58 protein-coding genes, 1 pseudogene and 1 riboswitch (1 of these 60 running past the window's edge) are annotated in these 56,484 nt (G+C 60.1%); of the genes and pseudogenes, 34 read left to right on the top strand and 25 right to left on the bottom strand.

The genetic code is table 11. The annotated features are described in order from the left end of the window. The 3 genes in view from KT71_RS14870 to KT71_RS14860 are tightly spaced (each overlapping or abutting the next) and all read right to left on the bottom strand, a layout consistent with a single transcriptional unit that may run on beyond the window. A protein-coding gene (locus tag KT71_RS14870) for a phosphotransferase (protein WP_023660141.1) crosses the window boundary here: on the bottom strand, window positions 1-355 show its 5' end (the start). The gene continues 515 nt to the left of window position 1, outside the view; the window shows 355 of its 870 coding nt (coding positions 1-355); the start codon lies at window positions 353-355; the stop codon falls past the left edge of the window. Beyond that, entirely contained in the window at window positions 319-879 is a 561-nt protein-coding gene (gene pnuC / locus KT71_RS14865; RefSeq protein WP_008294546.1) for a nicotinamide riboside transporter PnuC, read from the bottom strand. The genes KT71_RS14870 and pnuC overlap by 37 nt, the downstream gene beginning before the upstream one ends. After that, window positions 876-3,056, bottom strand: coding sequence for a TonB-dependent receptor (locus tag KT71_RS14860; RefSeq protein WP_023660140.1), 2,181 nt, complete (start codon window positions 3,054-3,056; stop codon window positions 876-878). Before KT71_RS14860 ends, pnuC begins: the two co-directional genes overlap by 4 nt. Window positions 3,057-3,102: 46 nt before the next feature. Beyond that, a riboswitch (TPP riboswitch) is annotated at window positions 3,103-3,237 on the bottom strand. Window positions 3,238-3,334: 97 nt separating this feature from the next. Here KT71_RS14860 and KT71_RS14855 point away from each other — a divergent pair. The 20 genes and pseudogenes from KT71_RS14855 to KT71_RS14760 all read left to right on the top strand — a co-directional run bounded on the left by KT71_RS14855 (window position 3,335) and on the right by KT71_RS14760 (window position 23,639). Continuing rightward, window positions 3,335-4,552 (top strand): GGDEF domain-containing protein, encoded by a 1,218-nt coding sequence (locus KT71_RS14855; protein ID WP_008294548.1) that lies wholly within the window; start codon window positions 3,335-3,337, stop codon window positions 4,550-4,552. Window positions 4,553-4,554: 2 nt separating this feature from the next. After that, window positions 4,555-5,178: a carbonate dehydratase gene (gene can / locus KT71_RS14850; RefSeq protein WP_008294549.1), complete on the top strand. Its 624-nt coding sequence runs from the start codon at window positions 4,555-4,557 to the stop codon at window positions 5,176-5,178. A 77-nt stretch (window positions 5,179-5,255) separates the two neighbouring features. Beyond that, a complete protein-coding gene (gene cysC / locus KT71_RS14845; protein ID WP_008294550.1) occupies window positions 5,256-5,873 on the top strand; it encodes an adenylyl-sulfate kinase in 618 nt (205 codons plus the stop codon). A 90-nt stretch (window positions 5,874-5,963) separates the two neighbouring features. Next, on the top strand, window positions 5,964-7,148 hold the full coding sequence (gene sat / locus KT71_RS14840) for a sulfate adenylyltransferase (protein ID WP_008294551.1): 1,185 nt from the start codon (window positions 5,964-5,966) through the stop codon (window positions 7,146-7,148). A gap of 117 nt (window positions 7,149-7,265) precedes the next feature. Beyond that, complete coding sequence (gene gspC / locus KT71_RS14835; RefSeq protein WP_023660139.1) at window positions 7,266-8,318, top strand: type II secretion system protein GspC; 1,053 nt, start codon at window positions 7,266-7,268, stop codon at window positions 8,316-8,318. Further along, window positions 8,315-10,405 carry a type II secretion system secretin GspD gene (gene gspD / locus KT71_RS14830; protein ID WP_008294553.1) on the top strand — a complete coding sequence of 697 codons (2,091 nt, stop codon included), beginning with the start codon at window positions 8,315-8,317 and terminating at the stop codon, window positions 10,403-10,405. Before gspC ends, gspD begins: the two co-directional genes overlap by 4 nt. After that, window positions 10,402-11,919, top strand: coding sequence for a type II secretion system ATPase GspE (gene gspE / locus KT71_RS14825; protein ID WP_008294554.1), 1,518 nt, complete (start codon window positions 10,402-10,404; stop codon window positions 11,917-11,919). The genes gspD and gspE overlap by 4 nt, the downstream gene beginning before the upstream one ends. Window positions 11,920-11,931: 12 nt before the next feature. After that, complete coding sequence (gene gspF, locus KT71_RS14820) at window positions 11,932-13,152, top strand: type II secretion system inner membrane protein GspF (protein ID WP_008294555.1); 1,221 nt, start codon at window positions 11,932-11,934, stop codon at window positions 13,150-13,152. A gap of 4 nt (window positions 13,153-13,156) precedes the next feature. After that, entirely contained in the window at window positions 13,157-13,606 is a 450-nt protein-coding gene (gene gspG / locus KT71_RS14815) for a type II secretion system major pseudopilin GspG (RefSeq protein WP_008294556.1), read from the top strand. A 4-nt stretch (window positions 13,607-13,610) separates the two neighbouring features. Continuing rightward, the gene (locus KT71_RS14810; protein WP_008294557.1) at window positions 13,611-14,192 is read left to right on the top strand and encodes a prepilin-type N-terminal cleavage/methylation domain-containing protein; all 582 of its coding nucleotides are present in this window, start codon (window positions 13,611-13,613) and stop codon (window positions 14,190-14,192) included. Beyond that, complete coding sequence (gene gspI / locus KT71_RS14805) at window positions 14,182-14,607, top strand: type II secretion system minor pseudopilin GspI (RefSeq protein WP_238549429.1); 426 nt, start codon at window positions 14,182-14,184, stop codon at window positions 14,605-14,607. The genes KT71_RS14810 and gspI overlap by 11 nt, the downstream gene beginning before the upstream one ends. Continuing rightward, window positions 14,600-15,250: a type II secretion system minor pseudopilin GspJ gene (gene gspJ / locus KT71_RS14800; protein ID WP_008294559.1), complete on the top strand. Its 651-nt coding sequence runs from the start codon at window positions 14,600-14,602 to the stop codon at window positions 15,248-15,250. Before gspI ends, gspJ begins: the two co-directional genes overlap by 8 nt. A 7-nt stretch (window positions 15,251-15,257) precedes the next feature. Further along, window positions 15,258-16,298, top strand: a complete 1,041-nt coding sequence (gspK, locus tag KT71_RS14795; RefSeq protein ID WP_169729161.1) for a type II secretion system minor pseudopilin GspK — start codon at window positions 15,258-15,260, stop codon at window positions 16,296-16,298. Next, on the top strand, window positions 16,295-17,488 hold the full coding sequence (gene gspL / locus KT71_RS14790) for a type II secretion system protein GspL (protein ID WP_008294561.1): 1,194 nt from the start codon (window positions 16,295-16,297) through the stop codon (window positions 17,486-17,488). The genes gspK and gspL overlap by 4 nt, the downstream gene beginning before the upstream one ends. Further along, window positions 17,485-17,964 carry a type II secretion system protein M gene (locus KT71_RS14785; protein ID WP_008294562.1) on the top strand — a complete coding sequence of 160 codons (480 nt, stop codon included), beginning with the start codon at window positions 17,485-17,487 and terminating at the stop codon, window positions 17,962-17,964. Before gspL ends, KT71_RS14785 begins: the two co-directional genes overlap by 4 nt. Beyond that, a complete protein-coding gene (locus KT71_RS14780; protein WP_008294563.1) occupies window positions 17,961-18,722 on the top strand; it encodes a type II secretion system protein N in 762 nt (253 codons plus the stop codon). Before KT71_RS14785 ends, KT71_RS14780 begins: the two co-directional genes overlap by 4 nt. A 54-nt stretch (window positions 18,723-18,776) precedes the next feature. After that, window positions 18,777-18,947: pseudogene (locus KT71_RS14775) on the top strand (rubredoxin); the annotation flags it as partial. Window positions 18,948-18,953: 6 nt separating this feature from the next. Beyond that, window positions 18,954-20,765: an aminopeptidase P family protein gene (locus tag KT71_RS14770; protein WP_008294565.1), complete on the top strand. Its 1,812-nt coding sequence runs from the start codon at window positions 18,954-18,956 to the stop codon at window positions 20,763-20,765. A 102-nt stretch (window positions 20,766-20,867) separates the two neighbouring features. Beyond that, the gene (locus KT71_RS14765; RefSeq protein ID WP_008294566.1) at window positions 20,868-22,223 is read left to right on the top strand and encodes a sodium-dependent transporter; all 1,356 of its coding nucleotides are present in this window, start codon (window positions 20,868-20,870) and stop codon (window positions 22,221-22,223) included. Window positions 22,224-22,238: 15 nt separating this feature from the next. Beyond that, window positions 22,239-23,639, top strand: a complete 1,401-nt coding sequence (locus tag KT71_RS14760; protein WP_008294567.1) for an alanine/glycine:cation symporter family protein — start codon at window positions 22,239-22,241, stop codon at window positions 23,637-23,639. Here the strand turns inward: KT71_RS14760 and cls are convergent. Beyond that, on the bottom strand, window positions 23,634-25,070 hold the full coding sequence (cls, locus tag KT71_RS14755) for a cardiolipin synthase (protein WP_008294568.1): 1,437 nt from the start codon (window positions 25,068-25,070) through the stop codon (window positions 23,634-23,636). The genes KT71_RS14760 and cls overlap by 6 nt on opposite strands. A gap of 3 nt (window positions 25,071-25,073) precedes the next feature. After that, window positions 25,074-25,250, bottom strand: a complete 177-nt coding sequence (locus tag KT71_RS20705; protein ID WP_154662955.1) for a hypothetical protein — start codon at window positions 25,248-25,250, stop codon at window positions 25,074-25,076. A 163-nt stretch (window positions 25,251-25,413) separates the two neighbouring features. Between KT71_RS20705 and KT71_RS14750 the strand changes: the two genes are divergently transcribed. Next, a complete protein-coding gene (locus KT71_RS14750; RefSeq protein WP_008294569.1) occupies window positions 25,414-26,592 on the top strand; it encodes a pyridoxal phosphate-dependent aminotransferase in 1,179 nt (392 codons plus the stop codon). Window positions 26,593-26,664: 72 nt separating this feature from the next. Here KT71_RS14750 and KT71_RS14745 read toward each other — a convergent pair whose 3' ends face one another. From KT71_RS14745 to KT71_RS14720, 6 genes are all read right to left on the bottom strand, one after another. Continuing rightward, complete coding sequence (locus KT71_RS14745; protein WP_023660135.1) at window positions 26,665-27,762, bottom strand: S1C family serine protease; 1,098 nt, start codon at window positions 27,760-27,762, stop codon at window positions 26,665-26,667. Window positions 27,763-27,767: 5 nt separating this feature from the next. Beyond that, the gene (locus KT71_RS14740) at window positions 27,768-28,508 is read right to left on the bottom strand and encodes a DUF1499 domain-containing protein (RefSeq protein ID WP_008294572.1); all 741 of its coding nucleotides are present in this window, start codon (window positions 28,506-28,508) and stop codon (window positions 27,768-27,770) included. Between the two features lie 52 nt (window positions 28,509-28,560). Further along, a complete protein-coding gene (gene htpX, locus KT71_RS14735) occupies window positions 28,561-29,445 on the bottom strand; it encodes a protease HtpX (RefSeq protein WP_008294573.1) in 885 nt (294 codons plus the stop codon). A gap of 260 nt (window positions 29,446-29,705) precedes the next feature. After that, the gene (locus KT71_RS19825) at window positions 29,706-30,143 is read right to left on the bottom strand and encodes a hypothetical protein (RefSeq protein WP_008294574.1); all 438 of its coding nucleotides are present in this window, start codon (window positions 30,141-30,143) and stop codon (window positions 29,706-29,708) included. Window positions 30,144-30,272: 129 nt separating this feature from the next. Next, window positions 30,273-30,980: a J domain-containing protein gene (locus KT71_RS14725; RefSeq protein ID WP_008294575.1), complete on the bottom strand. Its 708-nt coding sequence runs from the start codon at window positions 30,978-30,980 to the stop codon at window positions 30,273-30,275. Between the two features lie 22 nt (window positions 30,981-31,002). Continuing rightward, window positions 31,003-31,689 carry a hypothetical protein gene (locus tag KT71_RS14720; RefSeq protein WP_008294576.1) on the bottom strand — a complete coding sequence of 229 codons (687 nt, stop codon included), beginning with the start codon at window positions 31,687-31,689 and terminating at the stop codon, window positions 31,003-31,005. 111 nt (window positions 31,690-31,800) lie between these two features. Between KT71_RS14720 and msrA the strand changes: the two genes are divergently transcribed. After that, on the top strand, window positions 31,801-32,457 hold the full coding sequence (msrA, locus tag KT71_RS14715) for a peptide-methionine (S)-S-oxide reductase MsrA (RefSeq protein ID WP_008294577.1): 657 nt from the start codon (window positions 31,801-31,803) through the stop codon (window positions 32,455-32,457). Window positions 32,458-32,467: 10 nt separating this feature from the next. Here msrA and KT71_RS14710 read toward each other — a convergent pair whose 3' ends face one another. The 3 genes from KT71_RS14710 to rimO all read right to left on the bottom strand — a co-directional run bounded on the left by KT71_RS14710 (window position 32,468) and on the right by rimO (window position 35,233). Further along, on the bottom strand, window positions 32,468-32,911 hold the full coding sequence (locus KT71_RS14710) for a CBS domain-containing protein (protein WP_008294578.1): 444 nt from the start codon (window positions 32,909-32,911) through the stop codon (window positions 32,468-32,470). Window positions 32,912-33,092: 181 nt separating this feature from the next. Continuing rightward, complete coding sequence (locus tag KT71_RS14705; RefSeq protein ID WP_008294579.1) at window positions 33,093-33,827, bottom strand: 16S rRNA (uracil(1498)-N(3))-methyltransferase; 735 nt, start codon at window positions 33,825-33,827, stop codon at window positions 33,093-33,095. Between the two features lie 5 nt (window positions 33,828-33,832). Next, window positions 33,833-35,233, bottom strand: coding sequence for a 30S ribosomal protein S12 methylthiotransferase RimO (gene rimO / locus KT71_RS14700; RefSeq protein WP_008294580.1), 1,401 nt, complete (start codon window positions 35,231-35,233; stop codon window positions 33,833-33,835). A gap of 92 nt (window positions 35,234-35,325) precedes the next feature. Here rimO and KT71_RS14695 point away from each other — a divergent pair, with 92 nt between their 5' ends. Continuing rightward, window positions 35,326-36,099, top strand: coding sequence for a crotonase/enoyl-CoA hydratase family protein (locus KT71_RS14695; RefSeq protein ID WP_023660134.1), 774 nt, complete (start codon window positions 35,326-35,328; stop codon window positions 36,097-36,099). An 86-nt stretch (window positions 36,100-36,185) separates the two neighbouring features. Here KT71_RS14695 and KT71_RS14690 read toward each other — a convergent pair whose 3' ends face one another. Beyond that, window positions 36,186-36,689 carry a DUF2244 domain-containing protein gene (locus KT71_RS14690; protein WP_008294582.1) on the bottom strand — a complete coding sequence of 168 codons (504 nt, stop codon included), beginning with the start codon at window positions 36,687-36,689 and terminating at the stop codon, window positions 36,186-36,188. Between the two features lie 142 nt (window positions 36,690-36,831). On the opposite strand from KT71_RS14690, the gene KT71_RS14685 reads away from it, so the two are divergent. Next, window positions 36,832-37,629 carry a sulfurtransferase gene (locus KT71_RS14685; protein ID WP_008294583.1) on the top strand — a complete coding sequence of 266 codons (798 nt, stop codon included), beginning with the start codon at window positions 36,832-36,834 and terminating at the stop codon, window positions 37,627-37,629. Between the two features lie 29 nt (window positions 37,630-37,658). On the opposite strand, the gene KT71_RS14680 is transcribed toward KT71_RS14685, so the two are convergent. The 6 genes from KT71_RS14680 to KT71_RS14655 are packed head-to-tail and all read right to left on the bottom strand — an operon-like array spanning window position 37,659 to window position 41,486. Next, on the bottom strand, window positions 37,659-38,360 hold the full coding sequence (locus KT71_RS14680; RefSeq protein ID WP_008294584.1) for an RluA family pseudouridine synthase: 702 nt from the start codon (window positions 38,358-38,360) through the stop codon (window positions 37,659-37,661). Further along, window positions 38,357-39,121, bottom strand: coding sequence for a pyridoxine 5'-phosphate synthase (locus tag KT71_RS14675; RefSeq protein WP_008294585.1), 765 nt, complete (start codon window positions 39,119-39,121; stop codon window positions 38,357-38,359). Before KT71_RS14675 ends, KT71_RS14680 begins: the two co-directional genes overlap by 4 nt. Then, the gene (locus KT71_RS14670; protein ID WP_023660133.1) at window positions 39,118-39,720 is read right to left on the bottom strand and encodes a peptidylprolyl isomerase; all 603 of its coding nucleotides are present in this window, start codon (window positions 39,718-39,720) and stop codon (window positions 39,118-39,120) included. The genes KT71_RS14675 and KT71_RS14670 overlap by 4 nt, the downstream gene beginning before the upstream one ends. A gap of 34 nt (window positions 39,721-39,754) precedes the next feature. Then, complete coding sequence (locus KT71_RS14665; RefSeq protein WP_008294587.1) at window positions 39,755-40,420, bottom strand: TIGR04211 family SH3 domain-containing protein; 666 nt, start codon at window positions 40,418-40,420, stop codon at window positions 39,755-39,757. A 51-nt stretch (window positions 40,421-40,471) separates the two neighbouring features. After that, window positions 40,472-40,771 (bottom strand): YciI family protein, encoded by a 300-nt coding sequence (locus KT71_RS14660; RefSeq protein WP_008294588.1) that lies wholly within the window; start codon window positions 40,769-40,771, stop codon window positions 40,472-40,474. Between the two features lie 16 nt (window positions 40,772-40,787). Next, on the bottom strand, window positions 40,788-41,486 hold the full coding sequence (locus KT71_RS14655) for an inner membrane-spanning protein YciB (RefSeq protein ID WP_008294589.1): 699 nt from the start codon (window positions 41,484-41,486) through the stop codon (window positions 40,788-40,790). Between KT71_RS14655 and KT71_RS14650 the strand changes: the two genes are divergently transcribed. From KT71_RS14650 to rluB, 4 genes are all read left to right on the top strand, one after another. Continuing rightward, window positions 41,485-42,111 (top strand): L-threonylcarbamoyladenylate synthase, encoded by a 627-nt coding sequence (locus tag KT71_RS14650; RefSeq protein WP_008294590.1) that lies wholly within the window; start codon window positions 41,485-41,487, stop codon window positions 42,109-42,111. The genes KT71_RS14655 and KT71_RS14650 overlap by 2 nt on opposite strands. A 64-nt stretch (window positions 42,112-42,175) precedes the next feature. Continuing rightward, window positions 42,176-43,021: a segregation and condensation protein A gene (locus KT71_RS14645; protein WP_023660131.1), complete on the top strand. Its 846-nt coding sequence runs from the start codon at window positions 42,176-42,178 to the stop codon at window positions 43,019-43,021. Beyond that, window positions 43,018-43,773, top strand: coding sequence for an SMC-Scp complex subunit ScpB (gene scpB / locus KT71_RS14640; RefSeq protein WP_008294592.1), 756 nt, complete (start codon window positions 43,018-43,020; stop codon window positions 43,771-43,773). The genes KT71_RS14645 and scpB overlap by 4 nt, the downstream gene beginning before the upstream one ends. After that, window positions 43,760-44,758, top strand: a complete 999-nt coding sequence (gene rluB / locus KT71_RS14635) for a 23S rRNA pseudouridine(2605) synthase RluB (protein ID WP_008294593.1) — start codon at window positions 43,760-43,762, stop codon at window positions 44,756-44,758. Before scpB ends, rluB begins: the two co-directional genes overlap by 14 nt. 4 nt (window positions 44,759-44,762) lie before the next feature. Here the strand turns inward: rluB and KT71_RS14630 are convergent, their stop codons facing one another. Genes KT71_RS14630 through KT71_RS14615 form a run of 4 tightly spaced genes read right to left on the bottom strand, consistent with a single transcriptional unit; the run spans window position 44,763 to window position 48,294 of the window. Further along, window positions 44,763-45,551 carry a YciK family oxidoreductase gene (locus tag KT71_RS14630; protein WP_008294594.1) on the bottom strand — a complete coding sequence of 263 codons (789 nt, stop codon included), beginning with the start codon at window positions 45,549-45,551 and terminating at the stop codon, window positions 44,763-44,765. Further along, complete coding sequence (locus KT71_RS14625; protein ID WP_008294595.1) at window positions 45,544-46,230, bottom strand: HAD family hydrolase; 687 nt, start codon at window positions 46,228-46,230, stop codon at window positions 45,544-45,546. The genes KT71_RS14630 and KT71_RS14625 overlap by 8 nt, the downstream gene beginning before the upstream one ends. After that, window positions 46,227-46,943 carry a bifunctional 2-polyprenyl-6-hydroxyphenol methylase/3-demethylubiquinol 3-O-methyltransferase UbiG gene (gene ubiG, locus KT71_RS14620; protein WP_008294596.1) on the bottom strand — a complete coding sequence of 239 codons (717 nt, stop codon included), beginning with the start codon at window positions 46,941-46,943 and terminating at the stop codon, window positions 46,227-46,229. The genes KT71_RS14625 and ubiG overlap by 4 nt, the downstream gene beginning before the upstream one ends. Window positions 46,944-46,968: 25 nt before the next feature. Beyond that, a complete protein-coding gene (locus KT71_RS14615; protein WP_023660130.1) occupies window positions 46,969-48,294 on the bottom strand; it encodes a TRZ/ATZ family hydrolase in 1,326 nt (441 codons plus the stop codon). Window positions 48,295-48,545: 251 nt separating this feature from the next. Between KT71_RS14615 and gyrA the strand changes: the two genes are divergently transcribed. Genes gyrA through cmk form a run of 6 tightly spaced genes read left to right on the top strand, consistent with a single transcriptional unit; the run spans window position 48,546 to window position 56,463 of the window. After that, window positions 48,546-51,203, top strand: a complete 2,658-nt coding sequence (gene gyrA, locus KT71_RS14610) for a DNA gyrase subunit A (RefSeq protein ID WP_008294598.1) — start codon at window positions 48,546-48,548, stop codon at window positions 51,201-51,203. Next, window positions 51,203-52,282, top strand: coding sequence for a 3-phosphoserine/phosphohydroxythreonine transaminase (gene serC, locus KT71_RS14605; RefSeq protein WP_008294599.1), 1,080 nt, complete (start codon window positions 51,203-51,205; stop codon window positions 52,280-52,282). The genes gyrA and serC overlap by 1 nt, the downstream gene beginning before the upstream one ends. A gap of 57 nt (window positions 52,283-52,339) precedes the next feature. Further along, window positions 52,340-53,518: a prephenate dehydratase gene (gene pheA, locus KT71_RS14600; RefSeq protein ID WP_008294600.1), complete on the top strand. Its 1,179-nt coding sequence runs from the start codon at window positions 52,340-52,342 to the stop codon at window positions 53,516-53,518. A gap of 9 nt (window positions 53,519-53,527) precedes the next feature. Beyond that, window positions 53,528-54,424 carry a prephenate dehydrogenase gene (locus KT71_RS21110; protein WP_238549428.1) on the top strand — a complete coding sequence of 299 codons (897 nt, stop codon included), beginning with the start codon at window positions 53,528-53,530 and terminating at the stop codon, window positions 54,422-54,424. Window positions 54,425-54,475: 51 nt separating this feature from the next. Continuing rightward, a complete protein-coding gene (aroA, locus tag KT71_RS21105; RefSeq protein WP_023660128.1) occupies window positions 54,476-55,786 on the top strand; it encodes a 3-phosphoshikimate 1-carboxyvinyltransferase in 1,311 nt (436 codons plus the stop codon). Further along, entirely contained in the window at window positions 55,783-56,463 is a 681-nt protein-coding gene (cmk, locus tag KT71_RS14585; protein ID WP_008294603.1) for a (d)CMP kinase, read from the top strand. The genes aroA and cmk overlap by 4 nt, the downstream gene beginning before the upstream one ends. Window positions 56,464-56,484: the final 21 nt, after the last annotated feature.

Below are 56,484 nucleotides of genomic sequence, written 5' to 3'. Positions count from 1 at the left end.
TCGCGATCTCTTCGGGGGATTCGGCATCGCTATCGTCTGGCTCGAGGTACTCCATGATCGTAATGCCCCGGCGGGGGTCGCAGTAACGCACCTCGGGTGCGATGCCCGCTCCAGCCGCCTCACTGTGAACGCTGGCTTCCAATGTTCTTTGTTCGCTGGTGCGCAGAGCGTTCCTGGCGATACGGGCGACCCAAACTTGCCTTGGGCTCTCGAGAATCTGGAGATAGTGGTTACAGCCGCCGGCAAGCACCGCGCCGGGCGTGGGTGGAGCGGCCAACTCCGGTGCCCAGACGGCAAAGTTTCCGCACAAATCGTCAATCAACTGCGCTGTTGAAGACGCAGGCTCTGTCGCCACTGCTTCCATCCGATAAATGCCAGCGCTGTGTAGACCGTGTAGAGTGCTGATGATGCCAGTAATCCGGCATTGAGATATAGCCCGGCGGTTAAAGCATCGATGACTATCCAGTAGATCCAGGCCTCCAGTTTCTTCTGCGCGACCATCCAGGTGGCCAGTACTCCGGCCCAGCTGCTGGCCGTATCAACGATAGCCTGAAGATCTGTCAGGGTCTGGCGCAGGAGCAGGGTAACAAGCGTGAGCAGGCAGAGGCATGCGAGCATCATGCCGTGGTAGCCCCAGGGGGCCCGGTGGACCGGGGTGGTGCTGCTGTCCCGTCCCCAGCGCCACCAGCCCAGGGCCGCCATCGCGATGTAGAAGACCTGAAGAAGCCCCTGCATGGGGAGTCCCGCCTGCCAGAAGATCCCCATGAAAATTGCCGATGCCATGGCGCCCGCTATCCAGCAGCTGCGCTTCTCTTTGATGGCGAGGAGCAGATACGTCAGCCCCAGGACAACGGCAAGTGCTTCGAGGGTCTCGTTCAAAGGCGCAGCTCCACGCTGAGGCCCATTTGGCGGGGATCGCCAAACTGGCGATAGGCTTCAGTGACGTAGCCTTTGCGTGGGTCATTACCAAAACTGCCAAAGCCCCGGATAAAGTAGTCCTCGTCGAGAAGGTTGCGCCCCCAAAGCGCGATCTCCCAGTTATCCCGCTGGTAGGCGAGACGCAGGTGCAACAGGCTGTAGGCGTCGGACTTTTCGTCGTGCCTGTCAGAGAAGTAGAAGCTGTCGCGACCCTCCCACTGAAGATCTGCCTGCCAGTGCATGGTCGGGCGCCAAAGGACACCGGCGGCAAACTGATAGCTTGGGGCGTGAGCCTGCTCGCGATCCTCGAGATCACGGCCGTCAGCATTGATGTATTCGTCAAAACGCGCCCGGAGTAAGCCGGTGTTCAGATACAGCTCTACGCTGTTGCTGACGGCGCCTCGAAGCTCCCACTCAAGGCCGAGGTTGTAGCCCGCCGCCGCGTTGTCCGTGAAGTCCACGAAGGCGGTGCTGCCATCCTCCCGGGGTATGACTCTCGAGCCACGTACCTGCTGATCCCGGCGGTCCATGTAAAACAGGGTGGCGGCGCTTTGCAGACGGCCCTCAAAAAACTCGCCTTTGTGACCAATCTCCAGGTTGTAAAGTAATTCCTCGTCGAAGAACTGTAAGTCCCGAAGGCTATCAGGAGACTGGAGTTGGTCCTCGGGAAAAGCCAGGATGCCGGCATTCACTCCCCCGGCCCGATAGCCACGGGACAGCGATAGATACACCATGCCCAGACTCTCCCGCTCATACTGCAGGGACAGCTTGCCACCCCAGAGATCGTTATCCGGATCGGCCTCGACAGCGTTGGAGTCGTCGTAGCTCATGGAGCGGCTCGCCAGACGCAAGCCACCGCTGAGGGTCCAGCGTTCTGTCACTGCCAGATCCAGCTGTCCGTAGGCTGCGCGGGTTTCCGCCGTGAAGCGGCTGCGGAAATCCTCCGCCAGATAGGTGTATTCCCGGCGCAGGGATTCGTCATCATTCAGGGCGTAGAGCCCCGCGGTCCAGCTCAGATCCCCCGCGCCCGTGCTCAGGGCGTCCGCCGAAGACAGGCGCAGCTGCACACTGTAGCTGTCGCGTTCCCGCAGGTAGCGGTCAAAGGAGGAGTAGTATTCAAGCTCCGGGGCGATGCCGACAAAACTCCAGTCCTCGTCATAGCTGTAATCCGTGTCCGTTGCTGCTGCCGAGGCCATGAGCTCCGTGAGCACCCGGTCCCCGGACCAGCGGTGGTGAAGCCCCAGGGCATCACTCTGCTGGCGATCGTTGCCGGGCATGTCCGAGAGCGTCGTGCGGGTGTTGTCGAGGGAGAAGGCATCGTAGCCGTTGTCGATATCCACGTGGCTCAGGGTGATGTCCAGGCTTTGCCGGTCGCTGGGCAGCCATTGGAGGCGACCCCGGTACACGCCTTCATTGCGGTCATTGGTGTCACTGCGATTCAGGAAGCTGTTATCGATAAACCCGTCACTGCGGTGTTCAAAGGCAGCGAGACGAAAGAGCAGGCTGTCCCCTGCAAGGGGCCCCGTGACGCTTACTCCCAGTTCTCGCCGGCCGTAGTCGCCCACGGTGGATTGCAAACGCGCGGAAAACTCCGATTCCGGGGCTGCGCTGCGCATGTTGATCAGTCCCGCGAGGGCATTGGCGCCGTGGAGGGTGCCCTGAGGGCCGCGGAGAACTTCCACCTGCTCGATATCGAAGAGCGTCGCGCCGCTACCGAGACCACTGAAGTCGATGCCGTCGATGAGCAATCCCACGGAGGGATTCAAAGGGTCTACGAACTGGCTCCGTTCACCCACGCCGCGTATCTGATAGAAGCGCGCCCGGGAGGTCCCCCCCGACAGGTTCACATTGGGAGCGAGGATCAGAAGGTTCTCCAGGTGAATGGCATTCCGCTCCTTGATCTGTTCGGCGCCCACGACGCTGCTGCTTGACGGTTGCAGGAGCCAGGGGGTGTTGCGAAGCTCCGCGGTCACCACAATCTCCTCCAGCGCAGTCCGCGTAACCCCGTCTCCGGAGGCGCCAGTCTGCGCCTGGGCGGTGATGCCTGCTCCGAGCAATAGAGTAGTAATCACAGCCGCCGACGCTCGGGCGATCTGCCCCGAAGTTTTGTTGTAGAGAAGAGTGGTAGTTCGTTTCATGATAATTCCCTCGGGCGAGGGAAGAGCGACTCGGCAGCGATCACACAGGCCGGGCAGCAACCATCCCTACGCCGGTATTGCCCGGATCAGGTTCAAAGGGTTCGCCCCGCGCTTCATCATTGTTTTTAGGCAGTGATGAGGCTTTGGCGTCTCAGGCTTTTAGCCACCCCTCGGTTTGCGGTTCGGAGTATAGTGGCACTACACTGAAACGGCAAAGCAGGTAAGCGAAGCTGCACCGCCAGGGAGAGCGATTTGGGCCACCAGAAGAGGGCGCAAAAGTGAGCAAAAACGCCGCGGGCAAGGGCAAGGACAAGGACAAGGGCAAGAGCGGGGGCAAGGGCGCAGAAACAGCAGCTGATGTGAGCGCTGCTCTCAGCGCCGGTGTTCGCGAAGCCGAAGTCACCAATATCGAAATGACGGTCCTTCCTGCGCATGCAGACGACAGTAGTGAGCGGGTGCAACTCCTTCATGTGCATGTGCTTCGGCAGCTGCGTCAGGCGCAGCGGAACCTCCTGGCGGTAAAAAGTCTGTCGTCCCTGGTGAAATACCTTCTGGAAGATTTCCCCCAGGGCTTTGCCTCGCCGCAGGCCGAATTACGCCTTCACGATCCCGAAGAGCAGATTGCCCGCCTCCTGCCCATACGCAAGATGTTCGGAAGCTCTCTGGCACTCAAGTCCGACAACTACGCCCTGTATCAGCTGTATCCCGATGTGCCTGACACGGCGTTGATCGATCTCGATGACCGGCGCATGTTCAGCATTTTGTCCGGGTCCACGAGCGCCGCGGGGGCAGTGATGATGCCCCTCTTTGACGGAGACCGCCTCGTAGGGAGCTACCACCTGGCGCTCACAGAGAAAATGACCGCCTATGGCGAGCAGGAGCGTGAGCTCTTCGCCATGCTGGGGCAGCTGGTTGCCGCCGCGCTTTTGCGCGTGGTGGAGTTTCAGCGGGTAGATCAGCTGACGCTCCTCAATCCCGTTACGGAGGTGGGCAATCTGCGTGCCTTTCGACGGGACATGTTGCGCGAAATCTACTGGGCGCGACGGGTTAATCACCCCATGACTCTCCTGTACATTTCCCTGGACGAGCTGGCGGACATCTGCAAAAACTATGGCGAGGTCGCCTGCCACTTTGTCCAGCGACGCGTTTCGCAGCGCCTCTGTTCCGAGCTTCGGGCCACGGATTACATCGCCCATATCTCCGCGACGCACTTCGCGGTTCTTCTTCCCGCCTGCAACGAACCCCACGCCCACGATATCGGTGAGCGAATGCGTCAGGACATCGACGAGTTTGCCATTGATGACGGTCGCGGCGCGGTGCTTCATGTCGCTCTAAGTATTGGTCTCGTCTGTTGGGAGCCCTCGCGACATCCCGTGGAATCCAGCGAGCGCCTGGCGACACAAATGGAGTCGGAGGCAGAAGGGGCGATGCAGAAGGCTGAGCGCGCTGGCGGCAATCGAATTTCCGTGGCCAGGCTCGGCCTGTTGATGCTCTAGCGATGGACGGTTTACGTCAGTTACTGGCGAACAACGAGGACTGGGCAAGGCGGGTCAGTGCGGACAATCCGGAATTTTTCCCTGAGCTGGCGAGCCAGCAGTCGCCGCGCTATCTCTGGATTGGCTGCTCGGATAGCCGCGTGCCGGCAAATGAGATCGTGGGGCTGAAGCCCGGCGAGGTTTTTGTCCATAGAAACGTCGGTAATGTGGTTGCCCATGGTGACTTAAACTGCCTGTCCGTGCTGCAATACGCCGTGGATATTCTTCAGGTTTCCCATGTAGTCGTCGTGGGCCATTACGGCTGTGGGGGAGTTGCTGCGGTACTGGATCCCAAACCCCGGGGTCTTATCGATAACTGGCTCAAGCATATTGAGGACGTTGCCATTGAGCAGCGAAGTGCTCTTGAGGCGGAGCCTGACGAAGCCACGCGAGTCAATATGCTCTGCGAAATGAATGTCCGGCGCCAGGTGGAGAACGTAGTGCGAACGTCTGTCGTTCAAGCTGCCTGGAGTCGTGGTCAGGCTCTGGGTATCCACGGCTGGATTTACAGCCTGCGTGACGGCTTGCTCAATGACCTCAAGTGCAGTCGCTTTGAGCCTGGGTATTCCGCAGACAGGGAGCTTTAGCAACAGCCACCTCTGCTCGGATGGGCGCTCCGTGATAAACTGACGCGCCAGAAAACAACGACTACCGAGGAACAAACATGGCTGAGCAAAAAGCCACCAACGTCCATTGGCACGAAGGGGACATCACCCGGGATCATCGCGCCAAGATTCTGGGCCATCGCGGCGCCACCATCTGGTTTACGGGCCTCTCGGGCAGTGGCAAGAGCACCGTGGCGGTGGAACTCGAAGGCGTGCTCCATGAGCATGGTGTTCTGGCCTACCGTCTGGACGGCGATAACGTTCGCATGGGTATCAACAAGAATCTCGGCTTTTCCGCCGAAGACCGTACAGAAAACATTCGCCGCATCGGCGAAGTCGCCAAGCTGTTTGCCGATAGTGGCGTTATAGCCCTGTCCAGCTTCATCAGTCCCTATGTTGCGGACCGCGATGCCGTGCGAGAGCTCCACGCGGCGGCAGGCATCGATTTTATTGAGGTATTCGTCGATTGCTCTCTGGAAGCGGCCGAAAGCCGTGATCCCAAGGGCCTTTACAAAAAAGCTCGCGCGGGGGAGATCAAGAACTTCACGGGCATTGATGATCCCTATGAAGCGCCGCCCGCCGCGGAGATTCACCTGCACTCCGACGAGCAGAGTCTGGACGAGGAAGTCGCCCGGATTCTGCAGGAACTCCGCGGACGCGGCATTATCCCTGACTGAATTACCGGGGTGGCCAGTGCCCACAACGCCCGGGCACTGGTCCTCAGACAACCGCCCTCCGCCATTGTGCTGCTAAAAAAGGATAGTTAAATGATTAAGCCCCACGGTTCCCGGGAACTGCATCCGCTCTACGTATACGACGACAAGGCGCGTAGCGCCCTTCTGACAGAAGCGGAATCCCTGCCATCTATGCTGCTGAACTCGGCCGCCGCAGCCAATGCCGTCATGCTGGGCGCCGGATATTTCAATCCGCTGCCGGGCTATATGACCCTTGGGGATGCGCTATCCGTGGCGGAGCGCCTCCGGACGGAGTCCGGCATCTTCTGGCCCGTGCCCATCCTCAATGTGACCCATGATCAGGATATCGAGGCGGGTACCCGCATTGCCCTGAGAGACCCCAATGTCGAAGGGAATCCGGTACTCGCGGTGATGGACGTCACCGCTGTGGAGGAGGCAAGCGAGGAACAGTTAAAGCACATTGCGAGCAATGTGTTCCGAACCCTTGATCCCGAGCACCCCGGCGTCGCCACGTTTATGAGCCTGGGTAATCGCGTGGTATCCGGTCCCATTCAAGTGCTGAATTTCTCCTACTTCGCCACGGACTTTCCCGATACCTTTCGTACCGCCGTTGATATTCGCGCCGAAATTGCCGAGCGGGGCTGGGAAAAAGTCGTCGCCTTCCAGACACGAAATCCCATGCACCGGGCCCACGAAGAGCTCTGTCGTATGGCGATGAACGATCTGGGTGCCGACGGTATTTTGATCCATATGCTCCTGGGTAAGCTCAAGCCCGGTGATATTCCCGCCGATGTCCGGGACGCCTCCATACGCAAGATGGTCGAGGTGTACTTCCCCCCGAACACGGTAATGGTCACGGGCTATGGTTTCGATATGCTGTATGCGGGGCCCCGGGAAGCCGTGCTCCATGCAGTGTTTCGCCAAAACTGTGGCTGCAGCCATTTGATTGTCGGGCGGGATCATGCCGGCGTGGGTGACTACTACGGAGGCTTCGACGCGCAGACGGTCTTCGACGAGGAGGTTCCCGAGGGCGCGCTGGAGATTGATATCTACCGCGCAGACCACACGGCCTATAGTCGCAAGCTGGATAAGGTTGTGATGATGCGCGACGCGCCGGATCACGAAAAAGAGGATTTTGTCCTGCTGTCGGGTACCGCTGTCAGGGAAATGCTGGGACAGGGGATCGCTCCGCCACCGGAATTCTCGCGGCCCGAGGTGGCAAAAATACTTATGGATTATTACCACAGCCAGGATTAACGCCGCCGCCGTTTTTGTGGCGAGCCTGTCATATTAGTGTCACAATTTTCACCTTCAATGGCGGCTCCCTGAGAGAGGGTCATTGAAGTCACACAACTGGTAAAGCTGGGAGCAGCGGTGACGGCGCTTTGGCAGACACGGTTGGCAAGCTTCACATCCCAGATGAACAACGGGGCTGTGACGGCGTTCCGCTATTTTTCCCGGCCGACCATATTTTCCCGCCTCAAAAAAGGCGCGGTTGTGCTGCTCTGCCTGTGGATTGCCCTATCCCTGTGGACCGGACTCTGGAGCTTTTTTCCCGAGGCGAAACCTCTGCCTCAGACAGAGGTCATTAACCCGGTAACGAGTGGATCGTCGGGGGGGACGAGGACATCGGTAGACATTGAGGCCCTCGCAGCTGCGCACCTCTTCGGAGAGCCCGGGACCGTCGTCAGTCCCGAAGCGCTGGCAGCGGCGACCGGTCGGGCTCCTGCCATGAGTGAGTCCGAGGCAAGTGTGGCCCTGGCGGGCATTGAGGACGGTGCCCCGGACACCCGACTTCCCCTCCTGTTGAAAGGAGTTTTGGCGGCGTCCGAGGCAGGTCTGGGGCAGGCAGTTATTGAGCATCGCAATGCCCAGGACCTTTATCAGGTCGGTGATGAGTTGCCGGTCAGTGGTGAGGTCGTACTGGCGAAGGTGCTCCCGGCGCTCGTGGTGTTGGATAACGGTGGTCGCTACGAGGTTCTGCGCCTCTTTGAGGACAGTGAGCTTTCGGCGTCTGTAGCCACTGCCTCGCGGACTCAGCCTGCGTCGACAGATGCCGGAGCGATGGACGTAACAGTAGATGCCGAGGCAGCGGAGATTGCATCCGCCTATCGCGAGCGTCTTTATCGCGATCCCCAGTCGCTGGTGGAGGTCGTCCGCGTAGCCGCCGTGCGGGAGGGTGACCAGCTTCGGGGTTATCGTGTGAGTCCGGGGAACGCGGCAGATGAGTTTTCAGCTCTGGGTTTTCAGTCGGGTGATCTGGTGACCGCTATCAATGGCATGTCCCTCACGGATCCGGCAAATACCGTGAGGCTTTACCAGGCAATGCGCTCCGCCAAGGAGGCAGTTTTCGAATTACAGCGCAAGGGAGAGTCCGTGACGCTTAACGTTGATCTTGGTGCATCCACCGTAGGGAATGGTTCGTGACTGCTTTTTTATCTCAGTGTCTCCTCCTCTGGCGCCGGAAGTGGGTCGTCGCTGCACGTCGCTCTTCAGCCATCGCTGTGCTCCTGTCTCTGTCCCTGTTATCGCTCCCGGTGCAAGTCGTGGAGGCCCAGGATTTCACCGTCAATCTGAAAGAGACAGATATTCAGGAGCTCATCAAGTTTGTTTCCGAGGCCACCGACACGACCATCGTTGTAGACCCATCGGTCAAGGGAAAGGTCAAAGTGGTCTCCTCGCGGCCCGTCAATGCCAGCGAACTGTACGATCTCTTTCTGGCGATACTCGATGTCCACGGGTATACCGCCGTGCGCTCCGGGGGCGTGGTGCGGGTTATTCAGAACAAGGATGCCCGCTCGGCATCGGTTCCCGTAGCTGATGCCGCCGGGGTAGTGGGTACCGTTAACGATGAGTACGTCACCCAGGTGTTACGTCTGGAAAATATTTCTGCTGCGAAACTGATACCGGTCCTCCGGCCCCTGGTGCCTCAGCAGGCACACATGGCGGCCTACGCACCGAGCAACGCGATTATCATTTCTGATTCCGCGTCCAACATCAGCCGTATCCAGGACATCATCGAGCGCATGGATCAGTCGGCGGTACAGGAGACCGACGTTATTGCCCTGCGCTACGCGGTAGCGGAAGACGTGGTGAGAATGCTCGAAAAGCTCAACGCCTCGGAAGCCAAGAATAACGGTGGTGAGGTCGACGTGTTGTTGGTCCCGGATAAGCGTACCAACAGCGTGCTGGTGACCGGTGACGAGCTGCAACGGGCGCGGATTCGCAGCCTGGTGGCCTATGTCGACACGCCCCTGGAGCAGACGGGCAACGTGAAGGTCATTTATCTTGAGTACGCTCAGGCAACCGCTATCGCTGAAGTCCTCACCCGGGTCATGCAGAATATCAACAAGCTCGATACCGGGGATGCCAAAGCGGCCCGCGCGTCGAGCAACACCGCGACCATCGAGGCCGATGAAGGTACTAACTCACTGATCATCACCGCCGATGCCGACGAAATGGCGGCCCTTGAATCGGTGATTACGCGTCTGGATATTCGCCGGGCTCAGGTTCTCGTGGAAGCGATTATCGTGGAGCTTGAGGTCACCGACGGTCAGGATCTGGGTCTCCAGTGGCTCTTCGCCAATGACAGTGGCTTTTACGGCAGTAGCATTAATGCCTCGGACAGTCGGGCGCGAAACATTGCGGGTGCGATTCTGCCGCCGGATAGCGATGGCGGCACGGGATCTACCACGGGGGATTTTGATGTCGGGAATCTGGCGGCGGCCCTTGCCGGTTCCGCGGGACTGTCCCTCGGTTGGGGGGTGGTCGGTGAAGACCTCAGCATGACCGTAATCCTCAACGCTCTCGAAGAGCAGAGTAATGCGAATATCTTGTCCACGCCGAGCCTTTTGACCCTGGATAACCAGGAGGCCTTTATCACCGTGGGACAACAGGTACCCTTTATCACCGGGTCCTTCACCAATACCGGCGGCAATAACGGGGCCCAGAATCCTTTCCAGACCATTGAGCGGGAAAACGTGGGTATTACCCTCACGGTTACGCCTCAGGTCAACGAAGGTGATTCGGTGGTTCTCGAAATCGAGCAGGAGGTGAATTCGCTTACGGGCGCGACCCTGGTCGCGTCGGCCGCCGCGGCAGACCTCATTACCAATGAGCGCAAGATTCGCACCAAGGTGCTGGCGGAGGACGGCCGGGTCGTGGTGCTCGGGGGCCTCATCAAGGATGACGTGCAAAGCACCGAGCAGCGGGTCCCCATTCTGGGCGATATTCCCTACCTGGGCCGCCTGTTCCGCAACGACGCGGTCTCCGTCAGCAAGACGAATTTGATGATCTTTATCCGTCCCACCATCATTCGGGATGACAAGGATATTGCGGGAGCGACAGCCCTAAAGTATCGCCACATACGGGATCAGCAGCGTGCGCAGCGGGAGCAGGGTCTATTGTTCTTTGGCGAAGACGAGGTGCCGGTCCTGCCGGACTGGGAGCAACAGATACTCCAGCTTGAGACGATCCGCGAGGATATCAGGGCGCCGGAGCCTGAGTCGCCGTGAGCGAGGGGCAAGCCGCAGTAGCCACGCTAGATGGCGTAGAGGTCGCCCCCGGCAAGCTTCCCTTCAGCTTTGCAAAAGCCCATCGGGTCGTCATTGATCCTCAGGCTCCCCATCGCGTGCTTCACAGCGGAGCCCTGACTGCCGATGTGCTCCTGGAACTGCGCCGGCGCATCGGTCGGGACCTGGAACTCCAGACCCTTGCGCCAACGGAATTTCAGAGTCAGCTGTCCCGCGCCTATCAGCGGGATAACAGCGAGGCGGTGCAGATGGCCGCCGATATCAGCTCCGATGTAGACCTCAGTCGTCTCGCCGAAGAAATTCCGGATGAGGGAGACTTGATGGATGGAGAGGACGACGCGCCGATCATTCGTCTCATCAATGCAATTCTTTCCGAGGCGGTCCGCGAGAAGGCCTCGGATGTTCACATCGAGACCTTTGAAGAAAAGCTCAGCATCCGCTATCGCATTGATGGCGTGCTCTCGGAGGTGCTGTCGCCGAAGCGCATGCTGGGGCCTCTGCTCGTATCCCGTCTGAAGGTGATGGCCAGGCTGGATATTGCCGAGCGGCGTATTCCCCAGGACGGGCGAATCTCCGTGCGCATCGCCGGCCACGCCGTGGACATCCGCATGTCTACCATCCCCTCGGCCTACGGTGAGCGCGTGGTGCTTCGGCTTCTGGACAAGCAGTCGGGGCAACTGCAGCTTGCTCAGCTGGCCATGCCCGAGGCCGTCTACGGGGGCTTTCGCAGCGCCCTGAAAAGCCCCCACGGCATTATTCTCGTGACGGGTCCCACGGGCTCGGGTAAGACCACAACCCTGTACGCCGGGCTGAGTGAAATCAACGATGCGGCGCGCAATATCATGACCATTGAGGATCCGGTGGAATACATGCTGCCGGGGATTGGTCAGACCCAGGTAAACACCAAGGTGGACATGACCTTTGCCCGGGGATTGCGGGCCATTTTGCGTCAGGACCCGGATGTCGTGATGGTCGGCGAAATTCGCGATCTGGAGACCGCCGAGATAGCGGTGCAGGCCTCCTTAACGGGACACCTGGTGCTTTCTACCCTGCACACCAATACGGCCATTGGCGCAGTCACCCGGCTTCAGGATATGGGCGTGGAGTCCTTTCTCCTGTCTTCCAGTCTTATCGCGGTAATGGCGCAGCGTCTCGTGAGACTTCTGTGTCCCGAGTGTCGACGGGGCACGAATCCTACGGAGGGAGAAGCGCAGCTTTTGGGGATTTCCGAGGCTGAGCGCGGCACCACCACTCTTTACCAGGCCGTGGGATGCTCCGAATGTAACCACAGTGGCTACCGCGGCCGCAGCGCTATCTACGAACTCATTGAGATCGATGATCAGCTCCGAAGCCTCATACACGACGGTGCTTCCGAGCAGGCCATTAGCGAGGCTGCGAGACGACACTCAGCAAGTATTCAGGATGATGGTCGCCGACGGATTCTTGCGGGGGATACGAGCCTGCAGGAAGTGCTGCGTGTCACTTCCGTGGCCTGAGCGCGTTAGTTCATGACGGCTTATCGCTATCGAGCGTTGGATCCTGAGGGCAAGCTCATTCGAGGTGTTGTGGAGGCGGACTCCGAGCGGCAGGTTCGCGTGCAGTTGCGCACCCGGGAGCTTCGCCCCGTGGAGGTGCAGAGCGCCGCGCGCGGTGAGGCGGCGAACGGCAGCCTGCGCCAGCGTTTGCTGCCCACCCGCATCAAAGGGGCTGACCTGGCGTTGCTGACCCGGCAGCTCGCCACCCTCGTCCAGTCAAACCTTCCTCTGGCAGATTGTCTCCAGGCAACCGCGGAGCAAACCCGACGACCGCGGATAAAAGCCATGTTGCTGCAGATTCGTTCCCGGGTCAGCGAAGGCCACACCCTGGCTTACGCCATGGCAGAGTTCCCCCTGGCTTTTAATGAAATGTACCGGGCTATGGTGACGGCGGGGGAGCACGCGGGATTTTTAGGCCCGGTGCTGGAGCAACTCGCCGACTACGCCGAGCGTCGTCAGCACAGCGGTCAGCAGCTGCGCATGGCGATGATCTATCCCTTCATCTTGCTGGGTGTGGCCGTGGCGGTGATCGTCGCCCTCATGGTGTTTGTGGTCCCCGAGCTCATTGGCATTTTCTCCCAAAGTAACCGCGAACTACCCGGTCTCACCGTTGCCCTCATCGCTGCCAGTGATTTTTTCCGGTCCTATAGCCTGTGGTTGTTCATCGGTCTGGCGTTGCTGCTCGTGGGCGCCCGGCGCTTACTCCGGGACCCCCGGCGGCGTTTGCTGTGGCATGGTTTTTTATTGCGCATGCCCGGTATCTCAGGACTCATCGTTGCCCTTGATACCGCACGTTTTGCATCGACACTCAGTATTCTCATGGCCAGCGGTGTTCCGCTCCTTGAAGCCCTGCGCATCGCGGGCCAGGTGCTGGTCAACCTCGTGCTCCGCGCGGAGAGTGAGGACGTGGCCTTGCGCGTACAGGAGGGAAGCAGCCTCAGTCGTGCCCTGGGAGAGGCGGGGCACTTTCCACCGATGATGGTCCACATGGTCGCCAGCGGCGAGAGCAGCGGTTCCCTGGAAGACATGCTTGAGCGCTCCGCAAACAACCAGGAGCGCGAACTGGAAATGACCCTGGGTACGGTGATGGGCCTGTTTGAGCCACTGATGGTAGTTTTTATGGGGGGGATGGTGCTACTGATCGTGTTGGCAATCCTCCTGCCGATTTTTGATTTGAACACAATGGTGAGGTAAGGAAATGCAGCGCAAAGCCCGCATGGGATCACAGGGAGGCTTTTCCCTCGTAGAGATACTGGTGGTCCTGGTAATCATGGGATTGTTGATCAGCATCGTGGCGCCGACGGTGCTTAACCGTGCCGACGACGCCCGCATCCAGAAAGCCCAGGCTGACTTCAAAGCCATCGAGACGGCACTGAAAATTTACCGCCTTGATAACTACGTGTATCCGAGTACGGAGCAGGGGCTCGAAGCCCTTGTTACTCCCAGTCCTATCGACCCTACGCCGAGGAACTTCAAGGAGGGTGGTTACCTGGCAGAGCTGCCCCTGGATCCCTGGGGGCGACCTTATCTCTACCTGAGTCCGGGAGAGAACGGCGAGGTTGATATCTACACCCTCGGCGCGGACGGGCTGTCCGGTGGTGAGGATCAGAATGCGGATATCGGTAACTGGAAAAAAGAAGAGAACTGACCCCATGGGGGTTCAACAGGGTTTCAGCCTGATCGAGATGCTGGTGGTGCTGTTCGTGATTGTACTCATGACCAGCCTCGTGACCTTGAACGTCAATTCCGGCGCCAGCGATCGTGTCGTGCAGGAACGTCTGGAGACCCTCACGGCGGTAGCGGCATACGCCATGGATGAAGCGCAGTTCAGCGGCACGGACTTTGGTGTGCTGTTTGCAAACGCGACGAATGAGCAGGGAGAGCCCTCCGTGGCAGTGCACTGGCGCCAGCGTTTGCAGGCCGGGTGGCGGCAGCCACAGCGGTCGCCGGAGCTGTTTACCAGTCTCGAATTTCCCGCGGATACCCGATTGCAAATCAGTCTCGATGACGTGGAAGTACTGCCCGTGTCGGCAGACGCGGCGGACCCGCGCAGGGGTACCTCGCCGCAGTGGCTGTTGTCCGCCAGCGGCGAGACTCAGGCGGGTGAACTGCTGATTAGGAACGCTGACGATGATAAACAGCTGTTTCGCCTTGTCTGGGATCCTCTGGGCCGCTTTACGCAGTACCGCGGGGAGAACGAGACATCGATCAATGACTATGCCTTTGCGCCCTAGTTTCCTCACAGGGCACCGTCGATCCCATGGCTTTACCCTCGTCGAGGTCATGGTCGCTCTCGCGGTCGTCGCCCTGGCCGTGCCCGCGCTGCTGTTTACCATGGATCAGCAGATCGACGGGACGGCCTATATCCGGGACCGCTCCCTCGCCCAGGTGGTGGCAACTAACCGTCTCGCGGAGCTGCGCCTTGCTCTTCGGGGCGGTGGGCAAACGCTGCGGGGCAGTAATACCGGCAGCGAAGTCATGGCAGGGCGCGACTGGTTCTGGCGGGTGCAGAGTCAGGCGACAGAAGTTCCCGATTTTTCCCGCGTGGAGATTCAGGTGCGTAGGGATGCGGAAGAGCGCGCGCCCAGTCTCTATACCCTGGTCGCGTTCATTGCGGCGCGCAGTGAGGGAGGGAGCGCCAGTGACTGATCCGGGACAGCGCGGTTTCACTCTGGTGGAAGTGCTGATTGCTCTGGCGATTACCGCCTTCGTCGCCGCGGCCTCCTACAGCGGTATATCGTCGACGCTCACCGGTGCAGAGCAGCTTCGCACGGCGAGTGAACGCACGCGGGACCTGAATCGCGCCCTCGCGTTCCTGAACCGGGATTTACGGCAGTTCAGCAATCGTCCCGTGCGGGATGAATTCGGAGGTATGCAGCCCGCGCTCTCCGGTGGTCCCCTGGCATTTTATCCCCTGTCCCTCACCCGCGATGGATGGTCAAACACCCTCCAACAACCGCGAAGTGAGCTTCAGCGCGTGTTCTATTACCTGGAGGAGGACTCCCTCTGGCGAGCGTATTACCCGGTGCTTGATCGTGCCGTGGATGCCGAACCCCAGCGCATGGAGCTGCTTCAGCAGGTAACCGCATTGGAACTGCGTTTTCTCGACACCCTGGACAATCTGCAGCTGGATAGAGACCTGGTGGTGGACACCCGGGGCTGGCGCGAGAGTTGGGTCGCCGACCCCGGAGCGGGTAATGCCGTGCCTCCGCCGCCGGTGGCCCTTGAGTTGCGCATCGAATTGGCAGACCTGGGGGAGGTGAGACGACTCTATGAATTGCCCCTGCGCTAATCGCCCTTTGTCCCCGCCGCCCCGTCCCCAACAGGGCGTTGCCCTTGTCGTGGCCCTGCTGGTGTTCACCATTTGCGCGAGTGTGCTGGTCGCCCTGCAGCGGGATTTTGACCTCAGCTACCGACGGGGGCTGAACAGCTTTGTGGCAGAGCAGAGTTGGGCCTATCTTCGCGGGGCCGAGGAACTCGCCGCCCTGGCCCTCACCCTGGATTACGAGGCCGATCTGGCGGCGGAAATCCCTCGGGATGATCTCAGGGAAATCTGGGCGCAGCAGGCAACGCCTTACGCCCTGGACGAGGGCGGCTGGATGTACGGTAGTCTCGCCGATCTTCAGGGGCGCTTTAATCTGAACAGTCTCGGTGCCCAGCCGACCACGGGGACCATTCCCTATTCGCCCGCACAGCAGACTTTTATCCGCCTCCTTCAGGCGCTGGACTCGACGGAGGTCGACGAGTTCACCGCGGCAGCGATTACCGACGCCGTTGCCGACTGGATAGACAGTGATGATGAGCCGCGGCTCAATGGCGCTGAGAGTGCTTTTTATGTGTCCCTGCAGCCGTCCTATCGGCCGGGGAACCGTCCCATGGTCAGCGTGAGCGAGTTACAGGCGGTCTCGGGCGTGACGCCGGCAATCTATCAGGCCCTGAAGTCCCTGGTGACCGTTTGGCCCCAGGTGCCCGCAGGCATCAATATTCATACGGCTCCCCAGCCGGTGCTTCGAGCGTTAAATGGAAACGACATCCTGCAGCCTCTCTCCGTGGCCGACGGACAATCATTGATTCAGCAGCGCGAAGAAACGGGTTTTGCGAATCTTGAGGAGTTTCTGCAGCTGGAGGTTTTTGCCGGTGCACAGCTGTCAGGCGTAGCAAGCTTACTCACGGAGTCCTCCTCCTACTTCCTTCTTGCGTCCCGTGTGGAGATTGCCGACCGTGAGCAGCGGTTGTACAGTGTGCTCCGCCGCGAAGCGCGCGAGATCGACGTGTTACAACGCATCAACGCCAGTCTCTATGACATGCCCAGTCTTCCTCCTCTTGAGAGTCTCCCGTGAACAAAAACCTGAGCGTCATCTGTCTTCGTGAAGATCAGCTCTTCTGGTTGGACGCCGGTGTCCTCCACGCGCTGGATGAGGATGGGGCGCGCGAGCGCCTGAGCCTGTGCCTGGGAGAGCGGGACCACGGAATAGTGTTCGCAGCCCCCGGCGGGGATGTGCGCCTGCAAGCCCTGACCGTGAGTCCCGAGGAAAAAAAGCATCTGGAAGCTTCCCTGCCTTTCATGCTCGAAGAATCCCTTACGGACAATATTGAAGACGTGCACTTTGCGCGCCGGGCCGTAGACAAGACACGCTATGGCGTGGGGATGGTCGACAAACAGCTGATGCACCATTGGGAAACACAGCTGGACGTCTTTGCCCGACAGGTTCCCTGGATTCCCGAGCCCCTTTTACTCCCCTGGTCCGCCGGAGAATGGACCCTTGTCATCGAGGCCGAGACCACGCTGCTGCGCTATGGTTTGCAGGAGGGGACCCGCGTGGAGAATAGCCTGCTGCCCGCGCTCCTTGGCGCCCTGCGGGACGACGCCCCACCGGAGCGCGTGCTGGTATACGGCGAACAGGATGCCGTCGGTGAAAATATTCTCGCGGCGCTGGAGGACCTCGATCTGCAATGGCGCCGGGGCGGGCTTGAAGAAGCGCTTCTCCTCAGCGAGGACGGCCGCTCCCAGCTCAATCTGCTCCAGGGCGAATTCGCACCCCAGTTACCCTACGGGCGATGGTGGCGGGAGTGGCGGGCCATCGCTGCCCTGCTTCTCCTTGCGCTGTCCGTGCACCTGGCTTCCGGATGGTTGGATCTCAAGCGGCTTCAGCGGGAAAACCTCGTCCTGCGCCAGGAAATTGAAACGGTGTACCGCGGTATCAATCCCCGCGGAGCGATCGTCGATGCTGAAAAGCAGTTACGCCGCCAGCTGGATGGTTTGCGAGGGGGTGCTACCGGGGGCACGTTCACCGGACTTCTTGCGCCTCTGGGGGCCGCACTTTCGCCTCAGGAGGATACGGTGCTGGCGAGTCTGAGCTACAGCCAGAGGAATGCAGAGTTGCGGGTAAACCTGTTGACGGCGAATTTTGCTGAGGTGGAATCTTTGCGCGGGTCGCTGGAGGCAGCCGGTTTAAGCGCCAGTCTCGAAAGCTCTTCGCGCAGCGGTGATCGCGTTCGCGCTCGACTGCGCATAGGAGAGCGTCCATGAAAGACTGGTTCGAACGCTACACCCTCCGAGAGCAGCTGGCGCTTCTTGCCATGGCCCTGGTGGTCACGCTTTACCTTCTGGGCGTGTTTGTTATTCAGCCCCTGGGGCAGGCCCGGGCGGATTTGGCTGCCCGCAACACGGCGACCGCTGAGGCATTACTTCGCGTGGATGCCATGGCCACGGAAATTCGCGCTCTAGAAGACACCGAAGGGAGTACCCGCGGTACGCGGTCTGCGAATCTCAGCGCATCGCTGAATCAGAGTGCCGGTCGCTACGCGCTCCGGGTAAGTCGATTGCAGCCCAACAGCCAGGGTTCCGTGCAGCTGCGCTTTGAGTCTGCTCCCCTGGATGCGCTGCTTCGCTGGATCCACGAGTTGGAGACGACACAGGGCCTGCGTGTGGATGATCTATCCCTGAGCCAGACAAGCACCGCGGGCACCGTGAGTGCGACGCTTCGGGTCGCTGCCGGACCATGAGGCCCCTGCTGTGGTCAGGGGCATTCCTGGGTGCCTTGCTTCTTTTGCTTCTTGCCAGCTTGCAGACACCGGCCCGTGTGCTCAGCTATGTATTGAATTCCCAGCAAGTACAGTTATCGGCAATGAGTGGAACCCTGGGTCATGGAAGTGCCATGCGTGCGCGGGTCCAGACACCGGGGGGGTATCTGCATTTGGGGGAGGTCAACTGGACCCTGGATCTCATGAGCCTGGTGACGCTCTCGCCCAAAGTGCATCTTCGCAGTGCCTGGGGTGAGCAACGGGGAACGCTGGAACTCAGCGTTGCCGGTGATGTGCTGATCATTGAGGATCTCGATGTGAGTCTGGATGCCGCGCTGCTCCAGCGGCTGCTGCCCGTAGAACTTACGGGACGTCTTGAGCTCCTCTTCGATGAACTACGGGTTACCCGCAGCGACCTGCTATCCGCTGAGGGCCGTCTGGTCTGGCAGGGCGCTGCCTGGCAGTCGCCCCGGGGTGTCCATGTACTCGGCAGCTACGCGGCGAGCATCACCAGCCCGGTGGAGCAGCAGGTGATCGCCGATGTCGTTACCCTGGCCGGTCCGGTGGAGGCTTCCGGCGTCGTGGACCTTGATCAGAAACGCTTTACCATCGATCTGCGTATAGAAAGTCCGGGGCAGGCTCTGGACGCTGAGCTTGCCCAGGCCCTATCCCTCATTGCCAGCCCGGAAGAAAATGGCTACCGTCTGCGCCTTGACGGAGAGGTCGCGCAGGGTCCTTAGACCCCTGTCCACAACCCTAATCCTTTTTATGACGTACCCGGAGACCAAAGCACCATGAGTGAGCAGTCCTTTCGCAAGTTTGAATGCATTGTCTGTGGCCTGATCTATGACGAAGCCGAGGGCTGGCCTGATGATGGCATTCCCGCGGGAACCCTCTGGGAGGATGTACCCGAAGACTGGCTGTGCCCCGACTGTGGTGTTGGCAAAGAAGACTTCGAGCAAGTCTGAATCATGACGGCACCGGCAGCCCTGGGCGGCACAGATCAAAGAGCGAAGCTCGCCACCCTGCGAGAAGAACTCGCCCGTCGCGGTGTGGATGCCCTGTGTATCCCCCGGGCCGATGAATATCTGGGGGAATACATTCCCGCCCACAACGAACGTCTGCGGTGGTTGACGGACTTCACGGGGTCCGCGGGCATGGCGATTGTCACGGCGAACGATGCAGCGATTTTTACCGATGGACGCTACACGGTGCAGGTGCGACGGCAGGTCGACGGGGAGGAGTACCAGTATCGCCAGCTCTTGGAAGAGCCGCCCCTGCAGTGGCTGAGCGAACATCTCGCGGCGGGGAGCAAGGTGCTGATCGATCCCCGGATGTGCACCCTCGACTGGTATCGGGAAGCGCAAGAAGCTTTGAGCAAGGCGGATATCCAGATTGTGCTCAGCACGGATAACCCCATCGACCGCTGCTGGACCACGCGACCCGCACCCCTGATCAAGGAGGCACTGCTTTTAGAGGAGTCTTTCACGGGAGAGCACAGTCTGAGCAAGCGGGAGCGCCTGGGTAAAGCGGTTGCGGAGGCGGGTGCGGACGCAGCGCTGATATTCGCACCGGATTCCATCAGCTGGCTATTGAACGTCCGGGGCCGCGATGTGCCCCGCATGCCCGTGCTCCTTGGCTGCGCGCTTCTTGAATCCAATGGCCATGTGCAGTTGCTCGTCGATGAGCGGCGAATCCCCGAAGGATTTCATGAGCACACGGGCCCCGGCGTTTCCATCATTGCCGAAGATGAGGCAGGTCGCGTGCTTTCGGGCTACGCCGGAAAAACCGTTCTCGCCGATCCCACGACGGCGAACGCCTGGTCCCAGCAGTGTCTGGAAGAGGGAGGTGCAACGCTGCTGTCGGGAGAGGATCCCGTCCTGTTGCCCAAGGCCTGCAAGAACACAGTGGAAGTGGCCGGTGCCCGGGAAGCTCACCGACGCGACGCGGTCGCTGAAATTCGCTTTCTCGCGTGGCTCGACGGCGAAGTTGCCGCGGGCCGCTATCACGACGAAGGGTTGGTAGCAGAACGCCTGGAAGCGTTTCGGGCCGAGGGAAAGCACTTCCATGAACTTTCCTTTGATTCCATCTCTGCCTCCGCGGCCAACGGGGCCATGTGCCATTACAACCACCTCGATAGCACTCCTGCGCCCCTGGTTCCCGACAGTTTGTATCTGGTCGATAGTGGCGGGCAGTATTCCGACGGCACGACAGATATTACGCGCACCATTGCCATCGGCGAACCCAGCCAGGAAATGCGTGAGCTTTTCACCCTGGTGCTCAAGGGACATATCTCCCTTGATCGAGCGCGCTTTCCCCGGGGAACCACCGGCACGCACCTTGATGTTCTGGCGCGACAGCATCTGTGGCAGACCGGGCGCGATTACGATCACGGGACGGGCCACGGCGTGGGCGCCTTTCTGGGTGTGCATGAGGGCCCCCAGCGCATTGCCAAGGCATGGAATAGAACTCCCCTGGCTCCGGGCATGATTGTGAGTAATGAGCCCGGTTACTACCGCGATGGGGCCTTTGGCATCCGTTGCGAAAATCTCTGTGTCGTTCGCGAGGCAGAGACGGCGTCCGGGGAAGTTCCCATGCTGGAGTTTGACGCCCTGACCCTGGTGCCCTTTGACCGACGTTTGATTGATAGCAGCCTGTTGAGCCCTGAAGAACGTCAGTGGATTGATGACTACCACCTCCGGGTAGCTGAAGAGATCATGGAGCGTCTGGAGCATACTGACGACCGCGATTGGTTGCGTGCTGCCACCCGGCCCCTTTCCTGATTCCGGGTATCGTATCGGGCGGTGTGTTCCCTCCCCAAGCTGGCTGAAGCGCCGCACGCTTTTGTGTAGACTGCGACGCTGACCCACGTTCGGAGTTTTACTATGGCGGCTGCCGGCGGTGCTCATTCGCACTGGACTTCTCGCTTTGCATTTCTTATGGCCTCGGTGGGTTTTGCCGTCGGCCTTGGCAACATCTGGCGCTTCCCCTATGTCACCGGGGAGAACGGTGGTGCTGCTTTTGTTCTCATTTACCTGGGCTGCGCCTTCCTCATCGGGGTGCCTATCCTCATGGCCGAGTTGATGATCGGGCGGCGGGGCGATGCGGCTCCGCCTATTGCCATGGACAATGTCGCCAGGGAGAGCGGGCGCAGCTCCCAGTGGCGCTGGGTGGGGGGCATGGGATTGCTCGCCGCCTTTACCATTGAAATAGTGTATTCCGTGGTGGTGGGCTGGGTGCTCTGGTACCTGTACAAGGCAATCACTACGGGCTTTGCCGATGTCGACGCCCTGAATGCCGAGGCGCAGTTCACCGCGGTTCTCGGCGACAATTGGGGCATGCTTTTCTGGACCCTGGCGGGTCTCGCCATTACCGGTCTGATCATTTTTGCCGGCGTCAAAAACGGCATCGAGCGAGCCGTGACCATTATGATGCCCCTGATGTTTGCCCTGCTGGTGGCATTGGCAGGTTTCAACGTTTTTGCCGGTGGTTTCGGTGAGGCCGTGGCCTGGTTGTTTACGCCGGACTTCAGCAAGGTGAGCTTCGCAACGGTACTGGCCGCCATCGGGCAGGCGTTTTTCTCCATCGGTGTGGGTATGGGCGGCATGATGACCTACGGCTCCTATCTGCCCCGGAGTATTTCCATCAGCCAGTCGGTGCTGATTATCGTGATCGCGGATACGGGAGTGGCACTGCTGGCGGGTCTGGTGATTTTTCCCGCGGTCTTTAACTACGGACTTGATCCCGCCGCCGGCGCAGGTTTGATCTTCCAGACGCTGCCCGTGGCCTTTGCCCAGATGCCCGGCGGCTATATTTTCGCGGTGTTGTTCTTCCTCATGCTTGCTACGGCGGGCATCACCTCCATGGTGGGACTGGTGGAATCAGTGAACGCCTGGATTGAGGAACATTACGGCGTTTCCCGGCACAAGAGCGCCATGATTGTCGTCGGCTCTATCGCCGTGCTGAGCATTCTCAGCATTCTGTCCTATAACGTGATGGATGAGCTGCGTCTGGGCGATCGGAACTTCAATGATGCGGCGGATTACTTTTCCAATCAGATACTGTTGCCCCTGGGTGGATTGTTCATCGCGATTTTCGCGGGTTGGTTTATGCGCCGGGAGTTTTCCCGGGAAGAGTTCACCACCCTGGGCGAGACGGGTTATGCGATCTGGTACTTTCTGATCCGCTATGTCGTACCGCCGGCACTGCTGGTTATCTTCGTTTTAGGCGTTACGGATTAAGCACAGGGAACCCCCATGTTGGCGATGCTGAGCGATCTTCTCTGGAGCAAGGTGCTGGTTGTTATGCTGGTGGGCATCGGTCTCTATTTCACCGTCGCCTCCCGGTTTGTGCAGTTCCGGTATTTTGGCCGCATGTTCGCCGTACTCGGCTCTGCGCTACATCACGAAAAGGGGCACGTAAGTTCTTTTCAGGCCCTGGTGGTCAGCGTGGCCGGTCGCGTAGGCGGTGGCAACATTGCCGGCGTCGCCGTCGCCATCACCCTGGGGGGACCCGGCGCCGTTTTCTGGATGTGGGTCATTGGTCTCATGGGAATGGCCACCAGTTTCTTTGAATGCTCCCTGGCACAGCTGTACAAACGCTATGAACCCGATGGCAGTTTTCGGGGGGGACCCGCCTACTATCTGACCCGGGGCATCAATCAGCGGGGCCTGGCGATCATTTACTCGCTGCTGTTATTGATCACCTTTGGCTTTGGATTCAACGCGGTGCAGTCCTATGTGGTTGCCACGTCCCTGGATGTATCCTTCGGGGTGCCTACCTGGGCGAGCGGTCTGGCCCTTGTCGTATTTCTGGGTTTTGTGATTTTCGGAGGCATTCAGCGCATTGCCGCGGTCTCCGAGATTGTTGTACCCGTGATGGCGGTAAGCTACTTCGCCTGCGCTCTCCTCGTTATCGGTATCAACATTCAGGAGGTTCCGGCGGCCTTTGCCACGATTGTCAGCAGCGCGTTTGGTCTCGATTCGGCACTGGGCGGCGGTATCGGTGTGGCCATCATGCAGGGTGTCAAGCGCGGCTTGTTTAGTAATGAGGCGGGTCTGGGCAGTGCGCCCAATGTGGCGGCCGTCGCCTTTGTTCCCCATCCCGCCAATCAGGGGATTGTGCAGGCGTTCAGCGTGTTCATCGACACCATCGTCATGTGCAGCTGTACGGCGCTGATCATTCTGCTTTCGGATGTTTACCAACCCGGCGATGCGGGCGTTTCGGGAGTGGCTCTCACGCAAAGCGCCCTGGCGGAGCATCTTGGTGCCTGGGGTGGGAGCTTCGTGAGTATCGCGCTGGTGATGTTTGCCTTCAGCTCTATCATGTATAACTACTATCTCGGCGAGAATGCCCTGAATTACTTCAGTGAATCGAACCGCAAGCTGTTTGCCGTGTTCCGAATTACGGTACTCGGCCTGGTGTTCTGGGGAGCGGCTCAGGATCTGGGCACGGTGTTTGGTTTTGCCGATCTGACCATGGGGCTTCTCGGGGTGGTGAATCTCATCGGCCTGCTGTGGATGTCCAAGTTAGCGCTGCGACTGTTACGGGATTATGACGATCAGCTCGCCGCGGGCAAGGCTCCCCGCCTCAATCCCGATGATTTTTCAGATCTGGATATCGACCGGCGGGCCTGGCCTTCTCAAAAGGACTTATAAAACCGGTGACATCAGCCGCGCGGCGGCAATCGCCAGGGGAAACCAGAACGGTTTAGCCGCCAGCTCTTCGGCGGTCACCAGCCGTGAATTATCGAAGTCATTCAAGAGCATGGTTTCCACTTCATCACAAAAGTTCGAGTCGTGAACCAGCGCCGTGATTTCAAAGTTCAGCCGGAAGGAGCGGTTATCAAAATTAGCCGTCCCGACGCCTGCAAGCTCTCGGTCCAGCAATAGGACTTTCTGGTGCATGAAGGCGGGCTCGTAGCGGTAGACGGCAACCCCCGCGGGCAACAGCTCCCGGGTAAAGGACCAGTTTGCCAGGCCGACCACGGGACCATCAGCTCTATCGGGTATCATCACCCGAACATCAACGCCCCGCAGCGCTGCCAGCTGTAGCGCCGCAATAATCCCGCGGTCCGGAACAAAATAGGGACTGGCGATCCAGATGCGATCCTGGGCCTGGGTAATGACCTGATGAAACATCAGGCCGGCCTCGTCAAACTCGCTGGCCGGGTCCGAGGGAAACAGCAGCACGGAACAAGGCCCCCCTGCGTCTCTGGACAGTTCCCAGTTGAGGTCCAGCTGCTCCCGCCGCGCCCATAGCCAGTCCGTCGCGAAGGTGAGTTCCGCGCCGATGACTGCAGGACCCTGAATCTTTACATGGGTGTCTCGCCAGGGGCCGCGTTTTTTGTCTTCACTGAGGTATTCCACGCCAACGTTGTGACCGCCTATCCATGCGGTGACACCGTCGACCACAACGACTTTACGATGGTTGCGAAAGTTGAGCTGAAAACGGTTTCGTCGCCCGCGGGTGGTGTTAAAGGCTGCGAGTTCGACGCCGGCGTCCTCGAGCTGGCGATAGAGTGTGGTCTTGTCAAAACCTCGGGATCCCACCTCGTCGTAGAGGAGATGGACGCGAACGCCGGCCCGGGCCTTGGCTGCCAGAACCTCGCCCAGGCGTCTGCCGAGGGCGTCATCGCGCATAATATAAAACTGAAAAAGAACGTAACGCTCGGCGCTCCGAAGACCGGCCTCTATGCTGTCAAAGGTGTTGTAGCCATCAATGAGAAGCTCAACGGTGTTCCCCCGCACCGTGGGGAGCCTCGCCAGACGATGAAGGCTGCGGTAAAAGGCAGCGGACGCGTCACTCGCCTGAAAATCAAAGAGTTCACTTCGGGGAATTTGCAGGCGCGATTCTGCCCGGGCTTCTATCTGCTCCCGTTCCTGAATGTAGCCGTCGAATTTATTGCGTCCGAAGACCAGGTATAGGGGCACGCTGACGTAGGGCAGGGTGAGCAATGAGACCACCCAGGCGATGGAGCCCTGGGCAGTACGCGCCTGGAGTATGGCATCGATGGCACTAAGGATCGCCCCGAGGTACACCACCGCCAATACGATGCCGATAATCTCTGGGTTGTAACTGATATCCATAGCTCAGGGCGTTGCGTCGCCAGTGTTATGGTCGGATCGTGCGTCCATGGGGGAGGCGGGTGACGAGGGTGATTCAGGCGCTCCGGGCGTGCTTTCTCCGGGAATAAACTGGATAACCGCCATCACCAATAAAAACAGACTCAGGAGCAGCCATCGCACCGCACTTTTTTTGTCTTTCAAGCTTTTTATCCTTTCTCAGGCTCTTGCTACGCCGTTGTTGCGCCCCCGTTGATCGCTGATCCCACGAGGGTCCAATTTACCGGAGAAGATTAGCATGGGCCCGGTACGAGTTGAGAGCACTGCTGCGCTATACTTCGCGACCTTATTTTCAGGTTATACCCCTATGTTTACCCCCCGCTACGCACGTATCACTGAGCGCCTCTCCGCCGACGGTAGCGACGTCTGGGCCGTGCACGACCGAGCGCTGGAGATGCAGCGAAATGGCGATGACGTCATCCTCCTGTCTGTAGGCGATCCGGATTTTAGAACGCCAGAGCCGATTATTGATAATGCGGTAAGCCATCTGCGCGTGGGTCGAACCCACTACTCACCGTCCCTGGGCGAAATTAAGCTGCGTCGTGCCGTTGCCGACCTCGAGACAAGAACGTCCCCTTACCCCTGCAATGCCGATGAGGTCGCGATCTTTCCCGGGGCAACCTCGGCCATCTACGCCACGCTGTCCTGCTTACTGGATCCCGGTGACGAGATCGTTGTGCCGGAACCGATGTATGTGGGGTATGTGCCGATTTTTCAGGGGCTTGATCTTAAGGTCCGCACGGTTCCCCTGGAGGTACAGAACGGTTTTTCCCTGGATGTCAGCGCTGTGAAAGCCACCATCAGCGACAAGACGCGGGTGCTGTTTATCAATACGCCGGGCAACCCCACGGGGGCAATCATTCCCGCTGCCGATATAAGGGAGCTCGCCAACTATTGTCGCGAGCGCAATATCTGGTTGGTCTGTGACGAGGTTTATTCCATGTTCTGCTACGAGGGAAAGCACGTATCCGCCCGGGCCAGTGCAGAATCTCTGGAGAATATTGTGATGATTGACGGTCTGTCAAAGTCCCATGCCATGAGCGGCTGGCGTATCGGCTGGGTTGTGGCACCGCCTACCCTGATTCTGCGTTTGGGGAGTTACGCGGGTGCCACTCTTTTTGGAAGTCCGCAGTTTATTCAGGACGCCAGTGCTTTTGCCCTGGAGAATGATCAGCAGTATGTGCGGGAAATGCGGGATGAGTATCGCAAGCGTCGGGATTATGTGCTGGATAAGCTTGGGAAAGTGAAAAACATCCGCTGCAGCCGGCCCCATGCGGGTATGTTTGTCATGTGTGACGTCAGCGCTACGGGACTCGATGGCAAGGCGTTTGCGGAGCAGCTACTTACGGAGCAGGCCGTCTCAGTCATTCCCGGTGATGCCTTCGGCCCCTCCGCTGCGAACTTCGTTCGCCTGGGTTTGGCGCAGAATCATTCGGTTTTGAAACGTGCCTGCAAGCGCATCAGGGTATTTTGCGCGGCGATCTAGGAACCATCATCCATCACTCTGACATCACCGTCTGTTTGCGGTATTTCCTTGTCGCAACTCCGTGGCAACTCCCTATTGCGACTCCGTGAGCACTACCTCAAAGTCAAACTCCCGATCGCCGCGGCGGGCTTTTACAGAGACCGTATCACCCGCTTTGTGGCGTTCCATGAGCGACAGGTAGTCGTCGTGGCTATTGATGGTCTCCCCATCGATGGCAACGATGATGTCACCGAGCAATAAATCACCCCGGCTGCCCCGGGAAATGCCCCGGATACCTGCTTCCGCTGCGGGGAGCCCGGGAAACACCCGGACCACGGGAATGCCCTTGATACCGTAACGGCGGCGCCAGCGATCGCTGGCCAGTTCAATCCCCATGATAGGACGAAGGATGCGGCCATAGCTGATAAGTTGCGGCACCACCTCGCGCACCGTATTGACGGGTATCGCAAAACCAATACCGGCGCTGGCACCGCTGGGACTGTAAATTGCAGTGTTTACGCCGATAAGCTGTCCCAGGGAGTTGAGCAGGGGGCCGCCGGAGTTTCCGGGATTGATCGCGGCATCCGTCTGTACAACGCCACGAATCTGTCTGCCGCTGGGGGCGCGGATTTCTCTTCCCAGGGCACTGACGACGCCCGTGGTCAGCGTGGTATCCAAGCCAAAGGGGTTGCCTATCGCCAGGACTTTTCGCCCCACGGACAGCTCGGTGGAATCCCCCAGGGGCAGGGTGGTGAGATCCGACGGCGGATCCAGCAGACGGAGCACCGCGAGATCTTTTTCCGGGGCGCTTCCGATGAGTTCCGCTGCGTAGCTGTCGCCGTTCTGCAAGGTCACCTGCATCCGACTGGCGTCGGCGACGACATGATAATTGGTCACTATCAGGCCACTGTCATGCCAGACAAAGCCCGATCCCGAGCCCCGGGGAATCTCCATGACATCCATGGAAAATCGGCTTCGGCGACGCAGCGTCGTCGTCGTGACATAAACCACCGCGGGACTGGCTTTGCTGAAGATCTCTGTGCTGTTCGCTTCGTCTTCCGTGGCAAAACTGAGATAGTCGACGGCTTCCTCCGCCTGGACCGCGCCCGCTGCCGGGACAAGAACCGTCAGCAGGCCACCGAAGAGAGCAGGGCGTAGCGCAGACAATAGCTGCTGGAGGCGGCGCAGCATGGTGATCAGCTACCGGCGGCCGCCTGGAAAGCGGAGATAAAATCCCGGATGCGCTTGGCATTGGCCCCCAGATCACTCACACCGACCCGGGAAACGGAGCGAAGGTCGATGAGACTACCGGTCTCATTGGTCCGCACGCGAATCACCACGTCATCCTTGAACTGCATGATCGCGGTGGTGTCCACGGCTTCAATGAAACCGCCCGTGGGATCCTCGCGCACGATGTCCCAGCCCAGATCCTGTGCAGTGGTCAGGGCGAGATTGTAGCTACTTGCGTAGGAGCGGGGACTTTCGATGGTGCCAAGATCGGGATAGGCCTCGCGCTGCTGCGCCTTGACATCCTCCGTCAGGGCCAGGGGGTTACTGCTGTCGCCGCGAAGGTCCGCGATTTTTTCAAAAGCGGGAGGGTCCTGAAGATCCGTGCTGATATTGTGGATCGGCGGCACCTCTCGTCCCTGCATTGCGAGGAGGAGCAGGACAGCACCCGGGAGCGCCGGCAGCGCCCGTTTGAAAATGTCCATGCGCTCTCCCCGCCAGCGCGGCAAGAGGCTTTGCACGGCCATGAACGCCAGCACCAGTATGCTCAGCAAGCCTGCGAGCGCATAAATGAGCAGTCCCTGCTGCCAGTTTCCGCTACGCACGATAAGAACGGAAAGCGCCAACATCAGCAGAAAAAACCAGGCAAGGTAGCCCGGCCAACGAATCCAGGCGCTGGAGCTGGCATTGGGGCTGGAAACATCACTCATGGTCGTCTGCCTCTTTTTGTGGATAAACGTCTTTCATGGAAAAACGTCGTTGTCAGGCGCCGCTGCGCAGGGCGGCGATGCGGTGTTCAAGGGGGGGGTGGGAGCTGAAGAGGGCTTTAAAACCCTGCTTCGCTGATTCACTGATACCAAAGGCCGTGAGTTCACCGGGAAGATCCTGAGAGACTTCCTGATTGCCCCGCAGTCGTTCCAGGGCCGCGATCATGTCACCGCGACCTGCAAGGGTTGCGCCGGCCTTGTCAGCGCGGAACTCCCGCCAACGGGAAAACTTGAAAACGATGATGCTCGCGAGAATACCGAGGACTATCTCGGCAACAATGGAAACCACAAAATAGCCGATGCCGTAGCCCCGCTCGGTTTTGAAAACCACCCGGTCAACGGTGTGACCAATGATTCGCGCGAGGAACATTACGAAGGTGTTCACTACGCCCTGAATGAGCGTGAGGGTCACCATGTCGCCATTCGCCACGTGACCGATCTCGTGGCCGATGACCGCCCGGATTTCATTTGCCGGGAAACGTTTGAGCATGCCGGCGCTGATGGCCACCAGGGCTGCATTGCGGTTCCAGCCCGTGGCAAAGGCGTTTGGCGCCTCCGACGGGAAAATACCCACCTCGGGCATGGCGATGCCGGCCTCTTTAGAAAGCTCTGCCACGGTATCAACGAGCCACTGCTCATCGCGATTGCGCGGCGTCTCGATGATGTAGGTGCCCGTGCCGCGTTTGGCCATCCACTTGGATAGGAATAGGGAAATCAGTGATCCGCCCATACCGAAAAGGCCGCAGAACACCAGCAGCGCCTTGAGATTCAGGTCGACGCCATTTTCCGCGAGAATGCCCTCGAAACCCAGAAGGGTGAAAATCGTCCCGACAAGGATCAGAACGGCAAAGTTTGTGGCAAGAAACAACAGTATGCGCATCTCTTTCTACCTGTAAAATCCGAAAAGACCTGTAATCCCGCATTCGAGCGCTGTGATCGCTGTGATCGCAGAAAGCGTGGCGATGTCACCCCGAAATCTCGAACAGCAGCGAGCGCCGGGATCTCGGAACAACCCACTGCTTCATAGATGGGGTGTCAGTCCCCATGTTTCAAGCTGGCGGTGCAAACTTCCTTGCGGGTTCCCGGGCTCTGAAGCGGCTACCTGGCAGCCACCGAGCACCTGTAGAACCGTGTAAGGCCTCAGACCACGGCGCTCCGGGGAGGTTCCTCATCGCGGTTTTCGGGTTGCGAATCCGCTGCTTCGCATGCGGTCTCCGAGGTTTCTTCCTGCTCGCCCTTCTCTTCCTCGACGCCATTTTCCGCTGCTTTTTCAGCAGCTTTTGCTGCCGCTCTTTCGGCTGCTTTTTCCGCCGCCTTCTCGGCTGCCTTGTCGGCCAGGGTAGGTGTCTGGTGGGAGCTTGCCTCGATAACAGGCTCCTTGCGCTCATCCAATTCACAGGCAAGAACCTCTCCCCGAAGGTCGATATCCTTGGCACTCAACTCCACCAGTTGATTGACGGCCTCATCGCGGTGTTTGGTCTTCAAAACGCGTTGGGGCTCCCGGCCGTCCACCCACTCTCCCGACCGGGTCCAGAACTGCCCTAACTGATTTTGGATGACGAATACTTCATCGCTCATGCTGCTGAGATTCCTTCTGCTTGTGTTGTCGTCTGCTACGCAAACCACCTGGTGAAAAACATACCGTCGTGGCAAACCCCCTATCGCAGGTACAAACGCCTCCTGCGCTTGGATCTGTGCCCCGGGTTCTCACTTACCGATTAGAAAATCCTTTGCCTGATTGATTTTGGCGGCGAGATAGTCTGAGCCTCCGCGGTCAGGATGGAGTTTTTGCATCAGTTTTCGATGGGCATCGACGATGGCGCCTTCGTCGGCATCATCATCAAGTCCCAGTATCTCCAGAGCCTCCTTGCGGTTCATGGCGCCGTTCGGAGGCGGTTTTTGTGTTGCGTCCTCCCGAGCCTCGCCCTGAAAACGTTGCTCCAGATAACCCTCAAGGAGTTGCAAGGATTCCGGGTCTTCATTTTCGCAATATTCCCGCAGGGAATCGAGCTGTTCCCGATCCATCTCTTCGAGACGCCAGTCCTTGTGAGGGCCCTCAAGCACTTCGCCGGAGAGCGCGCCCGTTTCGTGGTCGAGATGCATCCGCAGTATGCGTGTCGTGACCGTTGATTGCTGCGCTGCACCGGCACCTTGAGATCTCAGTGATGACAGCATGGGAAACAGACGGAGGAGTAGGGGCAGGGATTGGCGCGCGAACACCAGAAAACCCGTGATGGCTGCGCCTACCCAATGCATCTTGCCGGCGAGCGTGAGCAGTATGACTACCACGACCGCCGCGCCCAGGCCCAGCTTGAAATACTCGCCGCGGCGGAGATGGGGCGGCATGGCAGCGACCCGTCGCAGCAAAATATAGGCAACCGCGCCGACGGCGAGGAGTAACATCAGTCTGGGCATAGCACTCTCATTATTAGGGAAACTAGCGTTTCAGTTGCTCAAGAAGGCGCCGGGATTCCGCGGTGGGATTGTTTTCCAGCGCCTTTCGTCCCCCGGCCGCATAGCGGGCCACAGCGCCCAGGAGCTCTTGCAATCGTCTGGCGCTGCTCTGATCGAAATGCTCGTAGGCGCCGCCACTTAAGCGCGCCATGGTCTGGAAGCAGTGCTTTACTGTCGGGTCGTAGCCTTCCTGAAAAATAAACAGCGGCAGGGATTGGAGGCGACACTGGCCCGCGAGATCCTGGAGGATGGCGGTATTCTCCTCCACGGCGTCGCCAATGAACACCAGGGCCTCCGCTTTTGCGCGGGACTGCTGCTTCAAAGCGGCGCGCAGAAGTGGTCCGATCTGGGTGCGGCCCGCGGCGCATTGTACGCGACTCATGCGCTGCGCCAGGGCGGCGGTGTCGCTCTGCCAGGACTCGAGTTGCAGTTCGCCGATGCCGCGATAGTACGCCAGCTGAATGGACAGGGAGGCTAAATCTTTGGTGGCCTGAAACATATTCGCCTGTAAATCACAGGCGAGATCCCAGGTGGCCTGGCGGCTTGCCGTGGCATCGATGGCGAATATGAGTCTCGATTGCCCCGCGCTGAAGCGCTGCACGTTTCGCGCCCGCTGCAAGAACGCCTGCACGTCGCGGGTCTTGGCCTGCTTAGCGGGTGTGCGGGGCATCGTGGAAGTGAACCGACATGATGCGAGAATGGTATACCCTTGGAGACAGGGCTCCAAGCGAAGTGATAGCCACTTTGCCGGGGCTGTTCAGAACAAGCATGGAGATCAGTCGTGAAGTTGTTTGAATTGCGCAAGAAGCACGCCCTTCCCACCGCAGACAGTGCGCTGCCCGGGCGGGACACACCCATGGCCGTGGCAGAGCGTCATCATGTTCTCGACGCGCCTCTGCGTGGTCCCTTTCCCGAGCACCTGGAGCAGGTGGTTTTCGGCATGGGCTGTTTTTGGGGCGTGGAGCGGATTTTCTGGCAGTTGGATGGCGTGTATACCACGGCGGCGGGCTACGCCGGCGGGCACACCGCCAACCCCAGCTACGAGGAGGTGTGCTCGGGACGGACGGGGCATACGGAAGCTGTGTTAGTGGTGTTCGACCCCGAGCGCGTCAGTCTTGATGAACTCCTGCGACAGTTCTGGGAGGGGCATGATCCCACGCAGGGCATGCGCCAGGGTAATGATCTGGGCACCCAGTACCGCTCCGCGATATACGCCTCGGACACGGCGCAGCTCGGCGTTGCGCGAGACAGCCTGAAGACCTTTCAGGAGCAGTTGAAGACTGCGGGTTATGGGGATATCACCACGGAAGTGGAGATGGCCGGGCCCTTCTATTATGCCGAGGACTACCACCAGCAGTACCTGAGCAAAAATCCCGGCGGCTATTGTGGACTGGGTGGAACGGGGGTCAGCTGCCCCATCGGACTGGACGTCGCCTGACGTCCGGGCCCTAGAACTCTTCTTCGGGTTCCGCCATCTCCAGTTGCTCCATGAGAGCGATGGCGACCTCGAGGAAGTCTGAATCGCTGATGATGCCCACGAGGGCCCCATCACGGGTGACGGGCATACAGCCCAGGCGCTGTTTGCGCAGATACCCCGCAACCGCCCGGAGTTCCGCATCTTCCGTAACGGTTTGCACCGGCGACGTCATGACCGCAGACAGAGCGACGTAATTTTCCTTGGCACTGCTTTGCAAGTCTTGATGCACCAGCCGGGAATCACTGGCCGCGAGCACATCACGATGAGAAACCACCCCGATGACGTTGCCATCGTTGGCCACGATGGGTACGTGCCTGATGTGGTGCTCTCGCATAAGCGATGCTGCATCCAGGAGGCTGTCATCGGGTCCCAGCGTATAGGGCTGAGGGGTCATAATTTCTGCAACACTTAACATATTCCTTCCTCGCTCCCTGACGGCTACCGTCGCTCTAAAAGTGAGCCGGCGGCTGTCGAATCACAGAAGATCGGAGCCGGCACCGAGTAAAGACGCAAACCCCTCAAGCCCAAATTAGGAAATAGCAGGCGCTTCGACATTGATCCCTGTCAAGAAGTGGCACGATGGCCGAACCGATCATTTATCGGGACCGTGGGTCGCCATGCCCCCCCAGGTGTCGTCCCACGGCACAGTGGAGCGCGGTTTCTAAGCGCAGCATGCGAGGACCCAGGGACACGGGTCGCGCTCCGGCGTTGATAATGAGTTCCTGTTCAAAAGGTATAAATCCGCCCTCGGGGCCCAGGGCCAGCAGGCTGGGTGATGAGGGGGAGGCGGGGTAGTCCTCCGCCGCGCCAAGATCCCCCAGGAGTGCGTCGCAGCCATCGCAAAGGGCCGGGAGACTGTCTTCGGCAAAGGGACGAAACCGCCGGTGCAGGTGAACCGTGGGCATGACGGTATCCATGGCCTGCTCCAGACCCGAGAGCAGCGCCTCCCGCAGCGCCGGTGCCTGAAGCAGGGGGCTCTGCCAATAGCTTTTTTCCACGCGAAAGCTGTTGATGAGATGTATCTCTTTGATACCGGTTTCCGCCATGCCTCGGAGAATGCGTCGGAGCATCTTCGGACGCGGTAACGCCATGACGACGGTAAGCGCGAGAGGTGCCGGGGCCGGCTGATCCAGGGATACATCAATGACGGCAAGATCCTCCCCTATGCTGCGCACGGTGCCCGTACCGATGCTGCCGTTTAACTGTCCTACCCGAACATTATCGCCGGCCTGCACCTTGAGCACCGTATTGAGGTGCAGCAGGCGGCGGCCCCGGAGCTCTAACTCATTGTTGGCTCCCAGTTCCTCTGCTTCAACGATCAGCAGGTTCACAGTGCCTAGTCAATCCAGAGATCGTATTCATCGGCATGGGAGACCGTGCCCCGGACCCAGTCGCCGGGTGTGAGATCCGATGCGCCGGGAATATGCACCCGCCCGTCGATTTCCGGCGCATCGGCACTGGAGCGACCGACGGCACCGTCGGCGTCCACGTTGTCGATAAGGACCTCAATCTCCCGTCCGACCTTCTCCTGAAGGCGCCTCGCACTGATGGCCTGCTGTCGAAGCATGAACCGCTCGTAGCGCTCCTCTTTGAGCGCTTCGGGCACGTGATCGGCGAGCTCGTTTGCCGCGGCTCCGGTGACCGGGGAATACTTGAAGCATCCCACGCGGTCCAGCTGGGCCTCGTCGAGAAAGTCCAGTAACTCTTCAAATTCTGCGTCTGTCTCACCGGGGAAACCTACGATAAAGGTGCTGCGCAGGGTGATGTCAGGGCATTGGCTACGCCAGTTGTGAATGCGATGGAGTACTTTTTCCGTGGCCGCCGGACGACGCATGCGCTTGAGCACAGCGTGACTGGCGTGCTGAAACGGGATATCCAGATAGGGCAGAATTTTGCCTTCCGCCATGAGGGGAATAATCTTGTCCACGTGGGGGTAGGGGTAGACATAGTGCAGCCGTACCCAGACGCCCAGTTCACCCAGGGCCTTACACAGGCTTTCCATACGGGTGGACAGGGGGCGGCCCTGCCAGAATCCCGTGCGGTATTTCAGATCCACGCCATAGGCGCTGGTGTCCTGGGAGATGACAAGGAGCTCGCGTACGCCGGAGCGAACCAGCGCTTCCGCTTCGTCCATGACATCGCCGATAGGACGGCTCACCAGATCGCCGCGCATGGAGGGAATGATGCAAAAGCTGCAGCGATGATTGCAGCCCTCGGAAATTTTAAGGTAAGCGTAGTGGCGCGGTGTGAGGCGCACGGTGGACGCGGGGATCAGGTCCGTAAAGGCGTCTTTGGGGGGAGGTGCAGGAACATAGTCGTGCACCGCTGACACCACTTCCTCATAGGCAGCGGGCCCGGTCACGGAAAGCACTTTGGGATGCTCTGCGCGGATGCGCTCCGCATCGGCTCCCTTACCCATGCAGCCGGTCACAATCACCCGTCCATTCTCGGCAATGGCTTCGCCAATGGCTGCCAGAGACTCTTCCTTGGCGCTATCGATGAAGCCGCAGGTGTTGACCACCACGAGCTCCGCATCGGTATAGCTGCCCACAATGTTGTAGCCATCCAGTTTCAGCTGCGACAGGATCCGCTCCGAATCCACCAGAGCCTTCGGGCAGCCGAGACTGACAAAGCCGACATTGCTGTCCTTGCCGTCCTTATCCGAGCGACTTTTTTGGCTGTTACTGTCGCCAGTGCCCGCGCGGATCCCCGGGATGTTGCCAGATTCAGAAGTCATAGTTTGGGTCGATTGATAAAAGCGCGAAGGGTAGCATGGTCCACCGTGCGCAAAGGAGTGTCCCTGGCGCTAACTCAGCAGGAGAAAAGACGATGACCGTGTTAGTGGAGCGCCGGGGACGAGTGCTGAAGGTCGCGATCAACCGGCCCCATAGCCGCAATGCCGTTGATGGACCAACGGCAGGATTGCTGGCGGAGGCCTTCAAGGAATTTGAGCGTGATGACGCCCTGGACGTCGCGGTGCTCTGTGGCGAAGGCGGCACTTTTTGCGCGGGTGCGGATCTCAAGGCCGTCGCCAGCGGTGAAAACATGAACGCCATGGATGCAGCGGGCGATGGTCCCATGGGTCCGTCCCGGCTGCAGCTGAGTAAGCCGGTGATTGCCGCGGTGGAGGGGCACGCCGTGGCCGGTGGATTGGAGCTTGCCCTGTGGTGTGATTTGCGGGTAGCGGACCCCGAAGCGGTGCTGGGAGTGTTCTGCCGGCGCTGGGGCGTGCCCCTTGTTGATGGAGGCACCGTACGCCTGCCCCGGCTCATCGGTGAGTCCCGGGCCATGGACATGATTCTCACGGGGCGACCCGTGGGTGCTCAGGAAGCGCTGGACATAGGGTTGGTGAACCGGGTCTCAGCGCCTGGCGCGGCCCTGGCGTCTGCTCTGGCGCTGGCGGAAGAACTCACTGCCTTTCCCCAGGCCTGCATGCGTGCTGACCGGGCGAGCGCCCAGGCCCAGTGGTCTCTCAGCGAGGAGGATGCCCTGTCCCGGGAATTTGCCGGCGGCGCAGCCGTGGTAAACAGCGGTGAGACGCGCCGCGGTGCCGTGCGGTTCAGCCGTGGTCTGGGACGTCACGGCGACTTTGAATCCATTTAATCGCGGGCCTGCGTTGAATGCTCAAGCCTGCAAGCTACTTGCTCAAGCCTGAATAATGGGCGCTGACTTACGCTATGTGAGGGCTGTTACAGCTTGATGCGGCTCATGGGGCTGTGGGTTCTCACGAGAAGCTCTTTGCGCAGCAGCGCCATGAGTGACAGGCAATCATCGCGGTTGAGAAATTCACCCACCCTGACCGTTTCCTCATTGCCATGAACCGACAGACCGGGCCCCTCCCAGGGATGTTTTTCGGGAGTAATTGCCAGAGCGACCTGATCTCGTTTGAAGCGCCACCGCCGCTTGGGTGCGTAATGGCCCTTGTCGATGGACACCACGCTGTCATCCAGGGTGATGACGTGGCGGTATTCAAGCTTCCAGTTGACGTAATAGAGCGCCCCTGCGAGGGCGAGGAGCTCTGCGCCGGCAAAGGGCAGAACAGGCCAGGCACCCAGGGCGGTAAAACCAATGGCCGCGCCCAGGGACGGCACGGAGACCGCCAGCAGCGCGAGCTTGTTAGTGCGCCAGCTGGAGGAATGATTGGGTTTTGCAATGATTACCAGCGAAGCATCGCTGCGGCTGCTGCTGACCACTGAGGTTAATCCTTCTATGCTGCGGCCCTGGCCTGATGGGCCCGGGTATTGTGCCAAAGTATAGTGCACCTTTAAGGGCGCACACAGGCACCCGGTGCTGTGATGGAGGCCTGGGTGACATCTGGTCAGGGAGAGCAAGGCGATGACAGGATTTCTTACGGCGGCCGCGGTCGCAGATTTTGAGGGTGTGGTTTTGGACTGCCGGTTTGCGCTGAACGACCCCGCCGCCGGTCGTCGGGATTACGAGGCCGGACACATTCCCGGGGCGCAGTATCTGGATCTCGCCCGGGACATGTCTGCACCGGTACAGGAACATGGCGGCCGGCATCCACTGCCAGCCCCCCGGGTATTTGCCCAGACCCTGGCAGAGCTTGGCATTGATCACGCCACGGATGTGCTTTTGTACGATGATTCCCGCTTTGTTTTTGCAGCGCGGTGCTGGTGGATGATGCGAGCCCTGGGGTACCGGGAACCGCGGTTCCTGAGCGGCGGGTACAGTGCCTGGCTCGCCCGCGGAGAAGACCCCGCTACCGCTGCTGCACCGGGGAACACCGTCGTTGCCCCAACCGTACCTAACGCCTGGCCCGGCTGCTGCGACCGCAGGCAGCTGGCGGAGTTGCAGGCGCAGGCGGCAGCGGTCGTGGATGCCAGGGAGGCGCAACGCTATTGCGGCGAGCACGAGCCCATTGATCCCGTTGCCGGGCATATTCCCGGCGCCATCAATCTGCCGTGGCAGAGTTTCAGCAACGAGGATGGGGCTTTTCTGGAGGCAGAGGCCCTGCGTAAGCTCTGGGGAGAGACCCTCGATGCCTCCCCCCTGGTGGTGTATTGCGGCTCCGGGGTGTCTGCCTGCGTCAATGTCCTTTCTCTCGCACTCCTTGGCCGCGATGATGTGTGGCTTTATGGCGGAAGCTGGAGTGACTGGTGCAGCTATCTCTAGCTTTGCGTGCGGCCTTTGGTCGCCAGGGTTTAAAACGGCGCCGGGCAGTGTCCCACGAGCTTTCGTCCGCTGACGGGATGGGGGAAGGCAATGCGCGTGGCGTGGAGCATCAGGCGTGGGGCAGCTCCGAGAACGGCGGGGGGCGCGTACATGTCGCAACCCAGAATGGGGTGGCCCATTTCCCGACAGTGGATGCGTAGCTGGTGGGTGCGTCCCGTAGCCGGCTGTAGCTCCAGGAGGCTGTTGCCGTTTTGTCGGTCAAGGACCTTGAAATAGGTCAGGGACTTCTTCCCAGTCTCGGCGCAGATTTTCTGCAGAGGCCTGTTTTCCCAGTCTCTCGCGATGGGCAGCTCGATCTTTCCTTCATCATCGGACACGGAGCCTGCCACCCAGGCCCGGTAGCGCTTATCCACTGCGCGCTCCTGAAACAGCCGCGACAGCGCGCCCTGGGTGGTCTTTCCACGGGCGACCATCATGATCCCCGAGGTATCAAGGTCCAGTCGATGAACCACCAGGGCATCGGGGTAGTGTTCCTGCAGCCGGGTAATCATGCAGTCGCGGTTCAGGGGGTGCCGACCCGGCACCGACAGGAGCAGATCCGGCTTGCGAATCAGCAGGAGCGACTCGTCAACATAAATGACTCTGACGGGCTCCGGGCTGTGAGGAACGATGTAGGGAGGTAGCTCCTGGGAATCCCCGGACGTCTCCTCGGGGGCAGGGGGCGTGTTCACGAACCCGCGAGTGCCTCCCGGTACGCCTTGACGGCGGCGGGCATTCCCATGCGCAGGGCGTCCACCGTGAGCGCGTGACCGATGGATACTTCCATGAGACCCGGGAGCTTGCGGAAAACAGGCAGATTCTGCAGGTTGAGATCATGCCCCGCATTGACGCCAAGACCTGCCTCCAGGGCTGCGTCCGCGGTTTTTCGAAAGCGCTCAAAGCATTCCTGCACACCCCGTCCGCAGCTCACGGCTTCCGCAAAGGACTCGGTGTACAGCTCTATTCGGTCGGCACCTATGCTCGCCGCGATGGCCATCTGCCCGGGCACCGGGTCCATAAACAGGCTGCTTCGCACCCCCAGGGCGCGCAGCTCAGCGAGCACCGGCTCTAGGTCATCCGCCTGGGCGTGGAGGTCAAAACCGTGGTCGGAGGTCAGCTGCGCATCGCCGTCGGGTACCAGGGTGCACTGGGCGGGGCGTAGCTCGCGAATCAACTCCATAAATCCCGGGTAATCACTGACACCCTTGCGGTCGCTGGCCCGGGATCCCGCAAAGGGATTGCCCTCGATATTGAATTCAACGGTGAGCATGGCGGCGAGTTGCCGGCAGTCGTCGGCGCGGATATGTCGCTGGTCGGGGCGCGGGTGCACGGTAATGCTATCGGCACCGGCGTCGATGCACAGGGTAGCGTGCTCAGGAACGTCGGGTATGGACGTGTCCCGGGAGTTCCTGATCAGGGCCACCTTGTTGAGGTTAACCGAAAGAGCGATCACAGGAGGCTCTTACGCTCGATTTTGGTGATGATGATGGGCTCGATGGGGACATTGCCGTGGGGCCCGATGGCCTGCACGGGGGAGGTGCTGATGTAATCGACGGTCGTCATGCCATCGACAACTTCTCCGAACACCGTGTATCCGGGTGCACCGGGCTGCCAGTCCAGACGCAGGTTCGTGCGCTGGTTGATAAAAAACTGAGCCGTCGCAGAGTCCGGATCCGAAGTGCGCGCCATAGCCAGCGTGCCCCGGACGTTATGCAGACGGTTTTTGGATTCATTGACTACGGGGTCACCCACGGGTTTTTCCACCATGTCCGGCGTGAGGCCGCCGCCCTGAATCATGAAGTTGGGAATCACGCGATGGAAAATCGTACCGTCGTAAAAACCGTCTTCGACGTAGCTGAGAAAGTTCTCCACGGTCAAAGGCGCTTTATCACGAAACAGACGCACGGTGATGGTGCCAACGTTGGTAGTGATCACCACCTGGGGGTTGGGCAGGGGCGTTTCCGAGGACGACTGCGCCAACGTGGCAGCGGCGACCACGCTCAAGAACATCCCTGCAAGGGCGCGGTGGAAAAAACGGGGCAATACGATCATGGATTCTCCTTGGTCAACGGGGGCAAAGGCGATTTTACGCCCAGCTGGAACTGCTTTTTCGTTTGGGCCACAAGCGGGGTACAACCAGGGTGATGATGACGCCCAGGAGCACCGCGAAAGCACCGTCCATAAAAGCACTGCTGCGCACGCGATCCTGGAGACGCTGATTGTCGGCTTCCAGGGTGTCCAGGGTGGTGCGCATGGTGGCTGACTCTTCCACGAGACGACGGTTGTTTTCTGCGGTTTCCACAGCGCTTCCGGAAATCTGACGAAGCTGTGCCAGCTCCTCGCTGACCTGCTGAAGCTCGGCATTACTCTTTGCCAGTTGGGCGCTCACGGCACTCTGCTCCGTTCGAAGCTCAGCCAGGCTGCTGCGAAGTTCAGCGGATTCCTGCTGGGCCTCTTCGAGCTGCCGCACCACGGCGGGCAGGCGCACCTGCGCGGGGGGTTCCGTAGACAGGTATTCCGCCTGTACCCAGCCTTCCGTACCCCGGGCCGTGGCTACCTCGGCCCAGTTCCCGTCGGTGGAACGGCGTTTCTCCGTGAGCTCCGTGCCCGGAATGAGTTTGCCCAGCCAGCGGTAATTGGAGCCGGGCCCTGCGTGCAGGACGACGAACACTTCATCACTGATGTAGCGGGATTCCTGAGCGTGGACGAGGGAGCCTGCACTCAGCAGCAGGATCAGAATAGCGCGGATCACGGTGATTCCTTCTTGGTGGATTGTGGGTGGAATAGCTGCATATTGCGGTGCCTAGGGGATGACAATTTTGAAGGGCTTGACGTCGACCCTGGCGAATACGCCGGAGGTGCTGTAGGGATCTTCATCGGCCCAGCGCCGGGCATCTTCGAGGGACGGGAACTCGGCAATGATAAGGCTGCCCGTAAATCCCGCTTCACCGGGGTCCTCGCTGTCGATGGCCGGATGAGGTCCGCCCACGAGCACCCGGCCCTGGTCGGCCAGAACCTGGACACGGGCCAGGTGCTGCTCACGGACCTGCATGCGCAGAGGCAGACTGTTGGGAACGTCGGTACCGAAAATGGCGTAGTACATGGTTTAAAAGCTCCGGTTAGTCGCCGTCAGTATTCGCTGCCGGCTCTTCCGCCTGCAGGTGCGGGCTCACGAGTACGGCGGTGAGCACCGTCAGCAGCAGCGTAAACCCGATGGCGGAGTACAGTTTATAGCTGACCCAGAACGCTTCGCTGTAGCCATAGGCAACATAAAGGTTGAGGGCGCCCACGATGAGAAAGTTGCTCATCCACAGGAGGTTGAGTTTTGCCCATACGGCTTTGGGTAGCTCCAGCTGAGCACCGAGGGTGCGTTCGAGGAGGTTGCGATCCCCAATAAAATGAAAAATCCCGAAGGCGAGGGCCAGCGCCCAGTTGAAGATCGTCGGTTTCCATTGGATAAAGGTCTGGTCCCGGAGTATCAGCGTGGCGCCACCGAACACGGCCACGGCCACAAATGTCCAAAGGCTGCGCTTGTCCCAGAATCCACTGGCAATCCGGGATATGAGCACCTGCAGCGCCGTGGCAGCGATGAGCACCGCCGTCGCACTGAAGATGCCGTCAAACTCGTGTTGCCAACCCCCCAACGTGAGGGTTTCTCCATCGAGCTGATAGACGATAAAGAACAGAGCTATGGGAATAAATTCGAGGAGTTGTTTCATGCCAATCGCCAGACCGGTCTGCAGTGCTAGAATGCCGCGCAGTCCCAAAGGGGCCGCATTGTAAAACAAATCCCAAGGTCGCGCGGAGCGGACTTCCATGAGTCAGTTCTTCCAGATACACCCCGATAATCCCCAGGCCCGCCTCGTCCGCCAGGCGGCGGACATTGTCCGTGGGGGAGGCGTTATCGTGTATCCAACGGATTCGGCCTATGCCTTAGGCTGTCACATCGGCGACAAGGGGGCCCTGGATCGCATTCGCCGCATTCGCAAGCTCGACGACCGGCATAATTTCACCCTCGTTTGCCGCGATCTGTCAGAAATCGCCACCTACGCCCGGGTGGATAACTCCGTTTATCGCCTACTCAAGCAGCACACGCCCGGTCCCTATACCTTTATTCTCCGCGCAACCACGGAGGTGCCTCGACGCCTCATGCAGGCAAAGCGCAAAACTGTCGGTCTTCGTGTACCGGAGAATGCCATCACCCAGGCCTTGCTGGGCGATCTCGGGGAGCCTCTGATGAGCGTATCCCTGATTATGCCGGGAGATGAGCTGCCCCTCATCGATCCCTATGAGATTCGTGAATTACTGGAGCATGAGGTGGATCTGGTCATCGATGGCGGTTACTGCGGTATGGAGGCAACCACGGTTGTGGACCTGGCGGATGAGGAGCCCATGGTGCTTCGCGCAGGGAAGGGGGATCCCGCACCTTTTGAGGCGCTGTGAGGCTTTTTTCCGGCCCTTTCAGGCCCTCTGAGGTATACTTGCGGGATCTTTTGAAGGTACTTCCGTGACGAACGACACTCAAGAAATAGCGCCCCCAGGCCCTGCATCCGTAGGTCCGGACTTACCGACCCAGTCCGAGATGCCTTTTGCCGTGGTTATGGGCAAGGCCGTCACGGAGCTGCCCAAGGATCTTTACATACCGCCCCAGGCTCTGGAAGTGTTTCTGGAGGCCTTTGAGGGCCCCCTGGACCTTCTCCTCTATCTCATTCGTCGCCAGAATCTCGACATTCTCGAGATCGACGTCTCGCGGATTACCGAGCAATACATGCACTACGTCGACCTCATGGATGCCATGCAGTTTGAGCTCGCCGCGGAATATCTCCTCATGGCAGCGATGTTGGCGGAGATAAAGTCGCGCATGCTTCTGCCCCGGGCGACCACGGAAGAGGACGATGAGGAAGACCCCCGGGCCCAACTCATCCGTCGTCTCCAGGAATACGAGCGCTTCAAGAAAGCAGCAGAGGATATCGAAGAGTTGCCGCGCATGGAGCGCGATACCTGGGTGGCGAGTGCCGCGCCACCGCCCGTGGAGCAGGAGCGGCCCGCCCCGGATGTGGATATGCGCGAACTGCTGCTGGTGCTCTCTGATGTGCTTAAGCGGGCGCAGATGTACGAAAGCCATCAGGTGCAGCGCGAGGCGCTGTCCACACGGGAGCGCATGTCCCAGGTGCTCGACAGGCTTCAGGGCAAGCAGTTTGTTCCCTTTGTTTCCCTGTTCTCTGCTGAGGAGGGCAAGCTCGGTGTGGTGGTGACGTTTCTGGCAATCATGGAGCTGATTAAAGAGTCGCTGGTTGAGATCGTTCAGACGGAAAGTTTTGGGCCGATACACGTTAAGGGGCGTGCGGAATGAGTGATAGCACGGGACTGGTGCAGATTATTGAAGCGGCACTGTTGGCGGCGGGAAAACCCCTGACCGTTGCGCAGCTCGGGGCTCTGTTTGAGGAGCACGAGCGGCCGGCGAACGAAGATATCCGGGCGGCCCTGGCGGAGGTGGGAGAGCGCTGCGAGGGTCGTGGTTTTGAATTGGTGGACGTGGCCAGTGGGTTTCGTCTTCAGGTGCGGGAGCAGCTCAGCCCCTGGGTGAGCCGGCTGTGGCAGGAACGTCCCCAGAAGTATTCCCGGGCGCTCCTGGAGACCCTGGCCCTTGTGGCCTATCGCCAGCCCATTACCCGGGGCGAGATTGAAGAGATTCGCGGGGTGGCGGTGAGCACCAACATCATTCGCACACTGCATGAACGGGATTGGATTCGCGTCGTGGGGCATCGTGATGTGCCGGGGCGTCCTGCCATGTATGCCACAACCCGGGATTTTCTCGACTACTTCAACCTGAAGAGTCTCGACCAGCTTCCCGCCCTGGCAGACATCCGCGATCTGGAAACGCTCAATGCCGAGCTGGGGTTCAGTGAGCCCCTGCCCGAAGCTGCGAACGGCGAATCTTCTCAGGAGAATGAGTCCTCCCGGGAGGATGAGCCCCACAGCGAGGATGCCGTTACTGCCGGTGAGTCCTCGGAGTCCATGGACGAGATAGCCGTCGATTCGGAGGATTCTCAGGAGCCCGCCGATGCTGATGGCCAGGAGCAGGCGACGCATGGCCAAGGCTGACAAAAGCGAGGGGAAGGCCGAGAGCAGCGCGCCAAAAGACGGCGAAAAGCTGCAAAAGGTTCTCGCGCGCTCGGGGCTGGGTTCCCGCCGAGAAATGGAGCGCTGGATCGAGCAGGAGCGTGTCACCATCGACGGTAAGGCCGCGCGACTCGGTGATCGCGTGGTCGCCGCCCAGCGCATCGAAGTCGATGGTCGGCCCCTCGTAGCCAGCGATGGGGAAAAGACCCGTTGCCTCCTCTATCACAAGCCCACGGGTGAGGTTTGCTCCCGCAAGGATCCTGAAGGTCGACGTACGGTGTTTGAGCGGCTGCCCAAGGTGAAGTCCGGGCGCTGGATCTCCATCGGCCGCCTGGATTACAACACCTCCGGATTACTGCTGTTTACCACCGATGGTGAACTTGCCAACGCGCTCATGCACCCCAGCGCAAACATCGAGCGGGAATACATGGTCCGGGTCATGGGAGATGTCACGGAAGATCACCTGAAGGCCATGCTCGAAGGCGTGATGCTGGAAGACGGTGTCGCCCGTTTTACGGATATTCAATCCGGCGGCGGCGACGGCATCAATAGCTGGTACTACGTGGTCCTGATGGAGGGACGAAACCGCGAGGTGCGTCGCCTGTGGGAATCCCAGGGCCTCACGGTGTCGCGACTCAAACGGGTGCGCTACGGCGATCTGTTTGTGCCTTCCAAAGTGAAAAAAGGGCAGTGGCAGGAGCTCGCGCCCAACGAAATTAATGGTCTGTACCGTATGGCCGGGATGCAGGCCAAAGACGTGGAGCCACCGTCGCGGGAGGATCGCAGCAAGCACAAGCGCATGGAAGGAAAGCGTGGGCGTGTGCGCGGCAACAGGCATGCAAAATCCGCCAGAGACAAGACCGGTGCCCCCGATAAAGGCAGTCGCAAGCCGTCGCGGTCCCGCAAACCCGGCTCCGGCAAACGGGAGAGTGCTCCCGTAAAAAACAAGGGGCGCAGCCGCGCCTAGGCATTTACTGGGCGTTAAAACTGCAGCCGCTGCAGCCCACACTCGCGTCATCCATCAGATATAGATAGCTGCGCATGATCGCTTCCGGCGAGGGATTGCTATCGGGCTCTTCGGCGGGGTAGGCCGCGCGGCGCATGGCCGTGTTGGTCGCTCCGGGATTGATGCAGTTGACCCGGATATCGCTGGTGTTTTCCGTTTCGCTGGCGAGTACCTGCATCATACCCTCGGTGGCAAATTTGGAGACGGCGTAGGCGCCCCAATAAGCCCGTCCCGTACGTCCCACTCCCGATGAGGTCAGCACCAGGGATGCCCGGGGTGCCTGGCGGAGCAGGGGCATGAGGCTTTTAATCAGAAGAAACTGGCTGTGGACATTCAGATGGATAACGTCCCGCCAGTCATTCCAGGCGGATTGTTCCAGGGGGCGCCGCTGACCGAGTATTCCCGCATTTAAAAGCAGACCATCGAGTCTGCCCAGTTGCTCCTCGATAACATCAGCCAGGGCGATAAACGCCTCTTCCGTATCCTGTGCAAGGTCAAAGGGGATGGCAGCGGGTTGGGGGCCGCCCGCCGCTTCTATGGCGTCATAGACGGACTCAAGTTTCTCTACGTTTCTCGCCAGGAGCACCACCGTCGCGCCATGGGCGGCATAGCTCATGGCGGCACTGCGACCAATGCCATCGCTGGCGCCTGTGACAAGAATGGTTTTCCCCGCCAGGGCAGTGGGGTCCGGCTGATAGTTATCGGGAATCGCAATCCCCACGGTCTGCTGTTCCGTCGTCTGTGGCTCAGGCATAGCGGCGCTCCGCATCGGGGAATAAAAGTGTGTGGAGATCTTCGCTGCGCGCGGCAATCGCGTCCGCCCCCCAACGCTCGGCGCTGTCCCCGGGTTCGATATAGCCATAGGCGGCGGCGATGGTAAACATCCCCGCCCGCTGTCCCGCCTGGATATCGCGCAGGTGGTCGCCGAGGTAAACGGTTTCATGGGCGGCGCTATGAAGTTCCCGGCATCCCCGCTCGAGGCTCTCGGGATGCGGTTTGGCGTGGGTGACATCATCCGGGCAGACCACGCTGCGGGGGTTCAGGCCCAGCGTCGCGAGGAGGGGCTCTGTGTATTCCCGGGGTTTGTTCGTGGCGATGCCCCAGGCGATCCTGTCTCCCTCAAGCTTCTCCAGCAATGCCTCGATGCCGGGGTAGAGGCGGGCATGGCTGCCGAGAATTCCGGCATAGAGGGTCAGCAATCGCTGGCGCCAGGGCTCAAAGTCCCCATCGCCCTCCTTCAGATCCAGCGCCAGGGTGACCAGTGCCCGTGATCCGTTGGACACACTCGAGCGGATTCGTTCCGCATCCATAGGGGCGCGGCCAAACTCTTCACGCAGTTGCTGCACCACGGGAATAAAGTCATCGGCGGTGTCTACCAGGGTGCCGTCGAGATCAAAGATTACTGCGCGCAGACCCGCTCCGGGGTGCTTCACGCGGCCTTGCTCGCATGGACCATGAAATTCACCGAAACGTCATTGGGATTGAGTCGATAACGCTTGCTCAGGGGGTTGTAGGTCAGACCGGTCATGCTCTCCAGCTGTAAGCCCGCGTCCCGCAGCCCCTGGGCCAGCTCCGACGGGCGGATAAACTTTTCATATTCATGGGTACCCGCCGGCAACATCCTCAGGATGTGTTCGGCCCCCACGATGGCAAACAAAAAAGCCTTGGGGTTGCGATTGATGGTCGAGAAATACAGGTTGCCGCCGGGGCGGGTGAGGTCCGCACAGGCCTGAATGACCGCGCCGGGATCGGGCACATGCTCCAGCATCTCGAGACAGCAGACCACATCAAAGTGCTCCGGGTGCTCTGCGGCGAAGGCTTCTGCGGTGCTGCGTTCGTAGTGAACGTCCACACCGGATTCCAGTTGGTGCAGGCGCGCGACGGACAGGGGGCCCTCGCCCATATCGATGCCCGTCACGTCTGCACCGCGCCGGGCCATGGATTCCGCGAGAATGCCGCCCCCGCAGCCGACATCCAGAAGACGCTGGCCCGCCACTGGCGAATGTCCATCGATCCAGTTGGCGCGCAGGGGGTTGATTTCGTGGAGGGGACGGAATTCCCCATCCATATCCCACCAGCGCGCGGCGAGGGCCTCGAATTTTGCAATTTCGGCGTCGTCTACGTTCAGGCTTTGGGTCGTGGTCATAGTCTTTGGAAGTCCGCTTGTTGAATCATTGAGCGCTGATTTTCTGTCGCCAGTGTTTCGCCCGCGCCAGCGTGTCATCGACATCAATGGTGAGAAGTTTACGCTCGTGCATAAGGGCCTCGCCCGCCACCCAGCTGTGCGTAACTTCAGCGCCGGTGCAGGCGTAAACAATCTGCGACGGGGGATTATAAAGCGGCTGCGTCGACGGCGCAGACAGATCAATGGCAATGAAGTCCGCCTGCTTACCCGGCGTAATGCTCCCGATCTCCTGATCAAGACCCAGGGCTTTGGCTCCTCCCAGAGTAGCCATGTGCAGCGTGTCATACGCGGACATTACCGTAGGGTCCCCCGTCGTGAGTTTTGCCAGCAATGCGGCGCTATGCATTTCATTGAAGAGATTGAGGTCGTTATTGCTGGCGGCGCCATCGGTGCCCAGTCCTACGTTGACGCCCGCTGCCCGGAGCTCGCTGACGGGGCAGGTACCGGAAGCCAGTTTCATGTTTGGCTGGGGGCAGTGGACAACCTGTGCACCGGTCTCCGCCAGATTGGCAATATCCTGACTGCCGATGGAAGTCATGTGCACGCACTGGGTCCGTGGCCCGAGAAGACCCAGGCGTCGCAGGGTATCCACAGGGCGTTCACCCGTGGCCTCTACGGCGCTGAGAACTTCTCCCGCGGTTTCGTGTAAATGAATATGTACGCCCATATCGAGCTCAGCCGCATACAGGGCCACTTTTTCCAGGGAGGATTCTGCAACGGTGTAGGGTGAGTGGGGGCCGAAGGCGATGCTCAGGCGGTCCAGATTCTTGCAGTCATCCCGAAGGGCCAGGGACTTGCTGATGTAATCGTCTGCGCCATCACCCCAGGCCGTGGGAAACTCGAACACCGGTGTGGTGAGTTGGGCACGCATGCCGCTCTTCGTACACAGCGCTGCCACAACTTCGGGGAAAAAATACATGTCGCTGAAGGTGGTGGTGCCCGAGAGCAGCATTTCCGCCATGGCCAGGGATGTGCCGTCACGCACGAAGTCTTCACCGACGTGAGCGGTCTCTGCCGGCCAGATGTGGTTCTCCAGCCACGGCATCAGGGGCAGGTCATCAGCAAAACCGCGCAGGAGCGTCATGGCGGCATGTCCGTGGGCGTTCACCAGCCCCGGTAGTACTGCATGGTCCGGGAGTTTGATGGGCTCTACGGGGCAATTCTCCGGGAGATCCCCCACGGGGAGCAGGGCTTTGATAATGCCCTTTTCCACAACGATGGCGTGGTCTCTCAGGACCTCGTCCCGCGATGCCATAGAGATTATCCAGCCGGGCACAACGATAAGGTCTGCCGAAAATGAGGACGGATTCATAGGCGTAATCTCAGGGGCGCGTCGGGCTTCAGGGGTGGGCGTAGGGCGGGATTATAACGTGCCCGGCCGCCGCTGCTGAGCCCCGGGAAGCCCGTCCGGCGATGGTCCCCGGCACGCAGCGGGGCATAGCTTTGCAGCCCTGCAAAAAGGTATACTCGGCGGTTGTTTATGAGGGCTGACGGTTCCCGTCCTGCGCCCTTCATAGCACCACCAGACAGCACCACCGACCGACTACCACTTCAAGGCGATTTATGGGTGAATTAGCGAGAGAAATCTCTCCCGTCACAATTGAGGACGAGCTTAAGCAGTCGTATCTCGATTATGCGATGAGCGTTATTGTCGGGCGAGCGCTGCCCGATGTACGGGATGGTCTCAAACCCGTTCACCGTCGGGTTTTGTTCGCGATGAACGAGCTGAACAACGACTGGAACAAGCCGTACAAGAAATCCGCGCGGGTCGTGGGTGATGTCATCGGTAAATATCATCCCCACGGTGACTCCGCGGTATACGACACCATCGTCCGGATGGCGCAGCCGTTTTCTATGCGCTACACCCTCGTGGACGGGCAGGGCAACTTTGGCTCGGTGGACGGCGACTCGGCGGCTGCCATGCGCTACACCGAAATCCGCATGTCGAAGATTGCCCACATGCTGCTCTCGGATCTCGACAAGGACACCGTCGATTACGTCGATAACTACGACGGCACGGAGCGAATTCCCGCGGTTCTGCCTACGCGCGTGCCCAATCTGCTGGTTAACGGGTCCGCCGGTATCGCCGTGGGTATGGCCACGAATATCCCGCCTCACAACCTCCGGGAAGTGGTAAATGCCTGTCTGGCATTGATTGGCGATGCGCATATCTCCATCGACGATCTCATGCGCTATCTGCCCGGACCGGACTTCCCCACGGGCGCCATCATCAACGGTCGCGCAGGCATCGTGCAGGCTTACCGCACGGGTCGTGGGCGCATTTACGTGCGCGCGAGAGCCGAGGTCATCACCGACGAAAAGACCGGTCGGGACACAATTATTGTTCATGAAATTCCCTACCAGCTGAACAAGGCACGGCTCATCGAGCGCATCGCCGAACTGGTTAAAGAAAAGAAGCTTGAGGGCATCAGCGAGCTGCGGGACGAATCGGACAAAGACGGCCTGCGTGTGGTGATCGAGCTGCGCAAGGGTGAGATCGGCGACGTCGTACTCAACAATCTTTACGCGCAGACATCGCTGCAAAACGTTTTTGGCATCAACATGGTGGCCCTGGTCGACGGTCAGCCGAGGGTGCTGAATCTCAAGGAGATTCTCGAGGCGTTTTTGCGGCACCGCCGCGAAGTCGTCACCCGGCGCACCCTGTTTCTGTTGCGTAAGGCGCGGGAGCGGGGGCATGTTCTTGAAGGTCTGGCTATCGCTCTGGCGAACATTGACAAGGTTATTGAGCTGGTAAAAGCGTCCCCAAGCCCTGCGGAAGCCCGGGAGAGCCTCCTTGCCGAGCGTTGGTTGCCCGGCGAAGTCACGAGCATGCTCGAGCGCGCTGGCGCGGAAGCCTGCCGCCCCGATGAGCTCGAGCCCTTCTACGGACTCCACGACGGCGAGTACCGCTTATCGCCGACGCAGGCCCAGGCGATCCTCGATTTGCGCCTCCATCGACTCACGGGCCTCGAGCACGAAAAGCTCCTCAAGGAGTATCAGGACAAGTTGGCTGAAATCGCCGATCTGCTGGACATTCTGCAGGACCGGGAGCGACTCCTTGCGGTCATTCGTGAGGAGCTCGAGGAAATCGCCACGGAGTTTGGCGATGAGCGGCGTACGGAAATCCGTGATTCCCAGGAAGATCTTACCGCCGAGGATCTTATTACTCCGGAAGACCGCGTGGTGACTCTGTCCCACGGTGGTTACGCCAAGACCCAGCCGCTGGCGGAGTACCAGGTGCAGCGTCGCGGCGGCATGGGCAAGGCCGCGCTGTCCGTAAAAGACGAGGACTTTGTCGAGCACCTGCTCATCGCCAACACCCACGATACCCTGCTGTGCTTTACCAACCTCGGCAAGGTCTACTGGATCAAGGTGTATCAGATTCCCGTTGCAGGACGTTCCTCCCGGGGTCGTCCCATGGTGAATCTGCTGCAGCTGGATGAAGGGGAGCGTGTGACGTCAATCCTGCCCCTGGAAGAGCACTCGGATGACCGCTTTATCTTTATGGCCACGGCTCAGGGCTATGTAAAGAAAACGGATCTGGCGAGTTTTGCGCCGCGCTCTGCGGGGCTGCGCGCCATCGTGCTCGGCGAAGACGACGTTCTGGTGGGAACAGCGATCACCGACGGCAATCAGGATGTGATGCTGTTTTCCAGCGAAGGCAAGGCAACGCGCTTCTCCGAGAGTGCCGTGCGGGCCATGGGCCGTGCAAGTCGTGGCGTTCGGGGGATTAATCTCGCCGATGGTCACCGCATGATTTCCCTGCTGGTGCCCGATGCCCGCGGCACCGTGTTGACGGTGAGCGAGAACGGCTACGGTAAACGCACCACCGTTGATGATTTCCCCACCAAGGGACGCGGCGGAAAAGGCGTCATCGCCATGGCGAGCTCCGAGCGCAACGGTCGTCTGGTAGGGGCTCTGCAGGTATTCAGTGGCGATGAGCTTATGTTGATCTCCAACCAGGGCACCCTTGTGCGGACCCAGTGCGACCAGGTGTCACAACTGGGACGCAATACGCAGGGGGTTCGCATTATCCGCACCAAGGAAGGCGAAACCCTGGTACGGGTGGAGCGCATCGTCGATAGCGGTGAGGAGGGCGATAAAGTGGCCGCGGCGGCCGACGACAGTGCTGCAGTTTCAGTTAGCACTTCGGTGGACGAGTACCCTGCTTCCGACAACAATGATGCATCGGAAAGCCCCGTTGAGAGCGGTGACGATTAATGCACCGGCCCTATAACTTCTGCGCAGGCCCCGCAGCCCTGCCCGAGGCGGTCCTCACGCGTGCCGCCGGGGAAATGCTCGATTGGCATGGCACGGGCATGTCCTTCATGGAGATGAGCCATCGCTCCGGCGAGGTCGTCAGCACCGTAGAAGCGGCGGAATCCTCGCTGCGCCGTCTCCTGGGCATTGGCGATGAGTTTGCCGTGCTGTTCGTGCAGGGGGGCGCAACGTCACAATTCGCGGGGGTACCCATGAATCTCGGTGGCGTCGGCAAACCCTTCGCCTACGTCAATACAGGTCAGTGGTCGGCAAAAGCCATGGCTGAAGCCAGTCGCTATGGCGACGTGGTGGAGGTGGCCGCCGCGTCAAAAGAACTGCCCTGCGCGATTCCCGAACAGGAATCCTGGGCGAGCGCCGACGACGCAGCTTATTTGCACTTTACGCCCAACGAAACCATCGATGGCATCGAGTTTCACTGGGTGCCCGAGAGTCAGGCGCCCGTAGTCGCGGATATGTCCTCAACGCTGCTTTCCAGGCCCATCGCCGTTGATGATTTCGACGTTATCTACGCTGGTGCCCAGAAAAACATCGGCCCCGCGGGCCTGGTGATTCTCATCGTGAGGCGAGAGCTTTACGGGCGCACCCTGAGCAGCTGCCCGAGCATGATGAACTGGGAAGTCACGGATAAGGCTGGCTCCATGCTCAATACGCCACCAACCTATTCTATTTACCTGGCGGGTCTGGTATTTGAATGGCTTGAGGCCCAGGGCGGTCTGGCTGCCATGGCCGAGCGCAACCGCAAAAAAGCCACCAGCCTGTATGCCGCCATCGACGAAAGCGGCTTTTACGGCAACCCCGTCGCCGTCGCCGATCGCTCCTGGATGAACGTGCCCTTTACGCTGGCAGATGCCGAGCTGGACAAGGTCTTTCTTAAAGAAGCCGAGACTGCGGGGCTGCTGAATCTCAAGGGGCATCGCTCCGTGGGGGGGATGCGGGCCAGTATCTACAACGCCATACCCCAGGCAGCGGTGGACGCTCTCGTCGAGTTTATGCAGGATTTTGAGCGCAAGCACGCTTAATCGACTGACGAAGCCTATGTCCTGTTCACCGCCTATGTCTCCCCATCGAACGCCCGCATGCTGTGGAGCTCTGTGGTCGTGAGCAATGATGTGATTACCGGGACGCCGGGCGACGATGAAGGCGACGATCGCAGTTTAGAGCAGGTGCGGGCGGACATTGACGCCGTGGATGCAAAGATTCAGGCCCTCATCGCAGAGCGCGCCCGCTGTGCCCAGCGCGTTGCGGCGATTAAGCTCGATGAGGTGCAGGCCGCACGCGCCCGGGGCGAGTCCGACCAGGAAGTGGTGTATTACCGTCCCGAGCGGGAAGCCCAGGTGCTGCGCCGGATCATGGAGCGTGACAGCGGGCCCCTCGAAGGTCCCACGGTGGCCCATGTGTTCCGGGAAATCATGTCCGCCTGTCTCGCGCTGGAAAAGCCCCTGCAGGTTGCCTATCTCGGACCTGAGGGAACCTTTACCCAGGCCGCGGCGCTCAAACATTTCGGGCATGCGGCGATCTGTGTTCCCCAGGTCACCATCGACACGGTGTTCTCCGAAGTGGAATCCGGTCACTGTAACTACGGCATCGTTCCGGTGGAGAATTCCACGGAGGGCATGGTCAGTCACACCCTGGACAGCTTTATCGATTCACCCCTGAAAATCGCCGGGGAAGTCGAGCTGCGCATAAGTCATCACCTGATGGCGGCCCCGGGAACGAAGATGGAGGAGGTGAGCCGAATCTGCGCCCACCAACAGGCCCTGGCTCAATGTCGTAACTGGTTGGATGCGCACTGGCCCAAGACCGAGCGCCTGGCGGTGAGCAGTAACGGGGAGGCGGCCCGCATGGCGGCGGAGCATTCCGGCACTGCGGCCATCGCCGGCGACATGGCTGCCGAGGTCTATCAGCTGGATGTACTCGCGGAACATATCGAAGACGCCGCCGACAATACAACGCGCTTTCTGGTCATAGGGCGCAGCGAGGTGCCTCCCAGCGGCATGGATAAAACGTCCATCGTTGTGTCCAGTCGTAACAAACCCGGGGCCCTGTTTACCCTGCTGGATCCGTTCCGCCGCCATGGCGTAAGCCTCACGCGAATTGATACCCGTCCCTCGCGTACAGAAAAATGGGCCTACGTTTTCTTCATTGAATTCGAGGGGCATGTTCAGGACCCTGCGGTGCTGGAGATCATGCGAGAGCTTGAGGAGCAGTCCATCCTCCTCAAGCCTCTGGGCTCCTATCCCATTGGCGTGCTCTGAATCCCCTCGGTGACTGATACAGGGCACAGGGTCGGTTTTGTAGGGATGGGGCTCATTGGCGGGTCTCTGGCCCTGGCTCTGAAAAAAGCGGGTTTTGCAGCGACGGTTACTGCCTGGGATCGCGATCCCGAAGCCCTGGAGAAAGCCCTGGAACGGGGCGTTATCGACGGCGCAGCGGACAGCGTCCGGTCACTCATGGATGCGGCGGATGTTGCCGTTCTCGCCACGCCGACGCTGGCCTGCGAAGCACTCATTCTGGAGATGCTTCAAAACCCCGGCAGCGCCCGTTGCGTGACCGATGTTGCCAGCGTCAAAGGCGATCTTTATCGCGCCGTGGTGGCGGCCGCACCTGAGGGTGCAGCTATTTATGTCCCCGGTCATCCCATCGCCGGGTCCGAGCGCTCCGGCGTGGCCGCCGCCGACGCAGCGCTCTTTGAGCGTCATCGCGTTATTCTCACGCCCGATGCAAACACGGATTCCCGGGCGCTGGAGCTGGTGCAAAAATTGTGGGTCGCCGCGGGCGCGACGGTGCAGTCCATGGATGTGGAGGAGCACGACAGCGTGCTGGCAGCAACCAGTCATTTGCCCCACGTCCTCGCCTATGCCCTGGTGGACGCCCTGGCACAGTCCCCCATTCGCGATGACATTTTTCGCTTTGCGGCGGGGGGGTTTCGGGATTTCACCCGCATTGCCTCCAGTGATCCGGTGATGTGGCGGGATATTTCTATGGCCAACCGGGATGCCCTTCTTGGGGCTCTGGATGATTTTTGCGAGCACCTGAGCACCCTGCGTAATGCCATTGCCGCGGGCGATGGCAGAGCTTTGGAAAACACCTTTCGCTCTGCCAAGACCGCCCGGGATGAATTTGCCAGAGACCTGGCTGCCCGTGATCGGGTCGCCGACTAAACCCCTGGGGGACCGTGTGGGTCCCCCGGAGCCCAGAGGAGTAAGTAAATCGTGGAATTTTTGGTAGCTCCCGGCGGCAGCATTCACGGTGAAGCCCGGGTGCCCGGCGACAAGTCCATATCTCACCGGTCCGTCATGCTGGGTGCCATGGCCACGGGGGAAACCTCGGTGAAAGGATTTCTCCAGGGGGAGGACGCCCTGGCCACCGTTGCGGCTTTCCGTGCCCTGGGTGTGGAAATCGAGGGCCCCAGAAAAGGTGCCATGCGTATCCGGGGCGTAGGTCTCCGGGGGCTCCGGGAGGCGTCTACCCGTCTCGATATGGGGAACTCGGGCACGAGCATGCGTCTTCTTTGCGGCATCCTGGCCGGGCAGGAGTTCTCCAGTGAACTGGTAGGCGATGCATCCCTCATGGGCCGCCCCATGCAGCGGGTCATAACGCCCCTGACCCGCATGGGGGCCACCATTGTGTCCGGGGATGGGGGGCGGCCACCCCTCAAAATCAGCGGAGGATCCAGCCTCCGGGGTATTCACTACGATTTGCCCATGGCCAGCGCCCAGGTCAAGTCCTGCGTCCTGTTGGCAGGCTTGTTTGCCGAGGGGGAAACCTCCGTCACCGAGCCGGCGCCTACCCGGGATCATACGGAACGCATGCTCCGCGGTTTTGGCTATGAGCTCCAGTCGCGGGACGGTGTGACAAGTCTCCGCGGCGGCGGGCAGTTGCGGGGCTGCGAGATCGACGTGCCTTCGGATATTTCCTCTGCTGCCTTTCTCATGGTGGCAGCGAGTATTGCGCCGGGCTCGGAATTACTCCTGACTCATGTCGGCGTTAACCCCACCCGCACCGGCGTGATCAGCATTCTGAAGCTCATGGGGGCAGATATCACCCTGAGTAATGAGCGGGAGGTCGGGGGAGAACCCGTGGCGGATATTTTTGTGCGCTCGGCATCGCTCAGGGGAATTGATATCCCCCGAGACCTTGTGCCCCTGGCTATCGACGAGTTCCCGGTGCTGTTTATCGCCGCCGCCTGTGCCGAGGGTCGAACCGTGCTCCGCGGTGCTGAGGAGCTTCGTGTCAAAGAGAGTGACCGCATTGCCAGCATGGCGGAGGGTTTAACGACCCTCGGGGTGAGCAATGAGGTCCTCGATGACGGCATCATCATTGATGGCGGGCCCATCTCCGGCGGCACCATCAGGACCTTTCACGATCATCGTATTGCCATGTCCTTTGCCGTGGCGGCCCTGCGGGCGGAAAACGAGATCCGGATCCTGGATTGCGATCATGTCGCCACGTCTTTTCCTGATTTTGACGCTCTGACCCGGGGGCTGGGGCTGCAGATTGCATCCAGGGATGGCGGCGAGTGAGCGTGCCGGTCATCACCGTCGACGGACCCGGGGGGGCGGGGAAGGGGACGCTGTGCTACAGCCTCGGGAGTCAGCTGGGCTGGCACATGCTTGATAGTGGCGCCCTGTATCGCGTCACGGCACTGGCAGCCCTCGAGGATGAGATCCCCCTCAGTGATGACGATGCCGTCGCGGAGCTTGCCCGGCATCTGAAACTCAGCTTTGTGCCCGCGGCGGAAGGGCTTACCCAGGTGCTTCTTGACGGCAGGGACATCAGCCTCGCCATTCGCAGCGAAAGCTGTAGCGCCGCCGCCTCGAAAGTGGCGGCCATGGGGGAGGTTCGCGCGGCATTACTGGCGCGTCAGCGACAGATGGCTGTGGCGCCGGGGCTGGTTGCCGATGGCCGGGATATGGGTACCGTGGTGTTCCCCGATGCGCCCCTGAAAATTTTCCTCACGGCGAGTGCCCGGGCCCGTGCGGAACGGCGCCATCGTCAGTTGATGGCCAAAGGCGAAAGTGTTACTCTCGCGCGCCTTCTCGAGACCATCGAGGAGCGGGATGCACGCGACCGGAACAGAGCGGAGTCTCCCCTGGTGCCCGCTAACGATGCCTTAGTCATTGATAGTACAGGCATTTCGGCGGATTCGGTGCTCGATACCGTCCTTCAGGAAGCACGTCTGAGGGAGCTTGTCAGTTAGGGTTCAGCCGATGTTCCCCGA

The organism is Congregibacter litoralis KT71, from assembly GCF_000153125.2.
In the GTDB taxonomy this organism is placed as follows: Bacteria; Pseudomonadota; Gammaproteobacteria; order Pseudomonadales; family Halieaceae; genus Congregibacter; species Congregibacter litoralis.
Note: the sequence above shows the minus strand (reverse complement) of the source record. Positions and strands in the feature narration are given on the sequence as shown.

Bases quoted from the DNA above. Each gene is read 5' to 3' on its own strand.
- can (WP_008294549.1), top strand. From the start codon at position 4,555: ATGGACGGTTTACGTCAGTTACTGGCGAACAACGAGGACTGGGCAAGG.
- cls (WP_008294568.1), bottom strand. From the start codon at position 25,070: ATGGATATCAGTTACAACCCAGAGATTATCGGCATCGTATTGGCGGTG.
- KT71_RS14860 (WP_023660140.1), bottom strand. From the start codon at position 3,056: ATGAAACGAACTACCACTCTTCTCTACAACAAAACTTCGGGGCAGATC.
- KT71_RS14615 (WP_023660130.1), bottom strand. From the start codon at position 48,294: ATGAATCCGTCCTCATTTTCGGCAGACCTTATCGTTGTGCCCGGCTGG.
- ubiG (WP_008294596.1), bottom strand. From the start codon at position 46,943: ATGACCACGACCCAAAGCCTGAACGTAGACGACGCCGAAATTGCAAAA.
- serC (WP_008294599.1), top strand. From the start codon at position 51,203: ATGCACCGGCCCTATAACTTCTGCGCAGGCCCCGCAGCCCTGCCCGAG.
- KT71_RS14760 (WP_008294567.1), top strand. From the start codon at position 22,239: ATGTTGGCGATGCTGAGCGATCTTCTCTGGAGCAAGGTGCTGGTTGTT.
- KT71_RS14670 (WP_023660133.1), bottom strand. From the start codon at position 39,720: ATGATCGTATTGCCCCGTTTTTTCCACCGCGCCCTTGCAGGGATGTTC.
- KT71_RS14685 (WP_008294583.1), top strand. From the start codon at position 36,832: ATGACAGGATTTCTTACGGCGGCCGCGGTCGCAGATTTTGAGGGTGTG.
- KT71_RS14655 (WP_008294589.1), bottom strand. From the start codon at position 41,486: ATGGAAGTCCGCTCCGCGCGACCTTGGGATTTGTTTTACAATGCGGCC.
- KT71_RS14710 (WP_008294578.1), bottom strand. From the start codon at position 32,911: ATGTTAAGTGTTGCAGAAATTATGACCCCTCAGCCCTATACGCTGGGA.
- gspF (WP_008294555.1), top strand. From the start codon at position 11,932: ATGACGGCTTATCGCTATCGAGCGTTGGATCCTGAGGGCAAGCTCATT.
- htpX (WP_008294573.1), bottom strand. From the start codon at position 29,445: ATGCGCATACTGTTGTTTCTTGCCACAAACTTTGCCGTTCTGATCCTT.
- KT71_RS14810 (WP_008294557.1), top strand. From the start codon at position 13,611: ATGGGGGTTCAACAGGGTTTCAGCCTGATCGAGATGCTGGTGGTGCTG.
- KT71_RS14695 (WP_023660134.1), top strand. From the start codon at position 35,326: ATGACCGTGTTAGTGGAGCGCCGGGGACGAGTGCTGAAGGTCGCGATC.
- sat (WP_008294551.1), top strand. From the start codon at position 5,964: ATGATTAAGCCCCACGGTTCCCGGGAACTGCATCCGCTCTACGTATAC.
- KT71_RS14660 (WP_008294588.1), bottom strand. From the start codon at position 40,771: ATGTACTACGCCATTTTCGGTACCGACGTTCCCAACAGTCTGCCTCTG.
- KT71_RS14720 (WP_008294576.1), bottom strand. From the start codon at position 31,689: ATGCCCCGCACACCCGCTAAGCAGGCCAAGACCCGCGACGTGCAGGCG.
- scpB (WP_008294592.1), top strand. From the start codon at position 43,018: ATGAGTGATAGCACGGGACTGGTGCAGATTATTGAAGCGGCACTGTTG.
- KT71_RS14745 (WP_023660135.1), bottom strand. From the start codon at position 27,762: ATGCTGCGCCGCCTCCAGCAGCTATTGTCTGCGCTACGCCCTGCTCTC.
- KT71_RS14765 (WP_008294566.1), top strand. From the start codon at position 20,868: ATGGCGGCTGCCGGCGGTGCTCATTCGCACTGGACTTCTCGCTTTGCA.
- pheA (WP_008294600.1), top strand. From the start codon at position 52,340: ATGCTGTGGAGCTCTGTGGTCGTGAGCAATGATGTGATTACCGGGACG.
- KT71_RS14630 (WP_008294594.1), bottom strand. From the start codon at position 45,551: ATGCCTGAGCCACAGACGACGGAACAGCAGACCGTGGGGATTGCGATT.
- KT71_RS14780 (WP_008294563.1), top strand. From the start codon at position 17,961: ATGAGGCCCCTGCTGTGGTCAGGGGCATTCCTGGGTGCCTTGCTTCTT.
- KT71_RS19825 (WP_008294574.1), bottom strand. From the start codon at position 30,143: ATGAGCGATGAAGTATTCGTCATCCAAAATCAGTTAGGGCAGTTCTGG.
- gspG (WP_008294556.1), top strand. From the start codon at position 13,157: ATGCAGCGCAAAGCCCGCATGGGATCACAGGGAGGCTTTTCCCTCGTA.
- KT71_RS14770 (WP_008294565.1), top strand. From the start codon at position 18,954: ATGACGGCACCGGCAGCCCTGGGCGGCACAGATCAAAGAGCGAAGCTC.
- cysC (WP_008294550.1), top strand. From the start codon at position 5,256: ATGGCTGAGCAAAAAGCCACCAACGTCCATTGGCACGAAGGGGACATC.
- rluB (WP_008294593.1), top strand. From the start codon at position 43,760: ATGGCCAAGGCTGACAAAAGCGAGGGGAAGGCCGAGAGCAGCGCGCCA.
- rimO (WP_008294580.1), bottom strand. From the start codon at position 35,233: ATGACTTCTGAATCTGGCAACATCCCGGGGATCCGCGCGGGCACTGGC.
- KT71_RS14725 (WP_008294575.1), bottom strand. From the start codon at position 30,980: ATGCCCAGACTGATGTTACTCCTCGCCGTCGGCGCGGTTGCCTATATT.
- KT71_RS14740 (WP_008294572.1), bottom strand. From the start codon at position 28,508: ATGAGTGATGTTTCCAGCCCCAATGCCAGCTCCAGCGCCTGGATTCGT.
- KT71_RS14650 (WP_008294590.1), top strand. From the start codon at position 41,485: ATGAGTCAGTTCTTCCAGATACACCCCGATAATCCCCAGGCCCGCCTC.
- KT71_RS14750 (WP_008294569.1), top strand. From the start codon at position 25,414: ATGTTTACCCCCCGCTACGCACGTATCACTGAGCGCCTCTCCGCCGAC.
- KT71_RS14785 (WP_008294562.1), top strand. From the start codon at position 17,485: ATGAAAGACTGGTTCGAACGCTACACCCTCCGAGAGCAGCTGGCGCTT.
- gyrA (WP_008294598.1), top strand. From the start codon at position 48,546: ATGGGTGAATTAGCGAGAGAAATCTCTCCCGTCACAATTGAGGACGAG.